General features: G+C 64.9%; 55 protein-coding genes and 1 pseudogene (2 of these 56 running past the window's edge). 27 read left to right on the top strand and 29 right to left on the bottom strand.

Annotation, left to right across the window (positions count from 1 at the left end; all coding sequences use genetic code 11):
• A protein-coding gene (locus M9917_RS17460) for a DUF6538 domain-containing protein (protein ID WP_297255797.1) crosses the window boundary here: on the top strand, nt 1-1,478 show its 3' portion. 403 nt of this gene lie to the left of the window's left edge; 1,478 of the gene's 1,881 nt are visible here — the last part of the coding sequence; the start codon falls outside the window, past its left edge; its stop codon occupies nt 1,476-1,478.
• Here M9917_RS17460 and M9917_RS17455 read toward each other — a convergent pair.
• The 6 genes from M9917_RS17455 to M9917_RS17430 form a co-directional block, all read right to left on the bottom strand.
• The gene (locus tag M9917_RS17455; RefSeq protein ID WP_297255796.1) at nt 1,429-2,559 is read right to left on the bottom strand and encodes a hypothetical protein; all 1,131 of its coding nucleotides are present in this window, start codon (nt 2,557-2,559) and stop codon (nt 1,429-1,431) included. The genes M9917_RS17460 and M9917_RS17455 overlap by 50 nt on opposite strands.
• 233 nt (nt 2,560-2,792) lie before the next feature.
• The gene (gene istB, locus M9917_RS17450; protein WP_465246306.1) at nt 2,793-3,656 is read right to left on the bottom strand and encodes an IS21-like element helper ATPase IstB; all 864 of its coding nucleotides are present in this window, start codon (nt 3,654-3,656) and stop codon (nt 2,793-2,795) included.
• Nucleotides 3,653-5,152: an IS21 family transposase gene (gene istA / locus M9917_RS17445; RefSeq protein ID WP_297250232.1), complete on the bottom strand. Its 1,500-nt coding sequence runs from the start codon at nt 5,150-5,152 to the stop codon at nt 3,653-3,655. Before istA (M9917_RS17445) ends, istB (M9917_RS17450) begins: the two co-directional genes overlap by 4 nt.
• A gap of 205 nt (nt 5,153-5,357) precedes the next feature.
• Nucleotides 5,358-7,313: an AAA family ATPase gene (locus tag M9917_RS17440; RefSeq protein ID WP_297255794.1), complete on the bottom strand. Its 1,956-nt coding sequence runs from the start codon at nt 7,311-7,313 to the stop codon at nt 5,358-5,360.
• Complete coding sequence (locus tag M9917_RS17435; RefSeq protein ID WP_297255792.1) at nt 7,310-7,801, bottom strand: hypothetical protein; 492 nt, start codon at nt 7,799-7,801, stop codon at nt 7,310-7,312. Before M9917_RS17435 ends, M9917_RS17440 begins: the two co-directional genes overlap by 4 nt.
• 108 nt (nt 7,802-7,909) lie before the next feature.
• Nucleotides 7,910-8,827 carry a GIY-YIG nuclease family protein gene (locus tag M9917_RS17430; RefSeq protein WP_297255790.1) on the bottom strand — a complete coding sequence of 306 codons (918 nt, stop codon included), beginning with the start codon at nt 8,825-8,827 and terminating at the stop codon, nt 7,910-7,912.
• Nucleotides 8,828-9,331: 504 nt separating this feature from the next.
• Here M9917_RS17430 and M9917_RS17425 point away from each other — a divergent pair.
• The 3 genes from M9917_RS17425 to M9917_RS17415 all read left to right on the top strand — a co-directional run bounded on the left by M9917_RS17425 (nt 9,332) and on the right by M9917_RS17415 (nt 12,481).
• Complete coding sequence (locus tag M9917_RS17425) at nt 9,332-10,717, top strand: IS1182 family transposase (RefSeq protein WP_297255789.1); 1,386 nt, start codon at nt 9,332-9,334, stop codon at nt 10,715-10,717.
• 310 nt (nt 10,718-11,027) lie between these two features.
• Nucleotides 11,028-11,933 carry a hypothetical protein gene (locus M9917_RS17420; RefSeq protein WP_297255787.1) on the top strand — a complete coding sequence of 302 codons (906 nt, stop codon included), beginning with the start codon at nt 11,028-11,030 and terminating at the stop codon, nt 11,931-11,933.
• A gap of 35 nt (nt 11,934-11,968) precedes the next feature.
• Nucleotides 11,969-12,481, top strand: a complete 513-nt coding sequence (locus tag M9917_RS17415; RefSeq protein WP_297255785.1) for a YciE/YciF ferroxidase family protein — start codon at nt 11,969-11,971, stop codon at nt 12,479-12,481.
• Nucleotides 12,482-12,648: 167 nt separating this feature from the next.
• On the opposite strand, the gene M9917_RS17410 is transcribed toward M9917_RS17415, so the two are convergent.
• Both M9917_RS17410 and M9917_RS17405 read right to left on the bottom strand, forming a co-directional pair.
• Nucleotides 12,649-13,752, bottom strand: a complete 1,104-nt coding sequence (locus M9917_RS17410) for an extracellular catalytic domain type 1 short-chain-length polyhydroxyalkanoate depolymerase (protein ID WP_297255784.1) — start codon at nt 13,750-13,752, stop codon at nt 12,649-12,651.
• Between the two features lie 17 nt (nt 13,753-13,769).
• Nucleotides 13,770-14,162 carry a CopG family transcriptional regulator gene (locus M9917_RS17405; RefSeq protein WP_297255782.1) on the bottom strand — a complete coding sequence of 131 codons (393 nt, stop codon included), beginning with the start codon at nt 14,160-14,162 and terminating at the stop codon, nt 13,770-13,772.
• Between the two features lie 213 nt (nt 14,163-14,375).
• Here M9917_RS17405 and M9917_RS17400 point away from each other — a divergent pair, with 213 nt between their 5' ends.
• A complete protein-coding gene (locus tag M9917_RS17400) occupies nt 14,376-15,314 on the top strand; it encodes a sensor histidine kinase (RefSeq protein ID WP_297255780.1) in 939 nt (312 codons plus the stop codon).
• Here M9917_RS17400 and M9917_RS17395 read toward each other — a convergent pair whose 3' ends face one another.
• On the bottom strand, nt 15,315-15,674 hold the full coding sequence (locus M9917_RS17395) for a response regulator (protein WP_297255779.1): 360 nt from the start codon (nt 15,672-15,674) through the stop codon (nt 15,315-15,317). It abuts the gene before it with no gap.
• 470 nt (nt 15,675-16,144) lie between these two features.
• On the opposite strand from M9917_RS17395, the gene M9917_RS17390 reads away from it, so the two are divergent.
• The 9 genes from M9917_RS17390 to M9917_RS17350 all read left to right on the top strand — a co-directional run bounded on the left by M9917_RS17390 (nt 16,145) and on the right by M9917_RS17350 (nt 24,600).
• Nucleotides 16,145-18,094, top strand: a complete 1,950-nt coding sequence (locus M9917_RS17390) for an AI-2E family transporter (RefSeq protein WP_297255777.1) — start codon at nt 16,145-16,147, stop codon at nt 18,092-18,094.
• Between the two features lie 197 nt (nt 18,095-18,291).
• The gene (locus tag M9917_RS17385; protein ID WP_297255775.1) at nt 18,292-18,645 is read left to right on the top strand and encodes a hypothetical protein; all 354 of its coding nucleotides are present in this window, start codon (nt 18,292-18,294) and stop codon (nt 18,643-18,645) included.
• A gap of 124 nt (nt 18,646-18,769) precedes the next feature.
• Nucleotides 18,770-18,907 carry a hypothetical protein gene (locus M9917_RS17380; protein ID WP_297255773.1) on the top strand — a complete coding sequence of 46 codons (138 nt, stop codon included), beginning with the start codon at nt 18,770-18,772 and terminating at the stop codon, nt 18,905-18,907.
• Nucleotide 18,908: 1 nt separating this feature from the next.
• Nucleotides 18,909-19,166, top strand: coding sequence for a hypothetical protein (locus M9917_RS17375; RefSeq protein ID WP_297255771.1), 258 nt, complete (start codon nt 18,909-18,911; stop codon nt 19,164-19,166).
• A gap of 296 nt (nt 19,167-19,462) precedes the next feature.
• Entirely contained in the window at nt 19,463-20,422 is a 960-nt protein-coding gene (locus M9917_RS17370) for a class I mannose-6-phosphate isomerase (protein ID WP_297255769.1), read from the top strand.
• Nucleotides 20,419-22,686, top strand: coding sequence for a glycosyltransferase family 4 protein (locus tag M9917_RS17365; RefSeq protein WP_297255767.1), 2,268 nt, complete (start codon nt 20,419-20,421; stop codon nt 22,684-22,686). The genes M9917_RS17370 and M9917_RS17365 overlap by 4 nt, the downstream gene beginning before the upstream one ends.
• Nucleotides 22,687-22,725: 39 nt before the next feature.
• Complete coding sequence (locus tag M9917_RS17360; protein ID WP_297255765.1) at nt 22,726-24,102, top strand: glycoside hydrolase family 130 protein; 1,377 nt, start codon at nt 22,726-22,728, stop codon at nt 24,100-24,102.
• The gene (locus M9917_RS17355) at nt 24,099-24,329 is read left to right on the top strand and encodes a hypothetical protein (RefSeq protein WP_297255763.1); all 231 of its coding nucleotides are present in this window, start codon (nt 24,099-24,101) and stop codon (nt 24,327-24,329) included. The genes M9917_RS17360 and M9917_RS17355 overlap by 4 nt, the downstream gene beginning before the upstream one ends.
• 58 nt (nt 24,330-24,387) lie before the next feature.
• Nucleotides 24,388-24,600 carry a hypothetical protein gene (locus tag M9917_RS17350; protein WP_297255761.1) on the top strand — a complete coding sequence of 71 codons (213 nt, stop codon included), beginning with the start codon at nt 24,388-24,390 and terminating at the stop codon, nt 24,598-24,600.
• Between the two features lie 49 nt (nt 24,601-24,649).
• Here M9917_RS17350 and M9917_RS17345 read toward each other — a convergent pair whose 3' ends face one another.
• From M9917_RS17345 to M9917_RS17315, 7 genes are all read right to left on the bottom strand, one after another.
• Nucleotides 24,650-24,853 (bottom strand): DUF4167 domain-containing protein, encoded by a 204-nt coding sequence (locus tag M9917_RS17345; RefSeq protein WP_297255759.1) that lies wholly within the window; start codon nt 24,851-24,853, stop codon nt 24,650-24,652.
• 13 nt (nt 24,854-24,866) lie between these two features.
• A complete protein-coding gene (locus tag M9917_RS17340) occupies nt 24,867-25,022 on the bottom strand; it encodes a hypothetical protein (protein WP_297255758.1) in 156 nt (51 codons plus the stop codon).
• A gap of 232 nt (nt 25,023-25,254) precedes the next feature.
• The gene (locus tag M9917_RS17335; RefSeq protein WP_297255756.1) at nt 25,255-25,515 is read right to left on the bottom strand and encodes a hypothetical protein; all 261 of its coding nucleotides are present in this window, start codon (nt 25,513-25,515) and stop codon (nt 25,255-25,257) included.
• A 211-nt stretch (nt 25,516-25,726) separates the two neighbouring features.
• Entirely contained in the window at nt 25,727-25,969 is a 243-nt protein-coding gene (locus M9917_RS17330; protein WP_297255753.1) for a hypothetical protein, read from the bottom strand.
• 123 nt (nt 25,970-26,092) lie between these two features.
• On the bottom strand, nt 26,093-26,362 hold the full coding sequence (locus tag M9917_RS17325) for a DUF1488 family protein (protein ID WP_297255751.1): 270 nt from the start codon (nt 26,360-26,362) through the stop codon (nt 26,093-26,095).
• Nucleotides 26,359-26,646: a hypothetical protein gene (locus M9917_RS17320; RefSeq protein WP_297255750.1), complete on the bottom strand. Its 288-nt coding sequence runs from the start codon at nt 26,644-26,646 to the stop codon at nt 26,359-26,361. Before M9917_RS17320 ends, M9917_RS17325 begins: the two co-directional genes overlap by 4 nt.
• 8 nt (nt 26,647-26,654) lie before the next feature.
• Nucleotides 26,655-26,780, bottom strand: coding sequence for a hypothetical protein (locus M9917_RS17315; RefSeq protein ID WP_297255748.1), 126 nt, complete (start codon nt 26,778-26,780; stop codon nt 26,655-26,657).
• Between the two features lie 274 nt (nt 26,781-27,054).
• On the opposite strand from M9917_RS17315, the gene M9917_RS17310 reads away from it, so the two are divergent.
• Together M9917_RS17310 and M9917_RS17305 are read left to right on the top strand one after the other, a co-directional pair.
• Entirely contained in the window at nt 27,055-28,266 is a 1,212-nt protein-coding gene (locus tag M9917_RS17310) for an IS256 family transposase (RefSeq protein WP_297254662.1), read from the top strand.
• 242 nt (nt 28,267-28,508) lie between these two features.
• A complete protein-coding gene (locus tag M9917_RS17305) occupies nt 28,509-28,730 on the top strand; it encodes a hypothetical protein (RefSeq protein ID WP_297255746.1) in 222 nt (73 codons plus the stop codon).
• Between the two features lie 129 nt (nt 28,731-28,859).
• On the opposite strand, the gene trhA is transcribed toward M9917_RS17305, so the two are convergent.
• The 6 genes from trhA to M9917_RS17275 all read right to left on the bottom strand — a co-directional run bounded on the left by trhA (nt 28,860) and on the right by M9917_RS17275 (nt 34,111).
• The gene (gene trhA / locus M9917_RS17300; RefSeq protein ID WP_465246400.1) at nt 28,860-29,543 is read right to left on the bottom strand and encodes a PAQR family membrane homeostasis protein TrhA; all 684 of its coding nucleotides are present in this window, start codon (nt 29,541-29,543) and stop codon (nt 28,860-28,862) included.
• 95 nt (nt 29,544-29,638) lie between these two features.
• Nucleotides 29,639-30,502 (bottom strand): IS21-like element helper ATPase IstB, encoded by an 864-nt coding sequence (gene istB / locus M9917_RS17295; protein WP_465246306.1) that lies wholly within the window; start codon nt 30,500-30,502, stop codon nt 29,639-29,641.
• Entirely contained in the window at nt 30,499-31,998 is a 1,500-nt protein-coding gene (gene istA / locus M9917_RS17290; RefSeq protein WP_297250232.1) for an IS21 family transposase, read from the bottom strand. The genes istB (M9917_RS17295) and istA (M9917_RS17290) overlap by 4 nt, the downstream gene beginning before the upstream one ends.
• A 278-nt stretch (nt 31,999-32,276) precedes the next feature.
• The gene (locus M9917_RS17285) at nt 32,277-32,486 is read right to left on the bottom strand and encodes a cold-shock protein (protein ID WP_297255744.1); all 210 of its coding nucleotides are present in this window, start codon (nt 32,484-32,486) and stop codon (nt 32,277-32,279) included.
• Between the two features lie 887 nt (nt 32,487-33,373).
• Nucleotides 33,374-33,796, bottom strand: a complete 423-nt coding sequence (locus M9917_RS17280; protein WP_367273927.1) for a DUF982 domain-containing protein — start codon at nt 33,794-33,796, stop codon at nt 33,374-33,376.
• A 45-nt stretch (nt 33,797-33,841) separates the two neighbouring features.
• On the bottom strand, nt 33,842-34,111 hold the full coding sequence (locus M9917_RS17275; RefSeq protein ID WP_297255743.1) for an usg protein: 270 nt from the start codon (nt 34,109-34,111) through the stop codon (nt 33,842-33,844).
• A gap of 262 nt (nt 34,112-34,373) precedes the next feature.
• Here M9917_RS17275 and groES point away from each other — a divergent pair, with 262 nt between their 5' ends.
• The 5 genes from groES (at nt 34,374) to htpG (ending at nt 38,976) form a co-directional block, all read left to right on the top strand.
• Nucleotides 34,374-34,688: a co-chaperone GroES gene (groES, locus tag M9917_RS17270; protein WP_297255741.1), complete on the top strand. Its 315-nt coding sequence runs from the start codon at nt 34,374-34,376 to the stop codon at nt 34,686-34,688.
• A gap of 58 nt (nt 34,689-34,746) precedes the next feature.
• Nucleotides 34,747-36,372, top strand: coding sequence for a chaperonin GroEL (groL, locus tag M9917_RS17265; RefSeq protein ID WP_297255739.1), 1,626 nt, complete (start codon nt 34,747-34,749; stop codon nt 36,370-36,372).
• Between the two features lie 73 nt (nt 36,373-36,445).
• Nucleotides 36,446-36,661, top strand: coding sequence for a hypothetical protein (locus M9917_RS17260; RefSeq protein ID WP_297255737.1), 216 nt, complete (start codon nt 36,446-36,448; stop codon nt 36,659-36,661).
• Between the two features lie 54 nt (nt 36,662-36,715).
• Nucleotides 36,716-36,979: a hypothetical protein gene (locus tag M9917_RS17255; RefSeq protein ID WP_297255735.1), complete on the top strand. Its 264-nt coding sequence runs from the start codon at nt 36,716-36,718 to the stop codon at nt 36,977-36,979.
• 113 nt (nt 36,980-37,092) lie between these two features.
• A complete protein-coding gene (htpG, locus tag M9917_RS17250) occupies nt 37,093-38,976 on the top strand; it encodes a molecular chaperone HtpG (protein ID WP_297255734.1) in 1,884 nt (627 codons plus the stop codon).
• A gap of 435 nt (nt 38,977-39,411) precedes the next feature.
• Here htpG and M9917_RS17245 read toward each other — a convergent pair.
• From M9917_RS17245 to M9917_RS17225, 4 genes and pseudogenes are all read right to left on the bottom strand, one after another.
• Nucleotides 39,412-39,834 (bottom strand): annotated as a pseudogene (locus M9917_RS17245) (transposase); the annotation flags it as partial.
• A gap of 186 nt (nt 39,835-40,020) precedes the next feature.
• Complete coding sequence (locus M9917_RS17235) at nt 40,021-41,175, bottom strand: site-specific integrase (RefSeq protein WP_297255732.1); 1,155 nt, start codon at nt 41,173-41,175, stop codon at nt 40,021-40,023.
• A 62-nt stretch (nt 41,176-41,237) separates the two neighbouring features.
• The gene (locus M9917_RS17230; RefSeq protein WP_297255730.1) at nt 41,238-42,062 is read right to left on the bottom strand and encodes a hypothetical protein; all 825 of its coding nucleotides are present in this window, start codon (nt 42,060-42,062) and stop codon (nt 41,238-41,240) included.
• Nucleotides 42,063-42,616: 554 nt separating this feature from the next.
• A complete protein-coding gene (locus M9917_RS17225; protein ID WP_297255728.1) occupies nt 42,617-43,588 on the bottom strand; it encodes a quinone oxidoreductase family protein in 972 nt (323 codons plus the stop codon).
• 96 nt (nt 43,589-43,684) lie between these two features.
• Here M9917_RS17225 and M9917_RS17220 point away from each other — a divergent pair, with 96 nt between their 5' ends.
• The 4 genes from M9917_RS17220 to M9917_RS17205 all read left to right on the top strand — a co-directional run bounded on the left by M9917_RS17220 (nt 43,685) and on the right by M9917_RS17205 (nt 46,387).
• Nucleotides 43,685-44,530: a LysR family transcriptional regulator gene (locus M9917_RS17220; RefSeq protein ID WP_297255727.1), complete on the top strand. Its 846-nt coding sequence runs from the start codon at nt 43,685-43,687 to the stop codon at nt 44,528-44,530.
• A gap of 252 nt (nt 44,531-44,782) precedes the next feature.
• Complete coding sequence (locus M9917_RS17215; RefSeq protein ID WP_297255725.1) at nt 44,783-45,211, top strand: MerR family transcriptional regulator; 429 nt, start codon at nt 44,783-44,785, stop codon at nt 45,209-45,211.
• Nucleotides 45,147-45,581, top strand: coding sequence for a carboxymuconolactone decarboxylase family protein (locus tag M9917_RS17210; RefSeq protein ID WP_297255723.1), 435 nt, complete (start codon nt 45,147-45,149; stop codon nt 45,579-45,581). The genes M9917_RS17215 and M9917_RS17210 overlap by 65 nt, the downstream gene beginning before the upstream one ends.
• Nucleotides 45,578-46,387 (top strand): NHL repeat-containing protein, encoded by an 810-nt coding sequence (locus M9917_RS17205; protein ID WP_297255721.1) that lies wholly within the window; start codon nt 45,578-45,580, stop codon nt 46,385-46,387. Before M9917_RS17210 ends, M9917_RS17205 begins: the two co-directional genes overlap by 4 nt.
• A 227-nt stretch (nt 46,388-46,614) precedes the next feature.
• On the opposite strand, the gene istB (M9917_RS17200) is transcribed toward M9917_RS17205, so the two are convergent.
• The 3 genes from istB (M9917_RS17200) to M9917_RS17190 form a co-directional block, all read right to left on the bottom strand.
• A complete protein-coding gene (gene istB, locus M9917_RS17200; protein WP_465246306.1) occupies nt 46,615-47,478 on the bottom strand; it encodes an IS21-like element helper ATPase IstB in 864 nt (287 codons plus the stop codon).
• On the bottom strand, nt 47,475-48,974 hold the full coding sequence (istA, locus tag M9917_RS17195) for an IS21 family transposase (RefSeq protein WP_297250232.1): 1,500 nt from the start codon (nt 48,972-48,974) through the stop codon (nt 47,475-47,477). The genes istB (M9917_RS17200) and istA (M9917_RS17195) overlap by 4 nt, the downstream gene beginning before the upstream one ends.
• A 489-nt stretch (nt 48,975-49,463) precedes the next feature.
• Nucleotides 49,464-49,940 carry an Lrp/AsnC family transcriptional regulator gene (locus M9917_RS17190; RefSeq protein ID WP_297255719.1) on the bottom strand — a complete coding sequence of 159 codons (477 nt, stop codon included), beginning with the start codon at nt 49,938-49,940 and terminating at the stop codon, nt 49,464-49,466.
• 147 nt (nt 49,941-50,087) lie between these two features.
• On the opposite strand from M9917_RS17190, the gene putA reads away from it, so the two are divergent.
• On the top strand, nt 50,088-53,777 hold the full coding sequence (gene putA / locus M9917_RS17185) for a trifunctional transcriptional regulator/proline dehydrogenase/L-glutamate gamma-semialdehyde dehydrogenase (RefSeq protein WP_297255718.1): 3,690 nt from the start codon (nt 50,088-50,090) through the stop codon (nt 53,775-53,777).
• 114 nt (nt 53,778-53,891) lie between these two features.
• Nucleotides 53,892-54,764, top strand: the 5' portion of a protein-coding gene (locus M9917_RS17180; protein ID WP_297255716.1) for a malonate--CoA ligase. 663 nt of this gene lie beyond the right edge of the window; 873 of the gene's 1,536 nt are visible here — the first part of the coding sequence; the start codon lies at nt 53,892-53,894; its stop codon lies off the right edge, out of view.

Raw genomic sequence — 54,764 nt, 5'->3', positions numbered from 1 at the left:
TCGAAGCGGAGACGGCAACCGGTCGACGCAACGAGGCTGCTCGAGCTCTGCTGAAGACCGTTGATCGGGTGACCCGACGCCCATTCGGCAAGCATTCTGCACGAGACATCGACTCGGCCATGGACCGGGCTTCGGAATTTTTTCCTGTACCGGAGCGCCCAGATTCGGCGCGCCAGCTACTGAGCGAATTGAAGAAGGAGCTCGCCGAGCTGAAGGCGATCGTCGGCAATCACGGCCCGGCCGGCGATGCGGGCGAGCTGAAAGCAGTCGTGTCGGACGTGGTAAAGGCGGCCTACGCAGACGCCAGAACCTCGCGCTGGTCGGACGAGCCGCTATCGAAGGCCATCGTTCGGTACGATACCGATCAGATCGTCAAGGCAGGCGATCCGAAGCATGCCGGCGACGTGCGAGCCCGCTTGGCGAATTTCCTGCGCTTCGTCGGCGACAAGCCCGTGCGGGACATCTCTCGCGACGATATCCGGGATTACCGCAACGTGCTGGACCGGTTGCCGAACCGCTTCGAGCTAACCCTGAAGACGCGGGATATGCGCGAAGCAATCGCCTTGAACGCAGCGCGGAAACAGCCGCTCGAAGTGATCTCGGCGAAAACGATCAATCTGAAGTACCTCGGGCCGGTCCGCCGACTCCTGCAATGGCTCGTCGACGACGGGAAGATCGAGAAGAATCTGCTGCTCGGTCTGCAGTCGGAGCAGGAGACGGACCCCGACGCCAAGAGCAAGCGGCTGCCTTTCAAACCGTCTCAGATCAGCGCCCTGTTCGCGCTGACCGCCAAGGAAACCGCCGCAGGTCCGGTCTATTGGTTTCCGCCGGTCATCCTGTTCACGGGCATGCGCCTCAACGAGCTCGCGCAACTGCGGACGGACGATCTCCGGCTCGATCATAACGGCAGGCCGCATCTAAACGTCCTGAGTCTGGTCGACGAAGAGGACGAAGCGGACATCGCCGCCAAACCCGACAAGTCGAAAACCAAGGGACGGCGGGTCAAATCGGCGGCCGGGCGTCGTCTGATCCCGGTCCATCCGACGCTGATCGAGATGGGATTCCTCGATTTCGTCGCATCGCGACGCAAGCGCAGCGGGAAAGACGTCCAGCTATTTCCCGAACTCAAGGCGGACCCGTCGGGCCGTTACAGCGACGCGATCTCGAAGCGGTTGAACCGGCGTATCCGCAAGGGGCTCGGGATCACCAATCCGCGTTACACGGCATATAGTCTCAGGCACAATTTTCGCGACGCCTGCACCGCATCGGGCGTTACGGAGGAAGCGCGCAAGAAGGCCATGGGCCATCAGCTCGAAGGCATGGACGGCGTGTACGGCAATCCTCTGCTTCTGCAGCACGAAAGCGATGCGGTGGCCGCCATCCGATACCCGGACGTCGACATGAGCCCGTATCTTCGTCGCGATCGGATCAGCGCGAAACGCGCCCCGGAGGCTGCTGCCGGCGAGATGGCGGATTGAGGCTCGACGACGGCATGATGCCGATCCTGCTGCCCGCCGGCGCCGACCATGCCAGGCTCGCGGCTCTCATGGCGGCGCCGATACGATGAAGCAGACGCCCCGACGCGGCGCCGGACAAGACCGTCGCCTGTTCGACCGAACCTCGCGGCTCGGCTGGGCGCTTCAGATTCTCGAGCAGCTCGCTCACCGGTTCTCCCCGCCGCAGCCGAGCCGCGATGGTACGATCGGACAGCAGCAAATCGACGAGCGCGACGACGGCGTGGCGCGTTTCGGGCGAGACGAGGTGTCGCAGCGCGGACGCCGTCACCTCATCGGTCCGATACCCCGCCAGCAAGGTCGCGACCGTCTCGTCATGGAGCAGGAGCGCCAGATTGGCGCGGGCGTCCGCGTCCCGTCCGAGATGAGCGAACACCGCGCGCCAGTTCGGATAGGTCAGGAACGCCAGCACGAGCCGCCCGTTCGACCGAGCCTCGCCCTGGTTCTCGGCCTGCAGCAGCTCGGCGAATCGCGAGATCAGCTCGCCGAGGTCGTGTGAGTTCGTTTCGCGCAATAGGATCGGCAGTGCCTCGCTGCGCATGGCTTCGGCCATGAGCTTCAGCCGATCGGCCGATAGCGTCTCGGCCACCGACAGCAACGACGCGGCTTCAGGTCGATCGAGAAGAGCCCGCAGCCGCAGAGCTTCGTCCTCGCTCAGGTTCTGGAGCGGGTGAAGTGATGAGGACGCACGAGCCCGGTTAGTCTCGCCCTCGGCCTTCGCCTGCGTGTCGCGCCGAAGTCGTCGAGCCGAGTCGGGATCGCCGGCGAGCGTCATCACCGCTTCCACCATGTGCGGGTCGGAAGACAGCTTGGCGATCGCTCCGAGCGCGTTTCGCCAGTCGTCGTCTCGCGACGTCATCAGGTTGAGTTGCCTGATCCCCTTTTGCGCCAGCTCCGTCTTGCGAGCGGATTCCTTCAGCGCCCGACTCGATGTCCGTGCTTCCTCCGTCTCGACATAAGCGATCGTCTTCTTGAACCCGAGCTCCTTGAGCACAGCGTCCGTGGCCGTGAGCCTGGGGTCGGCGATGGCTGCCTCGTCATCCACGCACTCGATCTCCAGTGGAAATATAGAAGGCGAGGATGACATGGCGAAATTGCCGGATCCGTCGGGTTTTGAGATGCATTTGAGGAAATTTGCGGAGAATTGCCCGACGCTGTCAACGGCGGTCGGATTCCAGGCCAGCGTGGCGGAGTAAAAGCAGGCCACTGGCGTTGAGGGTGGCGGATATGGCAGGGGCCCCGATCGGGGCCCCTGCCATATCGCGCTGTCGGGATTGATCAGGGGATGATCTCGCCGGTTTCTGGATCGGCTTCGTTGGCGGTGGTCTGTTTTTGCCCCGCCGCGGCGGAGGCGCGCCGGCGGCCGGCCGATTGTTTGAGGCGGTAGCTGTCGCCGTTCATGGCGAGGATGCTGACGTGGTGGGTCAGGCGATCGAGCAGCGCGCCGGTGAGGCGCTCCGATCCCAGGACGGACGTCCAGTCCTCGAAGGGCAGGTTCGAGGTGACGATGGTTGAGCCGCGCTCGTAGCGTTGCGAGAAGATCTCGAACAGGAGCTCGGCGCCGGTCGGCGACAGCGGCACATAGCCGAGCTCGTCGACGATCAGCAGCTTGACCGCCTGCAACTCGCGCTGGAGCCTGAGCAGGCGCTTCTCGTCGCGGGCTTCGAGGAGCTGGTTGACCAGCGAAGCCGCCGTCGTGAAGGCGACGGAGAAGCCCTTCTGGCAAGCGGCCAGCCCGAGCGCGAGGGCGACATGGGTCTTGCCGGTGCCGCTGTTGCCGAGCGCGATGATGTTCTCCCGGCGCAGGATGTAGCCGCAGCGCGCCAGCTCCAGCACGAGCATCTTGTTCAGGCTCGGGATCGCCGTGAAGTCGAAGGTGTCGAAGCTCTTCACCGCTGGGAAGCGCGCCGCCCGGATCCGCCGCTCGACCGTGCGCCGCTCCCGGTCGATCAGTTCGAGCTCGACCAACCGTAGCAGGTAGCGGGGATGATCGACGCCGTCGCGGGAGCATTCCCGTGCCACCTTGTCGTACTCGCGCAGGACGGTTGGCAGCTTCAGTTGCTTGAGGTGGTGCGCCAGCAGGACCTGCGGCGTTCCAGCGGTCGTGCCCGCCGGCATCGTCTCTTTCCCCGAGCCCGTCATGCCGCGGCTCCCGGCAGGAGCACGGCGTAATCGGCCGCCGAGGTCGTCTTCACCGTAGTCCTCGGCAGATACGGATAGGCCGCCAGATCCAGACGGGCCGGGCGCCGTTCCAGCCGCGCCAGCGCGATCAGCTTCACCGCATCGAAGCCGATCGCGCCCAGCCGGATCGCCTCGCCGACGGCGAAGCTCACGACCTCGCGCGGCAAGGCCTCCAGCAGCCGCAGCACCTGGATGAACTCGCGCTTGCCGCGATTGCCCATGCGCGCTTCCAGGAGATGGCGCAGGTGCTGGAAGGCCTCGGGCAGGTCCCAGCCCTGCAAGGCCGCGGCCTGGTCGAGGGCGTTCGGCTTCTCCTCGATTAGCGCCAGATAGTGCAGCGGATCGGAGACGAACACGCCCGTCCCGTAATTGCGGGGATGGCGGGCAATCTCCTCGCCCCGGCACAGGATCACGACCTCCTCGACGAAGCCCTTCACCACCACGTCCTGGAAGCCATAGGCCGTCGGGACCGAGTAGTCGTTCGACCGATATCGGACCAGCGCCGTCGACGAGACCCGCGCACCACGCTTCTCGCACGGCTCCAGCGGCACTGCCGGCAAAGGGCGCAAGACCCCGAGATCGGCAACAAGCCGCTCTCCGATCGTCTGGGCATGCCGGCCGGCCCGCTCGTCCTGTCGCCGGCGGCAGCGCTCGGCCAACATCGCGTTCAGTTCGGCGAAGCTCGCCGCCAAAGGGATCGGCGTCATGAAGTTCGAGCGGGCATACTTCACCAGCCCCTCGACCTTGCCCTTGTCATTGCCCTTGCCCGGGCGCCCGAACCGATCCCGGAACAGATAGTGGCTCACCAGCTCCGTGAAGGCCCGCGTCCGCTCGCGCCGGCCATCGCCGCAGATCTTCGCCACCGCAATGCGGGTGTTGTCATAGAGGATCGACAGCGGCACACCGCCGAAGAAGCCAAAAGCCGAGACGTGACCGTCCAGGAACGCTTCCGTCGTCTCGCGCGGATACGCCTTCACGAAGCAGGCATCCGACTGTGGCAGGTCCAGGCAGAAGAAGTGGATCTTCTGCCGCACGCCGCCGATCACCGCCAGCGCCTCGCCAAAATCCACCTGGGCGTGACCGGGCGGATGGGCCAGCGGAACGAAGGTCTCGCGGCCCCGCGCCCGGCAGAGCCGCACATGGTCCTTCACCACCGTGTAGCCGCCGGCAAAGCCGTGCTCGTCCCGCAGCCGCTCGAAGATCCGCTTCGCCGTATGGCGCTGCTTCACCGGAGACGCCCGGTCTCCGTCCAGGATCGCCTCAATCACCGGCAGCAGCGGACCGAGCTTCGGCTTCTCGACCGGCTTCGTGCGCGTGTAGCCCGGAGGGATCGAGAACCGGCACATCTTGGCGATCGTTTCGCGGCTCAGCCCGAACACGCGAGCCGCTTCCCGTCGGCTCTGCTTCTGATTGAAAACGAAATCGCGAACCGCCGCGTAGACCTCCACAGCGAACATCCCCGCCGACCCCGAAAGGGATCAGCCTATCCAGTGGACGACTTTTACGCCGCCCGCGCCCGCACAAACGCAGGCGCTTCACTGGATGGTTTTCTCACCGCCCTGCACACGACGCCAGCGACACTAGTGCCGTCACTAGTGTCGCGTGCTATGTGCGGCAAAGGGCACTAGCGGTGCCGCTAGTGCCCTCCCTCTTCATAACCCGTCAGAGCTGCACGAACGGCCTCCGATCGAGCCGCGGCTCGCGCCGGCGTACCGGCATCGGCGGCGACGCGATCAGGTTCGCGAGTTCGGCCTCGTCGAGCACGGCGCGATCCAGCAGCGCATCGGCGACCCGCTCGACGATGGCCCGGTTCTCGGCGACGAGCCGCTTGGTCGAGATCATCAGCCTATTGAGCTCGTGTCCGATCGCATCGGCGAGGCCGCGATCTCGGGACACCATGTCCAGAGCCTGATCGGGGCCGGCGCGGAACACCAAGCTGTCCGCGAGGCCGAAACTCAACCGTGCCGCCGCGAGCAGCCGCGTCGCTTCGGCCAGATCGGCGGTCGCGCCGGTATCGGCGGGTGAGCCGAACAGCCCGTTCGAGGCCCTGCCGGCGAGCAGGATCTTGACCCGCGCCTCAATCAGGGCGCGGTCCGAGACGCCGGGCAGACGAATGTCCGTCCAGCCGCCCGCATCGCCCTCGCCCCGGATCGTCACCGACTCGACCTTATAGCCGAGCATATGCGCCACGACGGCATGTCCTGCCTCGTGGATCGCGACATGGCGCAGCTCCGACCTCGGCCGAGGATCCGCCGGCATGATCGCCGCGCGCAGATCGGCCTCGGTCAGATCCCTCTTGGCGGTTCGCGCGAACCGCTTGGCTTCCCGAACCATGCCCGCGACGTCCGCGCCCGTCCGTCCCGGCATGAGACGGACGAGAGCCGTGACGTCGGCCTCTGCGCAATCCTCGCCGAGATGAGAGCGCATGATGCCGGCGAGGCCGGCCGCATCGGGCGGATCGATCCGGAACCGCCGGTCGAAACGGCCCGGCCGCAGCAGGGCAGCGTCGATGTTGGCGAGGTGATTGGTCGCGCCGAGAAGAACGACGCCGTTCTTCGCCTCCCTGATCCGGGAGCATTCCAGCAACACCCCGCCAACGGCCGAGGACCACCAGCTCTTGCCGCGCGAATCGAGCTGAGCCCGGTCCGGCAGACTGTCAAGCTCGTCGAGAAACAGAACGCAGGGAGCGGCGCTCCGGGCCCGCGCAAACACGTCGGCGACCTGCTGCAGGAAGTCGCCGAGAGCGCCTTCCCTGTGCTGGAACCAGGCCGCGACGCTGGTCTCGATCAGCGGGATGCGGGCGGTCTTCGCCAGGCTGCGCGCCAGCGTCGTCTTGCCGGTGCCCGGCGGGCCGTGGAACACGGCCGATTCGAGCTCGCCGGCGGACAGGGTGCCGGCACGGACGGCCTCGATATCGGCCAGCGTCGCCAGACACCAATCGCGCGCCGCGCCATAACCGGACAGATCCCGAAGCAGCGGGGTAGCGTCGTTGCTCGTGCTGACGCTACGTGCCGCACTCGCCGCCATGAGGCGCTTGACACAGGCCCGTGGCGTCGTCTGCGGACGCAGAGCGGCAGCGAGATCGAGCAGATCGAGCCCGCCGATATCCATGGCGTCGAGCGCGGGCACGCGGGACCGGCCGGTGTGGAGCCGGATCGCCTTCCGCATCAGTTCCGGCGTCGGCGCCGGCACGGTGATGACCACGTCGGCGGCGGCGCGCAGGAGCGGCGGAAGCTGATTGTCCGGATCGGAGGCGATACCGAAGATCGTCTTCCCCCGATCGAGCGCGTCGACGATGAGGTTCTCCTGAGCCGACCAGTCCTTCTTCTTGCTCTTGCCATCGACGATCATGGCCGCCGGGTCGTTCTCGTGCACGAAATGATGTACCGGATCGATCCAGGTGCTGCTCGGCACCTGGATGATCGTGACCAGCGTCGCGCCGGCCGACAAGGTGCCGGTCTTCGGGAAGTCGTCGATTGCCTGCCAGGACAGGTCGAGCAGCAGGTCCACGGGGGCCATCGCGCCGCTGCCGTTCCGGTCCTCGCTGGTGGCCTCCGTTTCGGGCTCCGGCCCCTGCAGGAAGCCGAAGGCGTCGTCGTTCTGATCGGCCGCGCTCATGACAGCGCCTCCATCAAGGCCTGAAGGCCGGCACGGCGGATCTCCGCACGCGACGGGCCACGCCAGGAACGGGTCAGCGTCTCGACGTCCTCGCCGAGATAACGCCGGCGATCGAGGGTGAAGGCCAAAGTGGTCTTGGCTGCAGCCGAACCCTGCAACGCGTGCCAGAGGAGCATGCTCAGCACGAGGTCGTGCCGATAGGTGTCGAGCACGTCGATGCCGGCGAGCTTCAGCGCCATCGCCACGGCAGCGGCATCGTCGCCGGCGAGCGCTTCGCGCCAGTGCTCGACGCCGAACGGCCGGGCCGCGGCGAGCAAGACCTGCAACGCGGAGCGCTCGGTCTCGCCAAAAGCGTCCGCCGGCAGGCGCCGCCAGAGCTGATGCGTCGGGATCGCGGTATGGTTCGCGACCGTCCGCCGATGCGACGTGGTGTTGTCGGGTTCGAAACGCGTCGATCGACGCGGGAATGCGAGAATGGCGTTGGCCATGGGACAAAAGCTCCGGCGATCACCGGGCTCGCAGGCGCCGGTGTCGCGAAAAGGAAAGGGGAAGAAGGACGCGGCCGGAGCGTCAGCGCAGCCGGCTGCGCGCGTTGCTCAGAGGGCTCGCCAGGCCGAGGCCGGGATGTTCGTGCCGGATGCCAGCCGCGCGCCATTGGTCAGCGACGGCACCGCGATATCGCGGTTCAGGCGATAGAACCCGCCATCCGACCTGAGCAGGCCCAACTCACGCATGCGGGCACGCTTGCTCGCGATGCACGTCTGATCGGACGTCTCCGTCGAGGCCGTCAGGAGCGAGCCGGCCCGCAGCACGGTCCAGGGGCCGTTGACCGAGGCCCGCGCCCGCAATGCGCCGCGCTCCAGCACGAAATGCATCGTCGAGGGACGTTCGAGGAGGTCGGCCGGGAAGTCCTGCCGCCAGCCTTCGCGCACCGCGCCGCTGCCGATCGCGGCGGAGCGCTCTTCACGCGTCACATCGGCAACCACAGCGCGCTCGACCTGAGCGGCGAAGTCGGGATCGAACAGCGTGCATCCGGCGGCGAGCAGCAGGGGCGGCATCTCGTCCAACCAGCGCAGCACGTCGTAGTCGCGGGCACGGTCGAGTGGCGGCGACCGCAACGGCGCACCGACGACGGGCATGACGCCGGCCTTGCGCGCCGCCTGGGTCAGGATCGCCTCTAGCGTCGTGATCGCGTCCGAGCCGAAGCCCGGGCTGGAGATGACGAAGACCTCGTCGATCTGCGACATCGGCATCGTGCGGCGATGATCCCTCAGCCGAGCGGCGAGACCGGTGCTCTTGCCGATCCGCACCTCCTTCCCCGCGAGGATATAGACGCAAGGGCCCGCGAAGATCGGCAACGTGGCGAGGCGCCTGGCATGGCGCCACGGCGCCGCACCGATGGTCAGCGTGCAGGTGGGCGTGGTGACGAGGCGCACCGAAGCCGGCAGGCCGGACACGGTGCGAACGTGCGTGGTCGTCGGCGCCAGCGGCGCCGTCGTGTCGACGATGGTCATAGTGAAATCCCTTCCAGCCGCGCCCTCTCGCTCGCCGGCGGTGCAGACCGCAGCGGTGAACAACGACGAGCGTCGACAGCATGGATCCGAACGCCTCAGACGAGGCCGCGGATGCTCATGCTGCGGTTGAAGGGAGCCCCGAGACGGGACGCGGTGGCTTCCGTGCAGCGGCACGGGTCGATATGATGGCGCTTAGCCATTGGGGTATCATCCTTCCACGATGATCGCCTCGTGGTCAGGCCGCCATCTCCGTTGGCGCGGAGGTGGTGGCCGCCTGATTGCACGCGGCGCTATGAGCCGACCGCTGGAGCGCGGCTGGCGATCACACCCTGCCGGATCCAACAGCGGGCGCAACTTTTCCTCGATCGTATGGATAACGGGTAGTTTCTCGCCCGCAGGCCCGCGAGACCGTCAACTGACAAGTCTGGCCGATGCCGTTGAAAAAGTCGGCATTGCTGGGGACGTGAAGTCCTGATTCAGTCTTCCTCGGCGGAGGGTGGCGCGATGATGGGCGAACGGCAGGTGGCGCAGGAGGCGCTGTTCTACGAGTTCAGCTTGGAGCGCCACGTGCCGGCTGATCATTGGGTCCGCTCTATCGATCGGTTCGTCGATCTCTCGGAGATCCGCGCGCATCTGCGTCCGTTCTACAGCGAGATGGGTCGGCCCTCGATCGATCCGGAGCTCATGATCCGGATGCTGCTCATCGGTTACTGCTTCGGCATCCGTTCCGAACGGCGGCTCTGTGACGAGGTCCATCTGAACCTGGCCTATCGCTGGTTTTGTCGGCTCGGGCTGGAGGGCGCTGTTCCCGATCACTCGACCTTTTCGAAGAACCGGCATGGCCGTTTCCGCGAGAGCGATCTGCTGCGCGAGCTGTTCGAGACGACCGTCCGGCGCTGCATCGCGGAGGGTCTCGTCGGCGGCGAGGGCTTCGCGGTCGACGCCAGCCTGATCAAGGCCGATGCCAACAAGCAACGCTCGGCCGAAGCCTCCGAGCCGGTCGATTGGAACGATCTCGCCCGGACGCGTCGCTCGGTTCGCGAGTATCTCGATACGCTCGACGAGGCCGTCTGGGGCGCGGCGAGCGAGGCCAAGCCGAAGTTCGTGTCGCGCTCCGATCCGGCAGCGCAATGGACTGGAGCCCTGAAGGGTCACGCCTTCTTCGCCTATGCCATCAACTACCTGATCGACCTCGATCACGCCGTCATCGTCGATGTCGAGGCCAGCCGAGCGATCCGGCAGGCCGAGGTCGGATCGGCCCGCACCATGCTCGACCGGACGCAGGAGCGCTTCGGCCTCTGGCCGGCCAAACTCGCCGCCGACAGCGCCTATGGCTCGGCCGAGAACCTCGCCTGGCTGGTGCACGAGCGCGGGATCGAGCCGCATATCCCGGTCTTCGACAAATCCCAGCGCAGCGACGGCACCTTCAGCCGCTCCGACTTTGCCTACGACCACGACCGCGATCTCTACACCTGCCCGGGCGGGAAGGAACTGAGGCAGCGCCAGAAGGTCTATCGAACAGAGCGCCCGCTCGTCGATGAGAACGGCATGATGCGCTACCACGCCAGCAAATTTGCCTGTGATGCCTGCACGCTGAAGCCGCACTGCTGCCCCAACACGCCGGCTCGCAAGATCCTGCGCTCGATCCACGAGGGCGCCCGCGACATGGCCAGGCACATTGCGCAGACCGACGCCTATATCGTCTCACGCCGCGAGCGGAAGAAGGTCGAGATGCTCTTTGCCCATCTCAAGCGCATCCTGAGGCTCGACCGGCTGCGCCTACGCGGACCCAACGGCGCCAGAGACGAGTTCCACCTCGCCGCAGCAGCCCAGAACCTCAGGAAGCTCGCGAAGCTCCTGCCGAACGGGCCTCAGATCAGGCCAGTATGAGAGGCCGAGCCTCGATCGGCCAAATCCGCCGAGACGCGGCGGCGCTCAGATGGCCGACTTTTTCAACGATATCGGCCCTTTGCAGACATTCAGTATGTCTGCTTTCCGCTACCCAATTTGACTGGAGGCGAGCCAGAGTAACTAGCGGCGCAGTACCTTCCCTCAAGGCGCATGGGTAATCGCCGGACAAGATTGAAACGCTTTGGATCGGCGGAACATATCGCCTCTTCCCTTGTTTCGTTGACATCGAGCGGACCGCACCGTCCGCAACGCGCCGGCACCTTGTCCGCGCCCTTAAAGTTCATCGTTCATGACCGATACCACCCTACGAGGCGTCCCCGACGCCACGACCGATCGCGCGTGTTCCGCAGTCTCCTGGGGCGCCGTCCTCGGAGGTGCCGTTGTCAGCGCGTCGATCTCCCTGATGCTCCTCGCAGCGGGTTCCGGGTTCGGCTTCGTCTCGGTCTCGCCTTGGACGAATGCGGGGGTCACTACCGCCACCTTCGGCATCGCTGCCATGATCTGGCTTGCTGTTGTGCATTTTGTCTCTGCGGGCGCCGGCGGCTATATCGCCGGTCGTCTCCGCACCAAGCGTGTGGGTCTTCATTCCGAGGAGGTTGCCTTCCGCGACACCGCTCACGGCTTCATGACCTGGGCCGTCGGCGCGATCATCAGCTCGATCCTGCTGGCCTCAGCCGCATCGGCAGTCATCGGCGGCAGCGCTCGCCTTGGTGCCAGCGCGGCGTCCAGTGTTGGCTCTGCCGTCACCGGCGCAGCGAACCAGGCTGCCGGTCGCCTTGACCTGTCGAGTCTCGACCCGTCAGCATATGTCACCGACATGCTGTTTCGCGCCGAGCGACCGGCTCCCTCGTCGGCAGACGCGGCTCCGGCTCGTGCCGAAGTCGGCCGTATCATCGCAATGAGCATTCGCAACGGCGACATGTCTCCTGCCGACAAGTCCTACGTCGCCAGCGTCATCGCCGCCCAGACCGGCATCAGCCAGCCTGACGCCGAAAAGCGCATCACAGACGCAATCGCGAAGACCAAGGAAACCGCCGCCAAGACCGAGCAGACCGCTCGCGAGACGGCTGACATAGCCCGCAAGGCTGCCGCCTCATTCGCCCTGGCGACCTTCATCGCGATGCTCATCGGCGCGCTGGCCGCCAGCTATGGCGCGACGCTCGGCGGCCGCGCCCGGGACAAGGTCCACGCCTGATCCACGCCTGCAACCCCGACAACCGGAGAATTCCAATGGCTACGAATGCACCAAAGGCTCTCGACGACATGTTCCATGACATGCTCAAGGACGTCTACTACGCCGAGAGGCAGATCCTGAAGGCGTTGCCCAAGATGGCGAAGGCGGCCAAGTCGCCCGAGCTCAAGAAGGCCTTCGAGACGCATCGCGAGGAAACGGAGGGGCATGTCGAGCGCCTCGGCGAGGTCTTCGAGGTGATCGGCAAGGCGCCTCGCGGCAAGACCTGCGACGCCATCCTCGGCATCCTTGAGGAAGGCAAGGCTGTCATGGAAGACTACGCCGACAGTCCCGCCCTCGATGCCGGTCTCGTGGCGGCCGCCCAGGCGGTCGAGCATTACGAGATGACCCGCTATGGGACGTTGAAGTCATGGGCAAAGCAGCTCGGCCACAACGACGCGGCGGCGCTGCTCGATGCTACGCTTGCCGAGGAGACCAAGACCGACAAGCTTCTCACGCAGCTCGGCGGGCCAGCAAACTCGGCGGCTGTCGCGCAAGCCAAGGCGGCGTGATCCGATCGCTGCCTGGGGCCCTCTCTCCTCACGGGAGAGAGGGCTTCACTGCGCTCATGTCCTTGAGTTGCAACATTCATGGCTGTTCGGACCCGGGCCGCCATGACAGGGCGGCCCGGAACTGCCGGTCTCTAAGCGAGTGCGTTCCGCGCTCGCGCGAAACCTCCTCAGGCCTCGAGGAAAAAGCGGATCATCTCGCGAGAAGCATCAGGGCCCGTGGCATCGGTATAGCTTCCGCTGCGATCACCTCCCGACCAGGCATGGGTGCCCCCATGGATCAGCCAGTGCTCGGCGAGTGCAGGAGCATCGCCATGCCCGATCAGCGACCGGGTTACGCGTTTGCCATTGATCACCGCATCGGTCTGAAACTCTGCTGGCTTCCCCTGCGCGGAACCCGCTAGATCGAAAACAGCCTTGCCGTTCGATGGATGAACCGTGGCATCGGCGGTTCCGTGGAAAATGATCTTCCTGATGGGCGAACGGCCTTGTGCCGTTGCTTTCGCATTTCCCTTCATTGCAGCGAATGCGGACATGACGTCGCAAGCCGCGCCGTGAGGCAGGCCGGAATGAATGCCAGCTGCGGAAAAGACCTCGGGATAGGTCGACGCCAGGACGTCGGCCATGGCTCCGCCCGCCGACAGGCCGGCCACGAAAACCCGCTTTCGGTCGATCTTGAATTCCGAAGCCAGTTCCTGGGCAAGTCCTGCCAGAAGGGCCGGCTCACCGGCGCCACGCCGCTGATGACGAGGATCGAACCAGTTCCAGCAACCCTGCGCGTTGGCCGATTTTGGCTGCAGGGGATAGGCGACGATCAGGCCGAACTCATCGGCTAAGACATTCATCCGGGTCCCATGCGCGAAGTCATTCGGGTTTTGTGTGCAGCCGTGAAGCATCACCACCAGCGCAAGGTTGCGATCAGCGTGATCGGACGGCACGTAGAGCTTGTAGGCCAGCGAGCCGACCGCCGATTGGAATCTGCGCGCACGGAAGTTTTCACGGTCCCGCTCATCTTCCGTAACCGTGTCGCCATGGCTCGGCGCGTGGATGAAGCTCGCCTGCTCCTGTCGTAGCTTTTGCAGGATCGCCCGCAGAGCGCGCGCCGGCGGTGCTTCGGGGCTGTCACCGCTTTGTGTGCCGCTATCCGCGGCAGCTGAGGGCATAGACCCGCGTCCGGCGAGAGCGTGCTGTATCGCCGCCGTTGCGCCCGTTACGTCGGATGTTCGCAGGCGGTTCATGGCTTCGCCGATGGCGGCGTGAAAACGCGGGTTCATGGCGAAGGTCCTTTGGGTCATGTCAATCGATCGGCCAGGGCGGCCTTGATCTCGGGGGATGCGTGCAGGGCCCCGAGGATGGTGAGGGAGGCGATGGCCTGCCGTGCCAGCTCCGGGGGGACATCGCTATCGATCACGGCGAGGCCGAGAACCCGGATCTCAAGCTGCTCGCCGGCTGCGACCACGGCTTCCAGGTCCCCGCGTGTGAAGGTCCGAAGGCCCAATTCGAGTGCCAGGCGCGTTGTGGCCTTCGCGGCGATGTCGGAATGGGTCGAAAGCTGGTTGCGGATCGCCGTGCGGATGAAGTCCGAGCGGTTGGAGTAGAAGCCGTCCCGGACCAGCAGGTCGATGCGGCCGAGATCCACGAAGCCGAGGTTCAGCGTTAGTTTCTCGCTCTCAGGAGTTTTCATCGCCAATCCATGTACCATCCAATTGGATGGCATATGGATGTGATCGGATGGATATCAAGAGGGCACCCGCGCCCAGCGACCAATCCAAAACGTCAAAAGACAGAGACAGGCATTTGGCCGCGTGGCAGCACGTGGCATAAATGGGAACGCTCCCTAGACGGGAACGAGATCGGGGACATTTTGCCGACGCCGGAACTTCGGGACGCCCGTTTCATGCGCAGCCTGCTGGCGGCGTCGGACGATTGCATCAAGGTCATAGACCTCGACGGCAAGCTCTCCTTCATGAGCGAAGGCGGCCAGCGCGTCATGGAAGTCAGCGATTTCAACGCCATCAAGGGCTGCCCCTGGCCGGATTTCTGGGCTGATCAGGGCAACGCCGAAGCCAAGTTCGCGATCGAGGAGGCGCGTGCTGGTCGCAGCTATCGCTTCCAGGGTGCAGCCGACACGGCCGCCGGCAATCCACGGTTCTGGGACGTCCAAGTTGGTCCGATCCTGGGCCCGGATGGCAAACCCGAGGCGATCCTGTCCGTGTCGCGAGATATCACGGCCATCAAGGAGGCCGAGCAACGCCAGCGTCTGCTCGCGCTTGAACTCAAGCATCGGATGAAGAACACCGTCGCCATGATTCAGGCGATCGCCAATCAGACGATCCGTGGTGGTCCCGAGGTGGATGCGCTCAAGGAGGCCTTCATCGCAAGGCTGAACACGATGGCCTCGGCACAGGACATCCTGACCCAGACCGTTTGGGCCAGAGCGAGCCTAGCATATCTCGTCGAAGAGTCTCTGAAGGGGCAAAGCGACCTGTCGCGCTTCCGCATCGACGGCCCGCCGGTTGAACTCTCGTCCAAGACTGCCCTGGCGATGGCGCTCGCGCTCCATGAGCTGGCGACCAATGCCGCGAAACACGGCGCTCTCAGGCAGGATGGTGGACGAATCGACATAACCTGGTCGGTTGAAGACGGTCAGTTCGCATTCGAGTGGCGTGAGAGCGGCGGCCCGCTGGTCGAGCCGCCAACCCGCCGCGGCTTCGGATCGCGCATGATCGAGCGCGCTTTGGCGGGATATTTCAGCGGTGCAGCCGCCATGGACTATCAGCCGGCCGGAGTGGTCTTCTCGCTTCGCGGCCCCATCGACGCGCTCATTGCCGACTGATCAGGCCGTCGGCCGGAAGGCTGCGATGACTTCGGCTGCCCGGTATGGCTTTCTGATATACTGAACGTTCTCAGGCAGCTCGCCCTCGCGCGGCATGACGCGCCCGCTTGCGACGACGATGAGGATGGGCGGCCACCCCAGTCGCACGACATGCGCCAGCTTCATGCCATCCATGGAGCCTGGCATCTCGATGTCGGTGAACACGACGGCGATGTCGTGGCGGGCTTTGAGGATCGCGATTGCTTCCTCGGCATGGGCAGCCTCGACCACCTCGAAACCAGCCTCCTCGATGAAGTCGACGGCGTCCATCCGAAGGAGCGGCTCGTCTTCGACGATCAGGACAACCAGCTTCGACATCATGTACTTTCGAGAGTGACCCTCAGCCAACTGCCGACGCGAGCTCTTGTTGCCTCTCATTGTAAAGAATTGCGCTTTTTGTCCTTAGCACTTGGTTACGATGGCCAACTTTGGCCTGCGCGACGAGGCGGGCGCTATGCTTCCGGGAAACATCAGGTTTCAGGAGGGGGATTCGCCTGTGGCGCAGACCGCGGTTTTCATCCGGCGGAGGAGGTCCAGCAGGTAGCCCAGCTTTGATCGCATTCCTCGGCGGCGATGGATCACCCGGCTGAGGGCGTCGCCCCCTGTATGCCCGGGAACTCCAACAAACTGCCAGCGTTCTAATTTGCCCACCCGAAACCACGTGGGCTGCGGCGCGTTGGGTCGGGGGAAGTTTTGTCCGCACCGTCCCAGTGCCTTGAGTTCGTCACGATGACGGCGACCCTTCCGTCGACCGATTTCACTCCGGCGTCCAGCTTCAAGGAAACTGATCGATGCCGGCGATTGAGGTTCCCTCCACTGTCGCAGCTCCATCGACAAGGTCGCCCGCTGACGTCGTCTCGAATGTAGCCATCGGCGTCTTCATCATCGCCGCGCTCTATTTCGGGCGTGAGGTTTTCGTCCCGGTGGCGCTCGCGATCCTGTTCAGCTTTGTCCTGGCGCCACTGGTCAAAGGATTGCAGAAGCTGCGTGCCCCGCGGGCGTTGGCGGTTTTTGTCGTCGTCTTGATTGCGTTCGCGACCTTGGCGGCCTTGACGATGGCGATGGTTGGCCAGGCAACTCAATTGGCGAGCGAGCTGCCAACCTATCAGAGCACCATCCGCGCCAAGATTGCCGCCTTGAAAGGCTCGGGAGCAGGTAGCGGGGTTTTGAGCCGCGCCGCGGATGTGCTGCAAGACCTGGGCAAGGAACTCGACCGTCCCAAGGCGGAATCTCCAGTCCCAAGCGAAACGCCAGGCCTTGCACGGGACGGACGCCCGATCCCCGTCGAGGTGCATCAACCGGAACCCGGCGCTATCGAAACGCTGCAGGCCTTTCTGGCTCCGCTGATCCACCCTCTGACCACAACCGGAATCGTGCTGATCTTCGTCGTCTTCATCCTATTGAAGCGCGAGGACCTTCGAAATCGGTTCATCCGATTGACCGGGACCTACGATCTGCAGAAGACCACGGCCGCGTTTGATGACGCCGGCAAGCGCCTCAGCCGGCTGTTTCTGATGCAGCTCATCGTCAACGCCGGCTTCGGTGTGGTGATTGGTTGCGGGCTTGCCGCCATCGGCGTTCCCAGCGCCTTGCTTTGGGGAATTCTGGCGGCGATCCTGCGCTTCATTCCCTATCTTGGCGCTGTTCTCTCGGCCGTTTTTCCGATGGTGATCGCCGCATCCGTCGATCCCGGCTGGATGATGCTCGCACTGACGGCGGCCTTGTTCGTGATCGCCGAACCGCTGGCCGGGCATGTGATCGAGCCGTTGGCCTATGGCCGCTCCACTGGGCTCTCGCCGATCGCCATCGTGGTCGCCGCGACATTCTGGACCTGGCTATGGGGGCCCATCGGACTGGTCTTGGCCACACCCTTGACCGTAGGTCTCGTTGTGCTCGGCCGGCATGTCGAAAGACTGGAATTTCTGGACGTCATGCTGGGAGATCGACCCGCCCTATCGGCGCCGGAGATCTTCTATCAGCGGATTCTCGCGGGCGATCCCGCGGAAGCAGCCGACAAGGCTGAGGAGGTACTGAAAGAGCGCTCGCTATCCGCTTATTACGACGAGGTCGCGCTCGAAGGCTTGCGGCTCGCTGCTACAGACGAGGCGCGCGGGGTTCTCGATACTCCCAGGCGAAATCAGATTCTCGCGACAATTCGCGAGGTCGTCGAGGACTTGTCGGATCACGATGACCGCCGCCCCTCGCGCGACGCTGGCACGGCAGACCCCGAGACCGAGGCGACCGTTGAACAGACCAACGAACAGGAAGGTGCGTCCGATCTGCCCGTACTTACGGCGGCTGAGCTGAAGGACACGTTTCGAGACGGAGGGGGGGTGGTCTGCATCGGCGCGCGATCGCAACTCGATGAGGCAGCCGCGCTGATGCTGGGCCAGATCCTGGAGAAGCATGGATTGGCGGCGGAGGCATTGCCTCCCACCGCACTGCTGGCTCCCGGTATGGAGCGACTTGTCGCGCGTGCTCCGGCTCTGATCTGCCTTTGCTATATCGGGCCTCACAATGCCGCTCACGTGAAGTATGCGCTTCGGCGCCTTCGGCGCCGTCTGCCAACGGCGATCCTCGTCCTCGGCGAACTGTCGCAAATTTCCAGTCCGTTGGCGGATATCAAGGGGCCCTCGCTCGCCGACGACGTGGAAACGTCACTTCGAGGTATCTGCCGGTTGTGCCTTCAGTTCGCGGAGACAACGGGGGCGGCAGGCGGTCGAGCGCATCATCTCGAATAAGCAAGGCTTGGGAACTGTATGATCTCATTTCCTCGCAGCTGAAACGGAATTTCCAGTATCAAAAAATTACGTAAATCGCGGAACGGAAATAATATTCGATCTCACCTTCGTGAGATAAATAAACAGGATTATTTTCTAAATCTATGATACATTATTTTACGGGAGGTTCTTCTTCCGCAAATCGGAAGGTTTTTTCCATGAAAATCCCCTCTCAAACCAAACCTGCCATCTGGGGTGCCGTTGGCGGTGCTGTTGCTATTGCCGTTCTCGGCTTCACTTGGGGTGGGTGGTCGACGGCTTCGTCAAGCGAACGCGTGGCGAAGCTCAGAGCCGAGAATGCTGTTGTCGCGGTCTTGTCTCCGATCTGCGTGAGCAACTTTCAGAAGCAACCCAATGTCGATGCCGCTCTCGCAGAACTGAAGAAAATCAGTTCGTGGAGCCAGGGCGATTTCATTGCCAAGGGCGGCTGGGCCACGATGATCGGCAGCACCTCTCCGGACTCGGCCGTCGCCAAGGCCTGCGCCGAAACGCTCGGCATGCCGAAGACCTGAGTCCGATCGCAACGGCGAAAGCCGTACGCAGCGACATCGTCCGTCGATCATGAACCATTCCGCGTGAGCAGCGCGGAAATGGTGGCGTTCATGTCACCTCCCTGCTCGGCAAGAGGAGTTTCACATGGCTAAGGGACAGACGCGCGGCAACCGAGAGACCAAGAAGCCCAAGAAGAAAAAGGAAGCGGTGGCAGTGCCCGTATCGGCGAAGGGTCTGCCGGCAGCGCTCGAACTTGCGGGAAAGCCGAAGAAGAAGAGCTGACGTGAACATTCGCAGTCGCGAAACCACGGTCACGTTCAGGAAGCCCTTCAGGCTGAGCGCGATAGATCATATGCAGCCTGCCGGCACCTACCGCATGGTGGTCGACGAGGAGGAGATTCCAGCCACCTCGTTCCTGGCTTACCGCCAGATCGCCACCATGCTGCACACGCCGTCGTTGTCTTCGTCTGGCAGCTCCCAGGTGTTCACGGTGAGCCCGGGCGAACTGGCCAGTGCGTTGGAGGCTGATATTAGCGCTTAAACGACGCCGGCGAGGAGGCTCACGCGCCGGCCTGCGCTGATCCACCATGCTGTCGCGGCGGCGCATTTGACGCCTGATCTCAGCCTTGGCGCGTTTCAATGCTGCGTCGAGCGGCTCGATCGTTCGGAAGATTGCTGCAAAACCGGGAGTGCGGCTGGCGCCCTTCTGACGCGCGCCAACCAGCCGAAGTAGTTCGCGAGTGCGTGCGCCGGCGCCCCCACGAACCGCCGCTGCCCAAGGCCGGCGCGTGACGATCCGTCGGTCGATTTCCGGCCGTACGAACCAGGAGCCCTATGATGGCGCTCGAACAAGCCTGCATCGAGATGATCCCCAAGCCCTGGGGATCGACTGACCTTCTACCCTGGAGCGGAATCGGGCATCCCGGCGTTCCGATCGGTGAACTCTGGTTCCAGCGCTGCGAGAAGCATGCGCCGGAGCCAGCCTTGCTGCTCAAACTCCTGTTCACGCAGGAGGCCCTATCGATCCAGGTGCATCCGGACGATGCTGCGGCCCATGGGATGGGGCTGCCGCGCGGCAAAACCGAAGCCTGGTACATCCTGTCCTCTGCCTCCGACGCCACGGTTGGTATCGGCCTCAAGACTGCCGTCGCCCCAGAGCAATTGCGGGTTGCCATTGCCGATGGCTCGATCGCCGAGCTTGTCGCATGGCATAAGCCGCACGCGGGGGAGGTCATTGCCGTCCCGGCCGGGACGATCCACGCGATCGGCGCAGGTCTCGTGCTCGCCGAGATACAGCAGCGCAGCGACACGACGTTCCGTCTCTTCGATTACGGCCGAGCCCGCGAACTGCACATCGAGCAAGGCGTTGCGGTCGCTCATGCTGGCCCCACGAAACGAACCGTGCCGCCGCGGCGCCTGAGCGACGTCCGGACCCTGCTCGTCGCAAACCCCTACTTAGTCTTCGAGCGGATCGACCTGCTTGCCGGATCGATCTGGGAGCTCGATGCGCGATGCGAGACCTGGCTGGTCGCTATCGCCGGCGCTGCCGCCATCGGCGCGCTCCAAATCGGCGTCGGTCAGGGCTGCTTCGTCGAGGCACAGGGCGTGCGCATCGTGCCCGGCGAAGCCGGCCTGTCCTGCCTCGTCGCCTATGACGCGGCGGCACCAAGCCGAGATCTCCTGCGCCGTGTCGACGGCGATGGCATGCCCCGGTTCCGCGAGACGATTTCTCCGCCAACAGGGCCGCCGCAGGCCGTTTTGAATTCGCCAGTTCCGCCCACGGAGGCACGATCATGAGCCCGACCAAACGCATCGCCTTCATCGGCAATTCGCTGCCCCGCCGCTGCGGGATCGCGACCTTCACGACCGATCTGCAGCAGGCGATCGCATCCTCCGACGTCGATACCTCCATCGTCGCCATGAATGACCATGCTGAGGCTTACGACTATCCGTTTTCCGTGCACTGCCAGATTTCCGACCAGCGGCTCGAAGACTATGCGCGTGCCGCCGACTTCCTGAACGAGGGCCGCTTCGACGTCGTTTCCCTTCAGCACGAGTTCGGCATCTTCGGCGGTGAAGCCGGGAGCCATATCATGGCGCTGCTTTCGCGCCTGACCATGCCCGTCGTCACGACGTTGCACACTGTCCTGGCCGAACCGAATGCCGCGCAGCGCGACGTGATGGAACGGATCGTCGATGTCTCGGCTCGCGTAGTCGTCATGGCGGAGAAGGGGCGCGACCTGTTGCGGACCGTCTATCGGTTGCCGGCGGACAAGATCGAGGTGATCGCGCACGGCATTCCCGAATTTGCCTTTGTCGAGCCCGATGAAGCCAAGGAAAGGCTGGGCTTTGGCGGTCACTCCGTCATCCTGACATTCGGCCTGCTGTCGCCCAACAAGGGCATCGAGGTGATGATCGACGCGATGCCCTCGATCCTGAGGCGCCGCCCCGATGCAATGTATGTCGTTCTGGGCGCGACGCATCCTCATCTCGTCCGCGAGCATGGCGAGGCATATCGCGAAAGCCTGATGGCGCGTGTGCGCGAGATCGGGGTCGAAGACCACGTCGTCTTCCTCGACCGGTTCGTTGATCAGGCTACGCTGCTCGGCTTCATCTCGATGTGCGATGTCTATGTCACGCCCTATCTCAACGAGGCGCAGATGACATCGGGCACGCTGTCCTACAGCTTCGGGCTGGGCAAGGCCGTGGTTTCGACGCCCTATTGGCATGCCAGGGAATTGCTTGCCGACGGGCGCGGCATCCTCGTGCCCTTCGGCGACGTCGTCGCCATCGGCAACGAGATCGGAGGCTTGCTGACCGATGCGCCCCGGCGCCAGGACATGAGGCTGCGCGCCTATGCGAGCAGCCGCTCGATGACCTGGGAGCGAACCGCGAAGTGCTATCTCGCCGCCTTCGAGACGGCGCGCCGGGGACGTGTGCTGAGCGCTGTTGCGGGCTCAAGCCAGCCGACGGCCCTGCCGGCAATGGCGCCGCCGCCGGAGATGCAGACCGGCCACCTCCTGTCCATGTGTGACGATACCGGGCTGTTCCAGCACGCTGTTCATTCCGTGCCGGACCGCTCGCATGGCTATTGCATCGATGACAATGCCCGCGCTCTGCTTCTCGCCAATGCTCTGAACAATACCGGAGAGGCGCGCCTGCCGGACGCGCTTACGGCACGCTTCGCCTCATTCGTGCAGCACGCCTGGAACCCCGACCGGCGGCGCTTCCGCAATTTCATGAGCTTCGACCGGCGCTGGCTCGAGGAAGCCGGGTCGGAAGACAGTCATGGGCGCACGCTCTGGGCGCTCGGCGTCTGCGCGCGTGACGATGCGAGCGTTTCGCGGCGGCGATGGGCCGCGGCCCTGTTCACCGAGGCCCTGCCCATCATCGAGAGCTTCAGCTCCCCGCGTGCCTGGGCTTTTACCTTGCTGGGCCTCGATGCTCATTGCACTACGACGGCCGCCATCTCGCTTCGTGCGCTTCTCGCTGACCGCCTGCTCGGCCTGCTCGCGACGGTCGAGACGCCGGACTGGATCTGGTTCGAGGATGGGCTCTCCTACGACAACGCGCGCCTGCCCCAAGCCCTGATCGCGACGGGATTGGCGATGAAGGTCCCGGCCTATGTCGAGGCTGGCCTGCGCTCGCTGCGTTGGCTCACGCATCTCCAGACGACGCGGGCAGGCCTGTTCAGGCCTGTCGGCTCGGAGAGTTTCGGGGACAAGCGTAGCCCACCGAAGGCCTTTGATCAGCAGCCACTGGAAGCGACGGCCGTGATTTCAGCCTGCCTGGCAGCCTGGCGGGCCGACGGCGATCCGCAATGGCGCAACGAAGCCGCGCGCGCTTTCGCCTGGTTCCTGGGCGGCAACGACCTCTCCACACCCCTGGTCGACCTGGATACCGGTGCCTGCCGTGACGGCCTTCATCGCGATCGGCCGAATGAGAACCGCGGCGGTGAATCCGTCGTATCGTACCTGCTCAGCCTCGCCGAGATTCGCCAGCTTGCCCGCGTCAGCGGGGATCGCCCGAAACTGGCGCCGCTTCGTATCTTGCACGCCTGAGCTTTCGGCGACCTTGCTCAAAACAGATCGGCGGACGTCTTGTCCCAGCCCAGTTTCCTGAACCGGCAGACCCTGTACCTGCATCCCGACCCCTCCCGGGTCGTCGTGCGTCGGTTCGGCCCCGCGGGCGAGCCACGGGATTTCAATCCAGCCGAGAAGGCGAAGGCGAACCACATCGTCGACCGGGTTTTGTCGCTCGCCCCTGAGGAGGCGACGAACCTGCTTGCCGAGGTGCTGGAAAATTTCAACGGCCGGCACCGCAACCTGCTGGCGAGGTTCGAGACACGTGCCGATGAGATGGAGGATGCCTTCGCCGCTCACGGCGCCTTCACCAAGGTCCAGCGCCAGCTGGTCGGGGCCTATTTCCTGCACGAGTATTCGTTCGAGGCGGCGGCGCTTTTCAACCCGAGCATCATCGCGCATCCCGACCAGTCCGATGCTCCAGCTGGCGGGCTTCGCTTCATCCTCAGCGTTCGCGCCGTCGGAGAGGGGCACATCTCGTCCCTGACGTTCCGCTCCGGGTCGATCGCGGCCGGCGGCGAGGTCAGCGTCGACCCGACCTCGCGCCTGGCGACGATCGCCACCTTGCACAACCGGATGGCGCGGCTCGATGGCGAGGATGTCGAGGTCGTATTCGCCGCGGACAGCGACATCAGCGAGCGGGTGATCTTTCCCGTGACCGCGTCGCAGTCGAACGGCATCGAGGATGCGCGTTTCGTCGCGTTCGAGGAGGATGACGGCATCATCTATCGCGCCACCTATACGGCCTATGACGGCAGGTCGATCCGCTCGGAGCTGATCGAGACCCGCGACTTCCTGTCGTTCCGACTATCGCCGCTGCGAGGCTCCGCCGCCGTGAACAAGGGCATGGCGCTGTTTCCGCGCAAACTCGGCGGGCGCTATGCGATGATCTCCCGGCAGGACAATGAAAACCTCTACCTGATCTATTCGGATGATCTCCTGACCTGGAACGGCGGAGTCGCCATCCTGAAGCCACAGTATCCGTGGGAGTTCGTGCAGATCGGCACCTGCGGCTCGCCGATCGAGCTCGACGAAGGCTGGCTGCTCCTGATCCACGGCGTCGGGGCCGTGCGAAAATACACGATCGGTGCGGTTCTGCTCGACAAGGCGGACCCTTCGAAAGTGCTGGGGCGCCTGCGCCAGCCTTTCGTCCAGCCCGAGTCCCCGGAACGGGAGGGCTACGTACCGAACGTCGTCTACACCTGCGGCGCGATACGCCACAGCGACATGATCGTCCTGCCTTATGCGGTCTCGGACACCTTCTGCCATTTCGCCACGGTGAAGGTCGCAGCACTATTGGAAGCGATGGAGCCGGGCTGCGCAGTCATAAATGCGCCCGGCAAAGACAAGCGGCCTTACGCCGGACAACCCACTCTCGAAAGCGAAAAGCCATGACCGAACGTCCCATCAAGGTCGGCGACACCGTGCGCCTGTCGTTCGGCTTCGCCGATCGCTCTGGAGAGGGCGACTACGAGATTATTCGCGTGATGCCGGCGCGGGAGAGCGGTGAGCGTCATTACCGGGTTCGAGGCATCGACGGCCGCGAAAGGGCGATCGGTCACAACCAGATCATTGTTTCAAAAGCAAAGGCCAAATCGCCGGTATCCGGCTCTCGGGAATGATCAGGAGCGGCCCGGCATCGACCAGGAGGCTGTCGCCGCCCATCAGGAGGAAAGCAGAATGACCGAACGCTCGAAATCACGCACCCAGGCAGAGGCTGCATTCCTGAAGACGCAGACGCAATCGCTGTCGCGGAATCGCCTTCTGTCGGAGACCGAAAGCCTCAACCAGGAGCGCGACGCGAAGACGGCCCGGCTGAAGGAACAGCGGCTGCGCAAGGAGGCTGATGAGCGCGCAGGCGGCGCTACAGTCCCGTCGAAGAATCTGCCGTGAAGCCGCTGAGCTCTCGACGCGGCATCGCGATCGTCGATCGTCAGCCCTGCTAAGCGGCTTGGTTGTTCAACAGGCGGCGATAGTGATCGGCCTGCTGATAGAAGCGCTCGGCTTCAACTTTGTCACCGATCATTTCCGACCTGCGTGCGAGGGTGAGCGTGCGCTGGTATCTTGCCTGAAGGTTGGGCGTTCGCGGTGCCTCGGCCAGGCCACCTCGATTCTGAGGGCGCCGCGCGCGATGATGCAAATCCATGGTTCTTTTCCCCTTAACCCAGGATCTCAGCGACGATCTCACGCAATTCAGCGCGTGAGAGACCGCCGGAAACGGGTTTGCAGATCGGTGCAGGGAGCGGAGACAGGGGTGCCGGCGCTGCCTTGCCGATACGGTGTTCTTTTTTGGTCTTGTCGATGGTCTTGTTCATATGAATCCCATGGCGCGCGGCTCGGCCACGCGACGTGTCAGGCAGCCGGCACAATGCCGGCAGCGGATGCCGCAAAGCGGCGAGCGATGTCGAAAGAAAAAGAAGTCGGGCAAACCGCGAGTTCGCGATGCCAGCTAAGCGACTCCGTCGATCATTTATTATTAGTCGATCATTGTGGCCGTTTGAGGTCCCTGCGAGGCCACACCCAGCGGGAGCGCGCCACGCGTTTCTTTCAAGCGACTTGGTTGAACTCCGGCAACGGGCGCCCCACGACTGCCATGTAGTGATCCGTCCAGTTGGTAACGGCAAGCTCGATCGCTATCCCGCCTTCACAGTGAAGAAGGATTTTGTAGGAGAACTCGCTCGGATCGGCAGTTTCCGTATCGCAGATCAGATATCCGACCCAATGATGCTCCTGATGCGTGCCGAACTGATATTTGGCGTGCAGCCTTCGGCCACTGCGTAAAGTGACCGACCCAGTTCCGTTGAGCATGGTTTGTGTCTCCGCTTGGCGGCGTGACAGGCGCCGCGACGGTCATTTCCAGAAGCGGTATGGAGACAACTGTAGTTGAACAAACCGCCCTTTCGCCGGACATCGCAAGTCACGTTTCGGGTACGAAGGAAAATCTGCAGATGCTGACCTCGATGAAGGCGATAGCGTAACAGCCGAAGCTTGGTTGGCGGCCGGAACCGGGATCACGACGTCAGGCCCGATTTGCGTAGGGAGGCACATCGACGAGCGTCCCGATGAGGCGGAGCAAGGCCTGTTGCTCGGGACGGTCCGACTTTCCGGAGACGAGGAAGGCTCCCAACTCGATATGCGACAGCTGGCCGCCTCCCGGACCGTTCGGTTGATGGATCACGAATGCTGCGCCGCTCGTCGGCTCCCGCCCCAGAAACCAGCAGTCACCGGTGGGGCTGCGATATAGCTCTCGCCGTTCGCTCATGATGTCGCGTGCTCCTGCGATTGACGATGGCTGGACAAACGCGAGGTCGCCACGCGAGACCGGCCGAAGCCTATCCGCTGTCCTCGCCAGTCCTTTACACGCGGCCGAAAGCTCCGGCCTTTACTAGCGGAAGTCGTCGGCCGAGAGCCGATGATAGCCCCCGCGCTTCTTCAGATAGGCGGAGCGAGCGGCCCGCAATATGGCTGAGCGATTGAGGTCGAATGCGACGAGGAACGACCCCTCGCTTCCGTCGATGATAGCGGGGCTTAAAGTCCGCAGAACGTCGAGCTCGATCTGGAACATCACTTCCAATGACGCTTCAGAGCCCCAGAAGCTTACGCAGCCGCGGCCGGGTTCGTAACGCCGGATCGAGTTGGGAAAGTCGAGGCTCATGACCTGCGCCCTGCGCCAAGACGCACCAGCTCAGCCTGATAGGCATCGACATGGCGCCGCTTCCGCTTCTTTTGCAGCCAGATGCCAACGGGAAATGCGATCAGCGAGCCAACAACAATCAACGACAAATGGGGGATCAGAGGCACGTCATAAAACCTGCCCGCTCCCCACATGCCGACGCTGAAGAGCGCCATGCCGATCATTCCATAGGTCAGCGCCGACGCCTCCGGCGCCGGGGCATAGCCAGCGGCTGCAAACCGAGCCTTTTCCATATGCGGTTCCATGGGAGGCATCATTTCAGCACGAGTGCGAAGGCCAGTGCGAACGCGGCGATGAGGCCACCATGCGCGAGCCAAACCAGATAGCGATCTGCGGCCCAAACACGATAAATGAACCACTGCCCGGAAATATTTGTCATGGCTGGGCTCCGTTTGGCCCAGATCGGGGCGCTTCGCGCAAATGCTCTGAAGTAAAATCCCGATGCGTTTCGAGACTGCCTTAAAATGGTGCGCGCAGGATAATCTTGCAAGGCAAGGGTAGCGTCCGAGGACGTGGTGTAATTTCGGGGAGCGCTTTCGGTGGAAACAGCGGTGGAGAATCCGCTGCGTTTTTGGCCAAAACCGGTGTGGGCACCGGGTCCGTTTGAGAAGGTGGAGTTGCAAGACTTCGACCTGACCGAAACGGAGAACCCGATGACCGAGGACAGATTAGCGCTTGCCGAGCTTTCCGCGAAGAGCGGCGACCCTGATTTTCTGCGCGCGATCGCCGAGAGCGTGCTGCAACTGATCATGGAGGCCGATGTCGATGGCCTGATCGGGGCTGGGCGATACGAGCGCGGCGAAGCCCGGCAGACCTGGCGCAATGGCTACCGTGACCGGACGCTCGACACCCGGCTGGGCACGCTGAACCTGAAAATCCCGAAGATGCGCAGCGGAGCCTACTTCCCCGGCTTCCTGGAGCCGAGGAAGACGGTGGAGAAGGCGCTGGTCGCCGTCATCCAGGAAGCCTGGATCAACGGCGTCTCGACCCGCAAGGTCGATGAACTGGTGCAGGCCATGGGGATGACGGGCATCTCGAAATCGTCGGTGTCGAAGCTGTGCAAGGACATCGACGAGCGGGTGAACGCCTTCCTCAAGCGCCCGTTGTCCGGCGACTGGCCCTATCTGTGGCTCGACGCCACCTATCTGAAGATGCGCGAGGGTGGGCGTATTGTCTCCGTGGCGGCGATAATCGCGGTCGCCGTCGATACCGACGGAAAGAGGGAGATCGTCGGCCTTCACATCGGCCCGTCCGAAGCCGAGCCGTTCTGGACCTCGTTCCTGCGCGATCTGGTGCGCAGGGGACTGACCGGGGTCAAGCTGGTCATCTCGGATGCCCATGAAGGGCTGAAGGCGGCCCTTGTCCGCGTGCTCGGCGCGACATGGCAACGGTGCCGGGTTCATGCGATGCGCAATGCGCTGGCCTACGTTCCCAAGGGCCAGCACACCATGGTCGCCGCCGCGATCCGGCAGGCGTTCATCCAGCCCGACCACGACAGTGCCGTGCAGACCTGGCGGCATGTCGCCGACCAACTCCGCGCCAGATGGCCGAAGCTGGGAAGCTTCATGGATGATGCGGAAGCCGATGTGCTCGCCTACATGGCCTTCCCCGCCCAGCACCGCTCGAAGCTGCACAGCACGAATCCGCTGGAGCGGCTCAACAAGGAGGTGAAGCGCCGGGCCGATGTCGTCGGCATCTTCCCGAACGAGGACAGCATCGTCCGCCTGATCGGAGCCGTCCTGCTCGAAGCCAACGACGAGTGGCAGCTTCAGCATCGATACATGCAGGTCGAGGCCATGGCGGACCTCAACACACCGGCGATCGAGGACGAAAGGCCCCTTCAGATTACACCAAAGGCCGCCTGATCATGACGGCCCGGTCCCACACCCGAAATTACACCACATTGACGGACGCTATCAAGGCAAGGAGCAATTATTTCCATTCTGACAATCATAACCGCATTCAGCGAACGATAGATCGATACCCTGATCGAACGCCCCCACCTGATACCTCGGTTTCTCGCGCGGGCCGCCTTAGCTTTTGATATTGCTGGCGAGCTCCGCCTTCATAAAATCCCCGGCGAAAGAAACCCCTCGGAGGAAGGAGCATGCCGTTCTCGTCATTGAGTGATCCAGTTGACCTCGCCCGGGCGCAGGCAGCCCTGGAGGCCGCGTGGAACGAAGTCAGATCGACCATTCCTGATGCGTTCGATGAGCGAGAGCGAACCAGGCTGGCCTATATCGTGGCTGCGCTGGTGGCGATCGCGGAAGATGAAGATGACCTGGCGCGGCGGGCCATCGAGCGATACCGACAATCTGCCGTTGCCTGAAGGCGATGCGGCCTTTCGTGGAGCCTGCCCATTGGAGGCACGAGCCTTGCCGGCGCGCGCGAAGAGCTTCGCCAGATCGTCGGAGAGATATCGGGATGAGGGCCGCCGGCTGTCCGTGACGACCACAGCTCACGCAGCCGGCGCTATCGCATACGCCCGAAACACGGCCCCATAGAAGCAGCCGGAAGCCACCAGAACGAAGCCGTGCCAGATCGCATTCTGGAACGGCAGGCTTTCCCAGATATGGAAGATGACGCCGATCGAATAGAGGGTGCCGCCTGCGACGATCAGCCAGAGGGTCATCGCGGGCAGGAGGCTGACACTTTCCCAGATCAGGAGCCCGCTCCAGCCGATCAGGAGATAGAGCGCAATCGACAGCCGGTCGAACCGGCTGGGCAAAGCCACTTTGATCGCAACGCCGGCAGCGGCCGCGAGCCACACGATGACGAGCAGAACCTGGGCAAAAATGCTGGCGCTCAGCTTTATCAGGAACGGGGTGTAGGTGCCGGCGATCAGCACGTAGATCGCCGAATGGTCGAACCGCCTGATGAACCATTTTCGCGGTGATATCGGCCACATGTTGTAGGTGGCCGAGACGATCAGAACGGCGAGCAGCGCTGCGCCATAGATCGAAACGGTCAGCAGGTCGAATATCGGGGCGCTGTTCGCGACCTGGACGATCAACGTCGCGACGGCAGCCAACCCAAGGGCGACGCCAAGGACATGGATCACGCCGTCAGCCCAGAGCTCGGCGCGCCTGAAGACGAAGCGTCCTACGGCGGGAATGTCAACGGCGGTCGGATTCCAGGCCAGCGTGGCGGAGTAAAAGCAGGCCACTGGCGTTGAGGGTGGCGGATATGGCAGGGGCCCCGATCGGGGCCCCTGCCATATCGCGCTGTCGGGATTGATCAGGGGATGATCTCGCCGGTTTCTGGATCGGCTTCGTTGGCGGTGGTCTGTTTTTGCCCCGCCGCGGCGGAGGCGCGCCGGCGGCCGGCCGATTGTTTGAGGCGGTAGCTGTCGCCGTTCATGGCGAGGATGCTGACGTGGTGGGTCAGGCGATCGAGCAGCGCGCCGGTGAGGCGCTCCGATCCCAGGACGGACGTCCAGTCCTCGAAGGGCAGGTTCGAGGTGACGATGGTTGAGCCGCGCTCGTAGCGTTGCGAGAAGATCTCGAACAGGAGCTCGGCGCCGGTCGGCGACAGCGGCACATAGCCGAGCTCGTCGACGATCAGCAGCTTGACCGCCTGCAACTCGCGCTGGAGCCTGAGCAGGCGCTTCTCGTCGCGGGCTTCGAGGAGCTGGTTGACCAGCGAAGCCGCCGTCGTGAAGGCGACGGAGAAGCCCTTCTGGCAAGCGGCCAGCCCGAGCGCGAGGGCGACATGGGTCTTGCCGGTGCCGCTGTTGCCGAGCGCGATGATGTTCTCCCGGCGCAGGATGTAGCCGCAGCGCGCCAGCTCCAGCACGAGCATCTTGTTCAGGCTCGGGATCGCCGTGAAGTCGAAGGTGTCGAAGCTCTTCACCGCTGGGAAGCGCGCCGCCCGGATCCGCCGCTCGACCGTGCGCCGCTCCCGGTCGATCAGTTCGAGCTCGACCAACCGTAGCAGGTAGCGGGGATGATCGACGCCGTCGCGGGAGCATTCCCGTGCCACCTTGTCGTACTCGCGCAGGACGGTTGGCAGCTTCAGTTGCTTGAGGTGGTGCGCCAGCAGGACCTGCGGCGTTCCAGCGGTCGTGCCCGCCGGCATCGTCTCTTTCCCCGAGCCCGTCATGCCGCGGCTCCCGGCAGGAGCACGGCGTAATCGGCCGCCGAGGTCGTCTTCACCGTAGTCCTCGGCAGATACGGATAGGCCGCCAGATCCAGACGGGCCGGGCGCCGTTCCAGCCGCGCCAGCGCGATCAGCTTCACCGCATCGAAGCCGATCGCGCCCAGCCGGATCGCCTCGCCGACGGCGAAGCTCACGACCTCGCGCGGCAAGGCCTCCAGCAGCCGCAGCACCTGGATGAACTCGCGCTTGCCGCGATTGCCCATGCGCGCTTCCAGGAGATGGCGCAGGTGCTGGAAGGCCTCGGGCAGGTCCCAGCCCTGCAAGGCCGCGGCCTGGTCGAGGGCGTTCGGCTTCTCCTCGATTAGCGCCAGATAGTGCAGCGGATCGGAGACGAACACGCCCGTCCCGTAATTGCGGGGATGGCGGGCAATCTCCTCGCCCCGGCACAGGATCACGACCTCCTCGACGAAGCCCTTCACCACCACGTCCTGGAAGCCATAGGCCGTCGGGACCGAGTAGTCGTTCGACCGATATCGGACCAGCGCCGTCGACGAGACCCGCGCACCACGCTTCTCGCACGGCTCCAGCGGCACTGCCGGCAAAGGGCGCAAGACCCCGAGATCGGCAACAAGCCGCTCTCCGATCGTCTGGGCATGCCGGCCGGCCCGCTCGTCCTGTCGCCGGCGGCAGCGCTCGGCCAACATCGCGTTCAGTTCGGCGAAGCTCGCCGCCAAAGGGATCGGCGTCATGAAGTTCGAGCGGGCATACTTCACCAGCCCCTCGACCTTGCCCTTGTCATTGCCCTTGCCCGGGCGCCCGAACCGATCCCGGAACAGATAGTGGCTCACCAGCTCCGTGAAGGCCCGCGTCCGCTCGCGCCGGCCATCGCCGCAGATCTTCGCCACCGCAATGCGGGTGTTGTCATAGAGGATCGACAGCGGCACACCGCCGAAGAAGCCAAAAGCCGAGACGTGACCGTCCAGGAACGCTTCCGTCGTCTCGCGCGGATACGCCTTCACGAAGCAGGCATCCGACTGTGGCAGGTCCAGGCAGAAGAAGTGGATCTTCTGCCGCACGCCGCCGATCACCGCCAGCGCCTCGCCAAAATCCACCTGGGCGTGACCGGGCGGATGGGCCAGCGGAACGAAGGTCTCGCGGCCCCGCGCCCGGCAGAGCCGCACATGGTCCTTCACCACCGTGTAGCCGCCGGCAAAGCCGTGCTCGTCCCGCAGCCGCTCGAAGATCCGCTTCGCCGTATGGCGCTGCTTCACCGGAGACGCCCGGTCTCCGTCCAGGATCGCCTCAATCACCGGCAGCAGCGGACCGAGCTTCGGCTTCTCGACCGGCTTCGTGCGCGTGTAGCCCGGAGGGATCGAGAACCGGCACATCTTGGCGATCGTTTCGCGGCTCAGCCCGAACACGCGAGCCGCTTCCCGTCGGCTCTGCTTTTGATTGAAAACGAAATCGCGAACCGCCGCGTAGACCTCCACAGCGAACATCCCCGCCGACCCCGAAAGGGATCAGCCTATCCAGTGGACGACTTTTACGCCGCCCGCGCCCGCACAAACGCAGGCGCTTCACTGGATGGTTTTCTCACCGCCCTGCACAGCTGTTTGGATTGTTGAAGCATGTTGCTTCTCCTTGCGTTGTGGTCGATCGCTGGATCTTCAGTGCGAGCGAGCCGAAAGCAAAAAAGGCCGAGCATGAGCCCGGCCTTTCCGATGGCTATGGTCAAGGCGCCAGTACATCCGTGGTCGCCGATGACGCATTGCCTGATTTACGCTGTCTGGAGCTGCTCCGCCGCCATCTTCCCGGACTTGTTGTCGCGAGCGACCTCAAACCCGATCTTCTGGCCCTCGCGGAGATCCCGCATGCCAGCCCGCTCTACGGCGGAGACATGCACGAACACGTCCTGACCGCCATCGTCAGGCTGGATGAAGCCGAAGCCCTTGGTGGAATTGAACCATTTCACGGTGCCGGTGGTCATGAAAACCCTCCTTTTGGCAAACTCTGTCGCTCCCCGACAGAATATCGGATGAGTTCAGAACGATTTTGAAAGGGGGGATCATCGATGTCGCGCAGGAGGCGCGATAAAACAAAAACCAACCAAGCAATCTCGATGCGCTTATATCTAGATGATAACTTTTAAAGATGCAAGGAAATTCTTTCTTGGCGATTCCGAAATATGAAATGGTTGCCTTTTTATTTTCCGGAGGCCGTTTCTCACAATGCCTGAGGCGGAGGTTTATCGCAGAGGTCGAATGCGACGCCGTGATCTTTCGACGACGATCCCGTTAGCAAACCCAGCCGCGACGCCTCAAGGCCAATGAGCCACGGCAGCGACACGCGACATTGCCAAAGCTACGATGGCACTCCACAGCCATGACGGCGAACCGATCTCGGAACTGGCAACAAAGGACGCCAGGGCGCCTTCATCCATCGCGTGCCCGAACGGGACTTGTCGCTCTCCCGCCCAAGCAGCCTAGGCTGTTCCCCGGTTCGGGTGATGCGATCCGGCCTTTGCTGATCGACAAGCCTCTTGATCACGTGATGGCGAGCCGGGGCCGTGGAGAAAAGATAGAGCAGAGGGGATCGGCGCTTCCCAGGCGGCGAGACCAGCCACCAGATCGCTGCCGCGCCCAATCATGTTCGGGCATCGCAGGCCCATCCCAGGGTCTTGGCGACTTGAACGATCGCGCGAGGAATGCCCTGCGCGAACGATCGCCTGGCTCTCTCCTAGCATCCCCCGACTCCCAGGCGGATGCGAGTAATGCGCAACAACGGTGCCCCCCGCTGCGTAGCATTCAGATTATGCGAACCCGTATCCTCCGCACGTTTGCCCGGTGCGTTTGGCGGCACCGGGCTCTTGTCGTGTCAGGCGTGGCCGCGCGAGCCCTCCCTGCGGCGTCCTGCGAAGGCAGCCATATCGGGCGCGAGAAGGTCGTGCTTTTCCGCCCAGGATGCGAACAGGCCGCGCGCTGTATCAGCTTCGATCTCGCCACGGATCGCTGCCAGGCATCCTTTCAGCGCGAAGCCGTGTACGGGATCCCGCCTGCTCACCGGCCAGTCGGCCAGGAACATGTAGGCCTCCATCGCGGATGCGACCGCGGTCGGATGCCCAAAGCCGGTCAGGATCACGACCGGCCTCTCAAAGTCGTCTGATGTCATCATGCAGTCCTCCCCAGGCGGGGAACGATCGCCAACATTGCCATAGCCATATCCTCCTGGAAGCAACATGGATCCGGTTTGGTTGATCGCCGCGTCGCGCACGCTTTGGCTCTTCGCGGCTGCCATCATTTTGGGAGGCTCGCCCGCGGGGTCAAGTCCGCGGGCGCATCGACATCACTGCAGCCGGAATTCGCCGCTCACCGCACTGAGATCGGCCGGGCCGATCAGATCCTTGTGAGCCACGGTGATGCGGAACAGCTTGCCGTCGAGCTCGGCCTGCCAGAAGGCGAGGAACTTGTTGAGCTCGGGGAAGCGCGGGGCGAGGTCGTAATCCTGCCAGATATATTCCTGCAGGATCGAAGGGTGATCGGGCAATCGGTAGAGAATGCCGGCGGTGGTCAATCCGTAGCCGGCGATCTGGCGGGCGAAGTCCGTCGAAGCCATTCCTTTCAGCTCCCTGGTTTCAATGCGCCGATGGCAGCGGATTTTCAAAGCCCTGGCAAGATGAAAGGTTGCGTTTGTGATGCCTTTTCAGCCTGTTAGCACTCAATCAAAAAAAGTGCTGCCGGCCTCTTGAAGGCGAAAATCGGGCAACCCAAATCATCGCGCGGGCACGGCGCCTCAGGGGCGCGCGGAACCTCGCCGCGAGACCCGCACAGGGCCGGCCCGCTTTGACATGTGACCGACATGGAAATTGGAGGAACTCATGAAGTTTCGGCCACTGCATGACCGCGTCGTCGTGAAGCGCATCGACGCCGAGGAGAAGACCAAGGGCGGGATCATCATTCCCGATACCGCCAAGGAAAAGCCGCAGGAGGGCGAGGTCGTCGCCGTCGGCGCCGGCGCGCGCGACGAAACCGGCAAGCTCGTGCCGCCAGACGTCAAGGTCGGCGACCGCGTGCTCTTCGGCAAATGGAGCGGCACCGAGGTCAAGATCGATGGCCAGGATCTCCTGATCATGAAGGAGGCCGACATCATGGGCGTCGTCGAGACGACGGCCGCCCTCAAGAAGGCCGCCTGACGGGGCCTTCATCCCACATCATCAACCTGAAACCTCAAGTCTGAAGGAGTGAGGAATCATGGCTGCGAAGGACGTGAAGTTTTCGCAGGACGCGCGCGAGCGGATGCTGCGCGGCGTCGACACGCTTGCCAATGCCGTGAAGGTCACGCTGGGTCCGAAGGGCCGCAATGTCGTGATCGAGAAGTCTTTCGGTGCGCCCCGCATCACCAAGGACGGCGTCACCGTCGCCAAGGAGATCGAACTTTCCGACAAGTTCGAGAACATGGGCGCCCAGATGGTCCGCGAGGTGGCCTCGAAGCAGAACGACGCCGCCGGCGACGGTACCACGACAGCGACCGTACTCGCCCAGGCGATCGTCCGCGAGGGCGCCAAGGCGGTCGCCGCCGGCATCAACCCGATGGACCTGAAGCGCGGCATCGATCTCGCCGTCGAGGCGGTGACGAAGTCGCTCGGCGAGCATTCCAAGACCATCACCGGCTCGGAGGAGGTCGCGCAGGTCGGCACCATCTCCGCCAATGGCGACCGCACGATCGGCGAGATGATCGCCGAGGCGATGAAGAAGGTCGGCAACGAGGGCGTCATCACCGTCGAGGAAGCCAAGACCGCCGAGACCGAGCTCGACGTCGTCGAAGGCATGCAGTTCGACCGCGGCTATCTCTCGCCCTATTTCGTGACCAACACCGAGAAGATGGTCGCGGAGCTGGAAGACCCCTACATCCTGATCCACGAGAAGAAGCTCTCGGGGCTCCAGACGATGCTGCCGCTTCTGGAAGCGGTCGTCCAGACCGGAAAGCCCCTGCTGATCGTGGCGGAGGACGTCGAGGGCGAGGCTCTCGCCACGCTCGTCGTCAACAAGCTCCGTGGCGGCCTGAAGGTCGCGGCCGTCAAGGCTCCGGGCTTCGGTGACCGCCGCAAGGCCATGCTGGAGGACATCGCGATCCTGACCGGCGGCACCGCGGTCAGCGAGGATCTCGGCATCAAGCTGGAGAACGTGACCCTCCAGATGCTCGGCCGCGCCAAGAAGGTCCGGATCGAGAAGGAGAACACCACGATCGTCGACGGCGCCGGCAAGAAGACCGAGATCGACGCCCGCGTCGCGCAGATCAAGGCGCAGATCGAGGAGACCACCTCGGATTACGACCGCGAGAAGCTCCAGGAACGCCTGGCCAAGCTCGCCGGCGGCGTCGCGGTCATCCGCGTCGGCGGCGCGACCGAGGTCGAGGTCAAGGAGAAGAAGGACCGCGTCGACGATGCCCTGAACGCGACCCGGGCCGCGATGGAAGAAGGCATCCTGCCGGGCGGCGGCGTTGCCCTTCTGCGCGCGGTCAAGGCGCTCGAAGGTATCGTGCCCGGCAATGACGACCAGAAGACCGGTGTCGAGATCGTCCGCAAGGCGATCACCGCTCCTGCGCGCCAGATCGTCGAGAATGCCGGTGGCGACGGCGCGGTCGTGGTGGGCAAGCTGCTGGAGTCTTCCGATTATGCCTGGGGCTACGACGCCCAGACCGGCGCGTACGGCGATCTGGTCAAGGCCGGCATCATCGACCCGACCAAGGTCGTGCGCACGGCGATCCAGGACGCGGCGTCGGTCGCGGGCTTGCTGATCACCACCGAGGCGATGATCGCCGAGGCGCCGAAGAAGGATCCGGCACCGGCCATGCCCGCTGGCGGCATGGACTATTGAGCATCGGGGGCGCCGCGGCTTCCGCGGCGCCCTCTCCCCACATCAATATCCCGGGGATGCCGAGGGGAAGGCCATGCCTTTTTCATCACTGACCGATCCCGTCGATCTGGCCCGTGCCGAAGCTGCTCTCGAAAAGGCATGGGCGGAACTCAAGCCGTCGCTTTCGGCGGGCTCTGACGAGCTGGAGCGAAACAACCTCGCCTATATCGTGGCTGCGTTGGTTCCGCTGGCACTCGACGAGGATGATCTCGTACAGCGTGCGATCGACCGGTTTCGCGAGAAGGCCTAGGCGAAAGGCTCCGTGAAAGCCCCTGCATTCTCTCCATCGCATCAGACATCCTATATGACCGACGGCACACAACCTAAGGAAATCTCCCCTTCCGACCGCTTCAAGGCCCTCCTTACGAATGCCGAGAGCGCGACATATGGGCTCAAGGACAATCTCCTGGCCGTCATGACGCGGGATGGATCGGCGACGTGGCAGACTGTCGCCGCTCACATCGAAGCTCAGTTGCCCGGCGCCGGCGAGTTCGCGACCGCGCGGCTGAACGCCATACTTGCTCTGATCAGGACGCTATCCAACCGGCAAACATCCGGGAGCGGGTGAGCGCCGCTCTCTATACCCCCCGGCCGTCAGCAAACAGGCTGGCTCGCCGCGGTCCCGCGCGATATCGCTCTCTGCCAGCGTCTCCCCGCTGCCAATCTATTCGAGAAATCCGAATGACAACGACCGCCACAGCCGAGCATCGCAGCTTCGAAGCCGACGTCTCCCGCCTTCTGCACATGATGGTGCATTCGGTCTATTCCGACCGGGACGTCTTTCTGCGCGAGCTGATCTCGAACGCAGCCGACGCCTGCGAGAAGCTGCGCTACGAAGCGATCGGCAACCCCGAACTTCTGGGGGGCGACCCGAAGCCCGCGATCACCATCTCGGCCGATCCGGAGGCCAGCAGGCTGACCATTGCCGACAACGGCATCGGTATGAGCCATGACGAGATGATCGAAGCTCTCGGGACGATCGCCCGCTCCGGTACGCGCAGCTTCATGGAGCGGGTCGCTAACACCGAAGGCAAGGACGGCGCGCAGCTCATCGGCCAGTTCGGCGTCGGCTTCTATTCCGCCTTCATGGTGGCCGAGAAGGTCGAGGTCGTAAGCCGTCGCGCCGGTAACACCGAAGCCTGGACCTGGTCCTCGGACGGCAAGGGCGAATTCACCGTGGCGCCTGCGTTGCTGGACGAGGCTCCTTTGCGCGGGACGCGGGTGACGCTGCACCTATTGGAGGAAGCCAAGACCTATGCCGAGCGCTGGACACTGGAGCGCATCGTCAAGGAACAGTCCGGCCATGTTCCGGTCCCGATTTCGCTGATCACGGAGCCGGGCGCAGATGCGGTCGCCCTTTCGGATGGGGCCGCACTCTGGACGAGGCCGAAGAGCGAGATCACCAGGGACGAATACGCCGATTTCTACCGCAGCGTTGCGGGACAATATGACGAGCCGGCGGCCACGATCCATTTTCGTGCCGAAGGCCTGCACGAATATACGGCGCTGGCTTTCGTCCCGGGCGCGCGTCCGTTCGATCTCTTCGACGCCGATCGGAAGGGCCGGATCAAGCTCTACGTGAAGCGCGTCTTCATTACGGACGAAGCCGAACTCCTTCCGCGCTACCTGCGCTTCGTCCGCGGCATTGTCGACACCGCCGACCTGCCGCTCAACGTTTCCCGCGAGATGATCCAGGACAGCCCGCTGCTCGCTGCGATCAAGAAAGGCGTCACCAACCGTGTCCTTTCCGATCTCGCGAAACTGGCCGATCAGGATCCGGACACGTTCCGACTGATCTGGGACAATTTCGGCGTCGTCATCAAGGAAGGGCTTTACGAGGACTTCGCGCGGCGGGAACAGCTACTCGACCTCGCTCGCTTCCGAACGACAGCCTCCAGTGAGGGGTGGCGCAGCCTCAAGGACTATGTCGGCGCACTGAAGGACAATCAGACCGCGATCTACTATATCGCCGGTGACGATGCCTCCCGGATCGCCAACTCCCCGCAGCTCGAAGGCTTCCGTGCGCGCGGCATCGAGGTGCTGCTGCTGTCGGATCCGATCGACAGTTTCTGGGCGTCGGCAGCCCCGGATTTCGAAGGCAAGCCGTTCAAGTCGGTGACGCAAGGTACGGCTGATCTCGGTCTGATCCCGCTGCTCGACGGCGCAGCGCCTCCTTCGGCTGAAACGAGTGAGAAGGTCGGCGCTCTGATCGCATCGATGAAGGAGATTCTGGCCGAAGAGGTCGCGGATGTGCGATCTTCCGATAGACTCACGGAGAGCGCGGTCTGTCTCGTGGCCTCGGATAAGGGGCCGGATCGCCAGTTCGAGCGTTTGCTCAGCGCCGCAGGACGAGTGGAGAGTGCGGCCAAGCCGATCCTCGAGGTCAACCCGCGTCATGCGATGGTCTCAGCGCTGGCGTCTGTCGAGGATGCTACGCTGCGTAGCGACATCGCCCATCTGATTTTGGATACCGCTCGCGTCTTGGATGGCGAGCGCCCGACAAACGCGAACGCATTCGCTGAAAGGCTCAACCGGCTTGTTACGCGAAGCTTTGGCGATGGCTGAGCGGCGAAGCCAATGAACGCGTGGCCGTGCGGTCAGGCAATTCGGTTAGGCGCTGCCCCATTTCGCTCAACTTCGAATGTCCGGTTGCTGGCAATCGGCGAATGTCCGCTTGTTTGAAGGGTTTCGGATGCCGGCCCGCGCGAGCGGGTTTGGACCGGGCTGAGGGCCGGCGTTCGAAAGCCTCCAGTGGAGGAAGCTGCGGCCCAAGGCCGCGCTATGGGGATTTCGCCGCGCGGCCGGTCCTGCGGGATCGTGCGAGGCGCGGGACAGCGGCGCGACGCTCCGACCGAGATGCCCAGGAGCCGGCGCTTGGCTGCACATGGGACATATCCGGACCCACCGCGATCTCCATTTCCGCGATCGGGCCGAACGCGATCGCCCGCTCTCTGGCCGAGACAGGTAGTGCTTCCTCAGGTGTTCGCCGCGGCGCCATGGTCATGATGTGTCGATCCTGACGGCGAGGATGGTGCGCGGCGCTGTGCCCGGCGCGAAGCGCTCGACGAGGATCATGCGGCCACTGCAGCATGGGCATGGTGGACAACAGTTATCCTGCGGCTCGCCCGTCTCGGCACAACCATTTGCGTCGTGTTCTTGCGGCGCGGCCGCTGGGCTCGCGGCCGCGATGATCTGCCTGATGCGGGCGATAGTATCGGCGCGCCAGCTGGAGGCGAGCAGGCCGTAGTGGCGGATGCGGTTGAAGCCGTCGGGCAGGGCGTGGAGCAGAAAGCGGCGGATGAACTCATGCGCCGACAGCGTCACGGTCTTGCGCCAGGCCTTGCCGGCCGAGCGGACGCGATAGTCCTTCCAGCGGAAGGTGACACCGCGCCGGTCCATGGCGACGAGGCGGCTGTTCCGCACTCACGCGCTCTGGCCGCAAACCGCGCATCTGCCGCTACGCGTCCGATCGGCCATCGACGCGCTCGCGGGGGCGCTGCCGGGAAGCGCCGAATTGTAAAGGCCAGCACGCGGCATCGTCGACCGAACCCCTTCCAGTGCGAGCTTGCTCCACGCCGATCCTCCAGCAGCCTTGACCAGGCAAGAGGATCAGCGCCGGAACGGCGACGAGGTCTTCTCCGGCCCGCCGTGCTCGGTCTGCTTGGAGTCGATGGGCGTATCGGGCGAGGAGCGCATCAGACTTTCGCCACGGGCTCGGATGGCGGCGGCATGCACACGAAAATCCGCCGGCGTGCCGGGCGCAGGCGTCGCAGCGGCCCGGAAAGTCGGCGCCGCCTCGAAAACGAAAGGGTCAGGATCAATGGTCCGATCTCCCGACGGCTCCCGCGAAGCCGCGCGCAGTTCCAGCGCTTCCACTCGTTCCGCATCGGGGATCGGCGTCGCGTCCTGCTCCCAGCCGGAGGCGCCACCGCCGTAGTGCCGCCGCCGCGTGCGCGTGGAAGCATGACCGGCCAGCGCCGCGATCTGCCAGGGAGACAACCCGGCGGCGGTCCAGACGCCGATCGCGATATGGCGGAATGCGTAGAACGACACTCGGGCGATCTCGGTATTCTCGCACATCCGGGCCAGCAGCTCCGCCGCAGCCCTGTGCCAGCGATGATAGCTTCCATGTTTCGAGATGGCACGCCGCAACAGGTCGAGAAGGACCGGCACGGCTTCGCGCTGCCGCTCCGAAAGATGAACCAGCGGGACTCGCCGCGTCGGAAAAATGGCCCGGGTGTCGGACAGTTTCGCCTGCCTGATAACCAGATCGCCCCCCTCGATCAGAGCATGTCGCCACTCGCACAGACGGCATCCGATGCGCGGCGCGAAGAAGAGCAGCAGCGCCAGCACCAGAACCGGGCTCTCGACGCCTTCGGCCTTGGCTCTGTCCGCCAGAGCCTTGAAGAGCCGCCGCGCCTCCGCCTTCGGAATATGAATACGCTTCTTCGACGATGTCCTTGGTTCGGGCGGGATACCCCTCCGCTTGGCGAGCGCGGCGTAAACTTCGCCGACATGCCTGTCCCGTCGCTCGTCGGAGTATCGCAGCTCACTGCAGAGTTTTGCTAGTATCGCCGCATATTCCTGACGATAGAGCGATACCGTATTCTGCGTCAGCACGCCTGGATCCGTCGCCACGTCGATGAGCAGAGCCTCGATCGGATCTATGATCTCCGGATGCCGGCGAAGAGCACGCGCGAGATGTCGCCTGCCGGCACTGAGATAGGCAGCATCGGTTTCGGGCCTGCGAGACAGCTTTTTCATGCCGGCGTCCTCTTAGTCCACGTCCGAGACTGCGTCGCGAGCGAGGTCGTCGGCGGGGGCAATCATTCGGGAGCCGTCGATTTCGTCGGGTCGTCAGGGAAGCCGCGAGCGAATTCCAAGCTCCGCTCCTGTCCGCGCAAGAGGGGCGAGGAGATCGAATTCCGGCGCTCGTCGGGGAGGCCCGGGCGAGGCGGAACCGGCAAGCGCGGTGCGGGGCGCGGCATCGGCATGGGGACCGGCGAGCTCTTCGAGGCCGCATCTTCGGTCGCCGGCGCGTGGGACGTTTCGATGCCGGAAGGGCTTTCCGAAGCGGTCGGGATCGGCGGCTCTTCGGAAATCGAGGTGGTTTCGGCGGCCGGCGGATCGCCCGCCTGCACGACGCCGGGCTCTCCATCGGCCCCGCTTCCGCCCGCCGGGTCCGCTTCCTCAAGAACCGTAACCTGACCGCCCAGCCGCGCCACGAGGGCCGACACCTGCACCTGCGACGCCGTTCCCGCGAAACGCCGCCCGCTCGCGTCCTTGCGGGCGCGTTTGAGGCCGAGAGCCAAGAGGCTCTTCCCGTCCTCGGGTCCCGGTATCGCGTCGAGCACGACGTCGATCCGCACGCGCTCCTCCTCTATGGCCGTGATTCCCATCGCGGAAAGCTCGGCCCGACCGAGCTCGCGCAGCCGGTCGCGTTCCTTCGGCGACGCGAGTTTCCCCGCCATGTCCTTCACGAGGCCGATCGCGAGAGGGAAATCCGCGAGCAGGGCCATCGGGAGATGAATGCCTGCCGCCTGCCGGAGATTCTTGTGACCCTCGCCGATACAGGCGCGATGGAACGCTCGGGCGGCCTTGCGCTGATCGTCGAGCGCTTGAGAAACGGACTTCGCGATGGTAACGTCCATGAGATATCCTCCGAACCATGGGACAATTGCGAAGAATATAGTTCTGGATCCGGCTTATAACCATCATCATGGTGGGCGCGGCACAGTATAGGGCGGGTAGAGACTGAGTTGAGGGTCAGGAAGGCACTCGATGCCCACCTGATGGTCCTGGAGGTCTCTGACAGGCGCGCTGACGACGAAAAGCAGCAAAATTTCATCCGCTTCATAGAAGCCATGAGGGATGCCTCTCGACGCACCTGACGGGGCGATCACGAAGCCGTGAGCAGTATCCGTGCTGGTCGAAAATCGGGAGCTGACGCGGCCGTCGCGCTCTCGTGGCGGGGTGGTCGTCAGCCTGTTCCATCACCGATGCCGGCCGCTCGCCGCTGCGTTGTCTCGGATCACCATCCTTTCCCGATCCCGACATAGACGACGCGGCTGAGATCAGCGCCTCGCCTTCATGGCCGAGAACCTGCTGAAGCAGGAGGCGGAGTGATCGCGGCACCTCGTCACCCGGGTAGCCTTCGAGCAGCGACCACCTGTTTCGTAGTGTGCAAGAGGGGCCGGCCGTCTCCTCAAGGGATCAGCAGCAAGCTCCCGGTCGTCCGCCCCGCTTCGAGATCGGCCTGGGCGCGGGCGGCCTCGGCGAGTGGGTATTCGCCGCCGATCTCGGCGGCGATGCCCTCCTGCATCAGCGCGAGCAGGTCGGCCATACCTTGCATATAAAGCTCGGGATCGGCGGCATAGGCCATGACGCTGGGGCGAGCCAGCGACAGCGAGCGCACCGGACCGAGTTCCTCGACCGCCAGAGGCGGGATGGGGCCCGCGGCCTGGCCGATGCTGGCGACGGTGCCGAAGCGGCGAACGCAAGCCAGGGTCTTGCGCAGCATCGCGCCGCCGATGCCGTCGATGGCGAAGTCGACGCCGCATCCTCCGGTCAGGGCCGCGATCTCCGCCGGAAGATCGGCCTTGCGCCCGACGACGACGTGATCGGCGCCATGCCCAATGGCGATCCGCGCCTTCTCCGGCGAGCCCGCGGTTACGATGACCTGTGCGCCGAGACGCTTGGCCCAGCGTGTCAGCAGCGCGCCGAGGCCTCCGGCGGCGGCGTGGATCAGCAGCGTCGAGCCTTCCGTCACCGGATAGGTCCGGGTCAGCAGCATATGCGCCGTCAACCCTTTCAGCATCGAGGCTGCCGCTAGGCGCGAGGGAATGGTCTCCGGCAAAGCGACGAGTCGCGACGCGGGCAGCGAACGGGCCGTCGCATAGGCGCCGACCGGAGCCCCGGCATAGGCGACGCGATCGCCGATCGCGAAGCCGCCGACACCGTCTCCGAGCGCCTCGACACGCCCCGCCCCCTCGGCGCCGAGCACCGCCGGCAATGGCAGCGGATAGAGGCCTGTGCGCTGATAGATGTCGATGAAGTTGACGCCGATCGCCTCGTGCCGGACGCGGACCTCGCCCGGCCCCGGCGGCCGTGCCGCGGTCTCCGCTACTTCGAGCCGGTCGACCCCGCCGACGCCGACCATTCTGACGACCCTATCCATGTCCCTCGCTCCACAGGTTGCGAGGCGATGAATGGACGCTGGCGGATCGTGAAGAAATTCCCGATAAACTCCCATCGACCGTGAAAGAATTGACTGATGACGGATTGGGAGGATCTGCGCCATTTCGCGGCGCTGGCGCAGAGCGGTTCGCTCTCGGCCGCCGCGCGCCGGCTCGGCGTCGAGCATGCGACGGTGGCGCGGCGTGTCACGGCGCTGGAGCACGATCTCGCGCTCAAGCTGGTCGACCGGCGCGGTCGGCGCCTGACCTTGACGGCGGACGGCGTCAGGGTCGCCGCCCATCTCGGCGCGATGGAAGAAAGTGCGCTCGCCGTCGCCCGCGTGGCGGCCGGCGCCCGCGAGACGATCGCCGGCGAAGTCCAGATCAGCGCGCCTCACTCCCTCGCTGCGGCGAAGCTCGTCGCACCGCTCGCCGAACTGCGCAGGCGGCATCCCGGTCTCGCGCTCCACCTCCTCGGCGAGACCCGCAGCGCCTCGCTCGATCGGCGCGAGGCCGAGATCGCGATCCGGTTGAGCAGGCCGGCGGAAGGCGATCTGGTGATCCGCAAGCTCGGCGAGATCGCGTTTGCGCCTTACGCGACCGCGGCCTATCTCGCGAACACGCCCGAGACTGACCGGCGCTTCATCGGCTACGACGCGGCGTTGGAAGAGGCGCCGCAACAGGTCGCATTGCGCTCGCTCGCGGCTGATCGGCCCTTCGCACTCGTCGCCAGCACGCTGGAGATCCAGCTCGCCGCCGTGCGCGCCGGCATGGGCATCGCCATGCTGCCGGAGTTCATGGTCGAGCCCGGTCTCGATCTCACCCACGTCGCATGCGAGCCTCCCGTTCCGAGCCGCGAGGTCTGGCTGGCCATCCACGCCGATTTGCGCAACGCCGCTCCCATCCGCGCCGTCGCCGAGGCCATCGAAGCCGCGTTTCGATGATTTCGGAACATGGACGCAACGACGGCCTCGCGCCTGAGATGGCTTCTACCGGTCGGTGGGGCTCGGCCAAATAAGGTGCGGGATTTCCTCTTAGTCCACGCTGCTTTGGTTGTTAGTCCACGCCACCACGCAGGATCACGGCAGCCCATATTCCGCATCGACCTGCCGCTCTGCGCACGCCCATCATCGCCGCTTGACTTCGAGTGCGCTCGAACCCGTAGCTTGCCTGGCGTCGTGACGAGAACGGGTGACATGAAGATCGGAGATCTTGCGAGGCGATCGGGGCTGACGGCCCATACGATCCGCTATTACGAGCGGATCGGGCTGTTGCCCTATGCCGACCGGGACCGGTCTAAGCAGCGCGACTACGACGCCTCGATCCTGACCTGGATCGAATTCCTCGGCCGCCTGAAGACCACGGGCATGCCGATCCGCGAGATGCTGCGCTATGCGGCTCTACGGGACCAGGGCGTCGCCACCGGACCGGAGCGTCGCCTTCTGCTGGAGGCGCATCGGGAACAAGTGCGTGCCCGCGTCGCCGAGCTCGGCGCCTGCCTTCTCGTCCTCGACGCCAAGATCGGCGGCTATGCCGACGCGGAACAGAGGATATCGAACGATGACCCAACACATCCCGAACACCGGCGACGACCGGCTGGAGCGCGGCCGGCGCGCGCTCGCTGAGATCGACGGCGCAGCCGGCGTCAAGGTGATCGCGGCGCTCGACGGCATCGCCCCCGATTTCGCGACCTATCTCTTCGAGTTTCCCTTCGGCGACATCTATTCGCGGCCCGGGCTGGATCTGCGCTCGCGCGAGGTCGCGACCATCGCGGCGCTGGCGGCCATGGGCAACGCCGCCCCGCAGCTCAGGGTCCATATCGAGGCCGGACTCAATGTCGGGCTGTCGCGGCAGGAGATCGTCGAGATCCTGATGCAGATGGCGGTCTATGCCGGCTTTCCGGCCGCGCTGAACGGGCTCTTCGCGGCGAAGGAAGTTTTCGCCGCGCGCGACGCCGAGGCTGCCGCGCACTCGACCGGGGAGAAGGCGGCATGAGCTCGACCCGCCGCTCTCTTCTGCTGTCCGCCGCGGCCGCCTCCATGCTCGTGCCTCCGGCAGCACGGGCAGAGGTCGCCGCTCCCGTCAAGCTATGGGAAGGCTTCGCCTCGCCAGTCGGCATGGGTTTCGACGCCGCCGGGAACCTCTACGTCGCCGAATGGAGCGCCGGCCGCGTCTCCCGCATCGCACCGGACGGCCGGCGCAGCGTCTTCGCCGAAGGGCTGTCCGGCCCCTCGGGGCTCGCCATCGGCGCGGACGGCACCATCTATGTCGCCTCCTATTCGCGCGACGAGCTCTACCGCTTCACGCCGCAGGGCGAACGCAGCGTTCATGTCACCGGACTTGCGACACCGGCGGGCCTATCCTTCGACCGGGCTGGCCGGCTGCTGGTCGCCAACCGCCGCACGAACCAGATCCTCGCCGTCACCGGCGAGAACAGGCTAGAGCCCGTGGTCGAAGGACTGCGGACTCCGGTCGGGGTAGTGGAGACGCGCGATGGCGGTTTCGTCGTGGCCAATTTCGCCGGCGGCGTCACGATCGTCCGTCCGGACGGCCACCGTATCGAAGCCGGCGCGGCCTTCCGCACACCCGGCGTCGGCGTGGTGCAAACGCAAGTCGGACGCGTCTTCGTCGTCGACTATGGCGATACCACCGTCAGGGAAATCCTGATGGAAGGCTCGTCGCGCATCGTCACGGTCGGTCTATCGAGCCCGGTGGGCCTCGTGCTCTCGCCGGACGGCGCCGCCCTGCTCACCGCGACCTGGGGCGATGGCGCGATCTACCGGATTGCCATACCGAGCTGAAATGAGGATCCACCCGCGCATAATTCGCACTTCATCGTTCGAATTGCGCGGGTTCGATGAACGATCGCGTAGCGAATGCATGCTAGGAAATTCGCCGTCCGAGATGTCAACGGCGGTCGGATTCCAGGCCAGCGTGGCGGAGTAAAAGCAGGCCACTGGCGTTGAGGGTGGCGGATATGGCAGGGGCCCCGATCGGGGCCCCTGCCATATCGCGCTGTCGGGATTGATCAGGGGATGATCTCGCCGGTTTCTGGATCGGCTTCGTTGGCGGTGGTCTGTTTTTGCCCCGCCGCGGCGGAGGCGCGCCGGCGGCCGGCCGATTGTTTGAGGCGGTAGCTGTCGCCGTTCATGGCGAGGATGCTGACGTGGTGGGTCAGGCGATCGAGCAGCGCGCCGGTGAGGCGCTCCGATCCCAGGACGGACGTCCAGTCCTCGAAGGGCAGGTTCGAGGTGACGATGGTTGAGCCGCGCTCGTAGCGTTGCGAGAAGATCTCGAACAGGAGCTCGGCGCCGGTCGGCGACAGCGGCACATAGCCGAGCTCGTCGACGATCAGCAGCTTGACCGCCTGCAACTCGCGCTGGAGCCTGAGCAGGCGCTTCTCGTCGCGGGCTTCGAGGAGCTGGTTGACCAGCGAAGCCGCCGTCGTGAAGGCGACGGAGAAGCCCTTCTGGCAAGCGGCCAGCCCGAGCGCGAGGGCGACATGGGTCTTGCCGGTGCCGCTGTTGCCGAGCGCGATGATGTTCTCCCGGCGCAGGATGTAGCCGCAGCGCGCCAGCTCCAGCACGAGCATCTTGTTCAGGCTCGGGATCGCCGTGAAGTCGAAGGTGTCGAAGCTCTTCACCGCTGGGAAGCGCGCCGCCCGGATCCGCCGCTCGACCGTGCGCCGCTCCCGGTCGATCAGTTCGAGCTCGACCAACCGTAGCAGGTAGCGGGGATGATCGACGCCGTCGCGGGAGCATTCCCGTGCCACCTTGTCGTACTCGCGCAGGACGGTTGGCAGCTTCAGTTGCTTGAGGTGGTGCGCCAGCAGGACCTGCGGCGTTCCAGCGGTCGTGCCCGCCGGCATCGTCTCTTTCCCCGAGCCCGTCATGCCGCGGCTCCCGGCAGGAGCACGGCGTAATCGGCCGCCGAGGTCGTCTTCACCGTAGTCCTCGGCAGATACGGATAGGCCGCCAGATCCAGACGGGCCGGGCGCCGTTCCAGCCGCGCCAGCGCGATCAGCTTCACCGCATCGAAGCCGATCGCGCCCAGCCGGATCGCCTCGCCGACGGCGAAGCTCACGACCTCGCGCGGCAAGGCCTCCAGCAGCCGCAGCACCTGGATGAACTCGCGCTTGCCGCGATTGCCCATGCGCGCTTCCAGGAGATGGCGCAGGTGCTGGAAGGCCTCGGGCAGGTCCCAGCCCTGCAAGGCCGCGGCCTGGTCGAGGGCGTTCGGCTTCTCCTCGATTAGCGCCAGATAGTGCAGCGGATCGGAGACGAACACGCCCGTCCCGTAATTGCGGGGATGGCGGGCAATCTCCTCGCCCCGGCACAGGATCACGACCTCCTCGACGAAGCCCTTCACCACCACGTCCTGGAAGCCATAGGCCGTCGGGACCGAGTAGTCGTTCGACCGATATCGGACCAGCGCCGTCGACGAGACCCGCGCACCACGCTTCTCGCACGGCTCCAGCGGCACTGCCGGCAAAGGGCGCAAGACCCCGAGATCGGCAACAAGCCGCTCTCCGATCGTCTGGGCATGCCGGCCGGCCCGCTCGTCCTGTCGCCGGCGGCAGCGCTCGGCCAACATCGCGTTCAGTTCGGCGAAGCTCGCCGCCAAAGGGATCGGCGTCATGAAGTTCGAGCGGGCATACTTCACCAGCCCCTCGACCTTGCCCTTGTCATTGCCCTTGCCCGGGCGCCCGAACCGATCCCGGAACAGATAGTGGCTCACCAGCTCCGTGAAGGCCCGCGTCCGCTCGCGCCGGCCATCGCCGCAGATCTTCGCCACCGCAATGCGGGTGTTGTCATAGAGGATCGACAGCGGCACACCGCCGAAGAAGCCAAAAGCCGAGACGTGACCGTCCAGGAACGCTTCCGTCGTCTCGCGCGGATACGCCTTCACGAAGCAGGCATCCGACTGTGGCAGGTCCAGGCAGAAGAAGTGGATCTTCTGCCGCACGCCGCCGATCACCGCCAGCGCCTCGCCAAAATCCACCTGGGCGTGACCGGGCGGATGGGCCAGCGGAACGAAGGTCTCGCGGCCCCGCGCCCGGCAGAGCCGCACATGGTCCTTCACCACCGTGTAGCCGCCGGCAAAGCCGTGCTCGTCCCGCAGCCGCTCGAAGATCCGCTTCGCCGTATGGCGCTGCTTCACCGGAGACGCCCGGTCTCCGTCCAGGATCGCCTCAATCACCGGCAGCAGCGGACCGAGCTTCGGCTTCTCGACCGGCTTCGTGCGCGTGTAGCCCGGAGGGATCGAGAACCGGCACATCTTGGCGATCGTTTCGCGGCTCAGCCCGAACACGCGAGCCGCTTCCCGTCGGCTCTGCTTCTGATTGAAAACGAAATCGCGAACCGCCGCGTAGACCTCCACAGCGAACATCCCCGCCGACCCCGAAAGGGATCAGCCTATCCAGTGGACGACTTTTACGCCGCCCGCGCCCGCACAAACGCAGGCGCTTCACTGGATGGTTTTCTCACCGCCCTGCACAGTTGCCGAACCGATCACGCCGATCGGCCTTCGACAATGTTCTGACCAATATGGCCGGACCGTGCATTTCGGCTCCCGCATGCGAATCGCGACCAGACTTTAGCTGGAAAACGCAGCGGCTGCTCTCGCGCATGATGTTCTGCCGAAGCCGTCCAGCCTCCGCTTGCGATTGGGTGCGGCCCGACTTGACGGCCGATCGTCCATGCGATGAAACTGCATTCTGGCACACGGGCCTGTCATACGAGTTGCGCTTTCCGCGCGAGAAATGTGTTGACCGAGAGGCGCTTAGGCGAAAAACGGTGGAGAATCCCTCCGTCTCCGCCACATTTCCCCAAGCCCTCGAAAACGTTCGCGGCGGTGGCCCATGAGGCCGGCGCGGCATCACCAGGTTTCCTTGACCGTTTCCATCGCGACATTGGTCGAGGTGCTGGCGACGTGGGGAAGGTTCGAGATCTTTTCGCCCAGCACGGCCCGGTAACGCCTGATGTCCGGCGTGCGGATCTTCAGGAGATAGTCGAAGCGACCGGCAATCATGTGGCACTCCTCTACCTCGCGGATCTTCTTGACCTCCTCGTTGAATTTCGTCAGCGCCCTTTCGGTGGTGTCGGACAGCTTCACCTCGGCGAAAGCGATGTGATCGAGCTTCAGCTTCGCCGGATTCAGCGTCGCCCGGAAGCCTTCGATATAGCCGTCGTCGACCAGCCTGCGGAAACGGATCTGGCAAGGCGTCTTCGAGAGGCCGATCCGGGCGCCGAGCTCGGCGATCGAAATCCGGCCGTCTTGCCTCAGCACCTCCAGGATCTTGCGGTCGAACACGTCCAGATCGCCTTCAACTGGCAATTCCCTGGGTCGCTTCACCTGAAATCTCCTCATCTGAAGTTCGAATGGATGGCAATATAGCAAAAATCAGAACGCCAGGGAATCGCGCTCCGTGATAAGTTCAGGTGAAGAACGCGAGAGGGCCGCCGCCCCGGCCCGTCTCGACCGAACCCGCCGGGAACAGCCATGAGCCAGGTCACCGCTTCCGCCGCCGATCCGACGCCGTTTGCAGCCTTCGCGCCGCCGATCCGGCCGCAGAGCGCGCTGCGCCAGGCGATCACCGCCGCCTATCGCCGCCCCGAGACCGAATGCCTCCCGCCCCTGCTCGAAGCGGCGACGCTGCCGCAGGCGAGCAGGCGGGAGATCGCCTCGACCGCGCGCAAGCTGATCGAGGCGCTGCGCGCCAAGCACAAGGGCACCGGCGTCGAGGGGCTGGTCCAGGAATATTCGCTCTCCAGCCAGGAAGGCGTCGCGCTGATGTGCCTGGCCGAGGCGCTGCTGCGCATCCCGGACGTGGCGACGCGCGATGCGCTGATCCGCGACAAGATCGCCGATGGCGACTGGAAGTCGCATGTCGGCGGCGGCAAGTCGCTCTTCGTCAATGCCGCGACCTGGGGGCTCGTCGTCACCGGCAAGCTCACCTCAACCGTCAACGACCGCAGCCTCTCCGCGGCGCTCACCCGCCTGATCGCGCGGGCCGGGGAGCCGGTGATCCGGCGCGGCGTCGACATGGCGATGCGGATGATGGGCGAGCAGTTCGTCACCGGCGAGACGATCGAGGAGGCGCTGAAGCGCGCCCGGCCGCTGGAGGCGCGCGGCTTCCGCTATTCCTACGACATGCTGGGCGAGGCCGCGACCACAGCCGCCGATGCCGAGCGCTATTATCGCGACTACGAGAACGCGATCCACGCCATCGGCAAGGCCTCGGACGGGCGCGGCGTCCATGAAGGCCCCGGCATCTCGATCAAGCTCTCGGCGCTGCATCCGCGCTACAGCCGCGCGCAGGCCGGGCGCGTCATGAGCGAGCTCTTGCCGAAGGTGAAGGCGCTCGCCGCGCTCGCCAAGGGCTACGACATCGGCCTCAACATCGACGCCGAGGAGGCCGACCGGCTCGAGCTCTCGCTCGACCTGCTCGAGGACCTCAGCTTCGACGAGGCGCTGAAGGGCTGGAGCGGGCTCGGCTTCGTGGTGCAGGCCTATGGCAAGCGCTGCCCCTTCGTGCTCGACTGGATCATCGACCTCGCCCGCCGCTCGGGACGGCGCATGATGGTGCGGCTGGTCAAGGGCGCCTATTGGGACGCCGAGATCAAGCGCGCCCAGGTCGACGGGCTCAGCGGTTTCCCGGTCTATACCCGCAAGGTCCATACCGACGTCGCCTATGTCGCCTGCGCCCGCAAGCTTCTGGCGGCGCAAGACGCTGTCTTCCCGCAATTCGCCACGCACAACGCCCAGACGCTGGCGACGATCCACAACCTCGCCGGCAGCGACTTCACCCCGGGCCAATACGAGTTCCAGTGCCTGCACGGCATGGGCGAGCCGCTCTATGACGAGGTCGTAGGCCAGGACAAGCTCGACCGGCCCTGCCGCATCTACGCGCCGGTCGGCACGCATGAGACGCTGCTCGCCTATCTGGTGCGGCGCCTGCTCGAGAACGGCGCGAACTCCTCCTTCGTCAACCGCATCGCCGATCCGAGCGTCACCATCGACTCGCTCGTCGCCGATCCTGCCGATGTCGTCGCGGCGATGCCGGTCGTCGGCATGCCGCACGACCAGATCACCCTGCCGGGCAATCTCTACGGCGCCGACCGCGCCAATTCGAAGGGCATCGACCTCTCCAACGAAGAGGCGCTCGCCGCGCTCTCCGGCCGGCTTTCCGCGACGGTCGGGCAGAGCTGGCATGCGACGCCGCTCACCGCCGACCATGCGACCGCCGGCAAGACGCGGCCGATCCTCAACCCGGCCGATCACGCCGATGTCGTCGGCCAGGTGACCGAGCTTTCGGTCGAGGATGCGCCGCGGATCGCGCGCCTCGCGGCGGAAGGCGGCAGGGCCTGGGCCACTGTCGCCCCGGCCGAGCGCGCCGCCTGCCTCGACCGCGCCGCCGGGATCATGCAAGGCCGCATCGAGACGCTGATGGGCATCGCCATGCGCGAGGCCGGCAAATCCGCCGCCAACGCGGTGAGCGAGGTGCGCGAGGCGATCGACTTTCTGCGCTACTACGCCGACCAGGCGCGCAAGACGCTGGGGCCCGCGCATGCGCCGCTGGGAGCGATCGTCTGCGTCAGCCCGTGGAACTTCCCGCTGGCGATCTTCACCGGCCAGGTCGCGGCCGCGCTCGTCGCCGGCAACGCCGTGATGGCCAAGCCCGCCGGCGTCACGCCGATCATCGCGCATGAGAGCGTCAGGATCCTGCACGAGGCCGGCGTCCCGCGCGGCGCGCTGCAGTTCACGCCCGGCAGCGGGCGCTTCGCCGCCGCGCTGATCGGCCAGCCCGAGACGGCCGGCGTGATGTTCACCGGCTCGACCGAGGTCGCGCGCGGCATCCAGGCGCAGCTCGCCGAGCGCCTCTCGGCGCAGGGCAAGCCGATCCCGCTGATCGCCGAGACCGGCGGGCAGAACGGCATGATCGTCGATTCCTCGGCGCTGGCCGAGCAGGTCGTCGGCGACGTCATCGCCTCGGCCTTCGACAGCGCCGGCCAGCGCTGCTCGGCGCTGCGCGTGCTCTGCCTGCAGCAGGACATCGCCGAGCGCACGCTCACCATGCTGAAAGGGGCGCTGAAGGAGCTTTCGATCGGCCGCACCGACCAGCTCAGCGTCGATATCGGCCCCGTCATCAGCGACGGCGCCCAGCGCGAGATCGACGAGCATGTCGCGCGGATGCGAGGGCTCGGCCGCAAGGTCGATGCGCTGCCGCTGCCGGACAGCGCGGCGAAGGGCACCTTCGTGCCGCCGACCATCATCGAGCTGAAGAGCCTCACCGACCTGAAGCGCGAGGTGTTCGGCCCCGTGCTCCACGTCATCCGCTACCAGCGCGAGGATCTCGACCGGCTGATCGACGAGGTCAACGGCTCCGGCTACGGCCTGACCTTCGGCCTGCATACGCGGCTCGACGAGACGATCGCCCATGTCACCAGGCGCATCAAGGCGGGCAATCTCTACGTCAACCGCAACATCATCGGCGCGGTCGTCGGCGTGCAGCCCTTCGGCGGGCGCGGCCTCTCCGGCACCGGGCCGAAGGCCGGCGGGCCGCTCTACATCGGCCGCCTCGTCGGCAAGGCGCCGGTGCCGCCGCAGCACGGCTCGAGCCATACCGATCCGGGCCTCGTCGACTACGCCGCCTGGCTCTCGGGCAAGGGGCTGAAGGCCGAGGCCGAGGCCGCCCGCGAGAGCGCCGGCCGTTCGGCGCTCGGCCTGCATGTCGAGCTTTCCGGCCCGGTCGGCGAGCGCAACCTCTATGCGCTGCATCCGCGCGGCCGCATCCTGCTCGTACCGCAGACGCAAACCGGCCTGCATCGCCAGGTCACGGCGGCGCTGGCAACCGGCAACGAGCTCGTCGTCGATGCCGCTTGCGGCTTGCAGAGCGCGCTCGCGGGCCTGCCGGCGACTGTCGCGGCCCGCCTGAGCTGGACCTCGGACTGGGAGGCCGACGGCCCGTTTTCCGGCGCGCTGGTCGAGGGCGACCGCGAGCGCATCGGTGAGGTGAACCGGCGGATCGCGCAGCTTTCCGGCCCGCTCGTGCTGGTCCAGGCGGCGGGCTCCGCGGAGCTCGAGCGCGATCCGGAGGCCTATTGCCTGAACTGGCTGCTGGAGGAGGTCTCGACCTCGATCAACACCACCGCGGCCGGCGGCAATGCCAGCCTGATGACCATCGGCTGAGGCGCAGCGCGTGCGCTGCGGTGGCTGCGATAGGGTGGCGGCGTTCTCCGGCGTGCGCGCGCTGCCGCGCCCTGCTACGAGCAGAGGAGCAACCGCCTGAAGGGACCCGCCATCATGGGCAACCACCTGTTCGACCTGATCCGCTCGCGCATGCCGGGCCCGGAGGCGCCCTTCGCGCTGATCGATGACGGCCGCCGCTACAGCTACCAGGATGTGCTCGACGTCTCGGCCCGCTTCGCCAATGTGCTCGCGTCGCTCGGCGTGAAGCCGGGCGACCGCGTCGCGGTCCAGGTCGAGAAGAGCATCGAGGCGCTGATGCTCTATCTCGGCACGGTCAGGGCCGGCGCGATCTTCCTGCCGCTCAACAGCGCCTATACCCCGGCCGAGATCGACTATTTCCTCGGCGACGCCGAGCCCGCCGTCTTCGTCTGCGACCCCGCGAAGGCCGAAGCCTTGCGCCCTTATGCGGAGAAGGCCGGCGCGAAGCTGGAGACGCTCGGCGTCTGGCGCTCGCCGCAGCTCTCAGCCGGCACGCTCTCCGACAAGGCGCTTTCCGCCTCGACCCGCTTCAGCGACGCCGCGCGCGGGCCAGACGATCTCGCCGCCATCCTCTACACCTCCGGCACGACCGGGCGCTCCAAGGGCGCGATGCTGAGCCACGACAACCTCGCCTCGAACGCGCTGGCGCTGGTCGATTACTGGCGCTTCACGCAGGCCGACGTGCTGCTGCACGCTTTGCCGATCTTCCACACCCATGGCCTCTTCGTCGCGACCAACACGATCCTGCTCGCCGGCGGCGCGATGATCCTGCTGCCGAAATTCGATCCCGAGCAGGTCTTCAAATATCTGCCGCAGGCGACCAGCATGATGGGCGTGCCGACCTTCTATGTCCGGCTCCTGCAGGAGGCGCGGCTGAGCAGGGAGGCGACGGCGCATATGCGCCTCTTCATCTCCGGCTCGGCGCCGCTTCTGGCCGAGACGCACCGG

The sequence above is a fragment of the Bosea sp. (in: a-proteobacteria) genome (assembly GCF_023953965.1).
Classification (GTDB): Bacteria; Pseudomonadota; Alphaproteobacteria; order Rhizobiales; family Beijerinckiaceae; genus Allobosea.
The sequence above is the reverse complement of the archived record's forward strand: the minus strand, read 5'-3'. Positions and strand labels throughout refer to the sequence as shown.

What these genes read in the sequence shown, in the direction of transcription:
- M9917_RS17435 (WP_297255792.1), bottom strand. Translation starts at nt 7,801, where the DNA reads ATGGCCAACGCCATTCTCGCATTCCCGCGTCGATCGACGCGTTTCGAA.
- M9917_RS17405 (WP_297255782.1), bottom strand. Translation starts at nt 14,162, where the DNA reads ATGAAAACTCCTGAGAGCGAGAAACTAACGCTGAACCTCGGCTTCGTG.
- istB (WP_465246306.1), bottom strand. Translation starts at nt 30,502, where the DNA reads ATGACGGGCTCGGGGAAAGAGACGATGCCGGCGGGCACGACCGCTGGA.
- M9917_RS17420 (WP_297255787.1), top strand. Translation starts at nt 11,028, where the DNA reads ATGACCGATACCACCCTACGAGGCGTCCCCGACGCCACGACCGATCGC.
- M9917_RS17205 (WP_297255721.1), top strand. Translation starts at nt 45,578, where the DNA reads ATGAGCTCGACCCGCCGCTCTCTTCTGCTGTCCGCCGCGGCCGCCTCC.
- M9917_RS17260 (WP_297255737.1), top strand. Translation starts at nt 36,446, where the DNA reads ATGCCTTTTTCATCACTGACCGATCCCGTCGATCTGGCCCGTGCCGAA.
- M9917_RS17280 (WP_367273927.1), bottom strand. Translation starts at nt 33,796, where the DNA reads ATGATGGCAGCCGCGAAGAGCCAAAGCGTGCGCGACGCGGCGATCAAC.
- groL (WP_297255739.1), top strand. Translation starts at nt 34,747, where the DNA reads ATGGCTGCGAAGGACGTGAAGTTTTCGCAGGACGCGCGCGAGCGGATG.
- M9917_RS17335 (WP_297255756.1), bottom strand. Translation starts at nt 25,515, where the DNA reads ATGCTCAACGGAACTGGGTCGGTCACTTTACGCAGTGGCCGAAGGCTG.
- M9917_RS17310 (WP_297254662.1), top strand. Translation starts at nt 27,055, where the DNA reads ATGACCGAGGACAGATTAGCGCTTGCCGAGCTTTCCGCGAAGAGCGGC.
- htpG (WP_297255734.1), top strand. Translation starts at nt 37,093, where the DNA reads ATGACAACGACCGCCACAGCCGAGCATCGCAGCTTCGAAGCCGACGTC.
- M9917_RS17330 (WP_297255753.1), bottom strand. Translation starts at nt 25,969, where the DNA reads ATGAGCGAACGGCGAGAGCTATATCGCAGCCCCACCGGTGACTGCTGG.
- M9917_RS17350 (WP_297255761.1), top strand. Translation starts at nt 24,388, where the DNA reads ATGACCGAACGCTCGAAATCACGCACCCAGGCAGAGGCTGCATTCCTG.
- M9917_RS17430 (WP_297255790.1), bottom strand. Translation starts at nt 8,827, where the DNA reads ATGACCATCGTCGACACGACGGCGCCGCTGGCGCCGACGACCACGCAC.
- istA (WP_297250232.1), bottom strand. Translation starts at nt 31,998, where the DNA reads ATGTTCGCTGTGGAGGTCTACGCGGCGGTTCGCGATTTCGTTTTCAAT.
- M9917_RS17340 (WP_297255758.1), bottom strand. Translation starts at nt 25,022, where the DNA reads ATGAACAAGACCATCGACAAGACCAAAAAAGAACACCGTATCGGCAAG.
- M9917_RS17235 (WP_297255732.1), bottom strand. Translation starts at nt 41,175, where the DNA reads ATGAAAAAGCTGTCTCGCAGGCCCGAAACCGATGCTGCCTATCTCAGT.
- istA (WP_297250232.1), bottom strand. Translation starts at nt 5,152, where the DNA reads ATGTTCGCTGTGGAGGTCTACGCGGCGGTTCGCGATTTCGTTTTCAAT.
- M9917_RS17400 (WP_297255780.1), top strand. Translation starts at nt 14,376, where the DNA reads ATGCGCAGCCTGCTGGCGGCGTCGGACGATTGCATCAAGGTCATAGAC.
- M9917_RS17425 (WP_297255789.1), top strand. Translation starts at nt 9,332, where the DNA reads ATGATGGGCGAACGGCAGGTGGCGCAGGAGGCGCTGTTCTACGAGTTC.
- istB (WP_465246306.1), bottom strand. Translation starts at nt 47,478, where the DNA reads ATGACGGGCTCGGGGAAAGAGACGATGCCGGCGGGCACGACCGCTGGA.
- M9917_RS17230 (WP_297255730.1), bottom strand. Translation starts at nt 42,062, where the DNA reads ATGGACGTTACCATCGCGAAGTCCGTTTCTCAAGCGCTCGACGATCAG.
- M9917_RS17285 (WP_297255744.1), bottom strand. Translation starts at nt 32,486, where the DNA reads ATGACCACCGGCACCGTGAAATGGTTCAATTCCACCAAGGGCTTCGGC.
- M9917_RS17345 (WP_297255759.1), bottom strand. Translation starts at nt 24,853, where the DNA reads ATGGATTTGCATCATCGCGCGCGGCGCCCTCAGAATCGAGGTGGCCTG.
- M9917_RS17305 (WP_297255746.1), top strand. Translation starts at nt 28,509, where the DNA reads ATGCCGTTCTCGTCATTGAGTGATCCAGTTGACCTCGCCCGGGCGCAG.
- putA (WP_297255718.1), top strand. Translation starts at nt 50,088, where the DNA reads ATGAGCCAGGTCACCGCTTCCGCCGCCGATCCGACGCCGTTTGCAGCC.
- istB (WP_465246306.1), bottom strand. Translation starts at nt 3,656, where the DNA reads ATGACGGGCTCGGGGAAAGAGACGATGCCGGCGGGCACGACCGCTGGA.
- M9917_RS17365 (WP_297255767.1), top strand. Translation starts at nt 20,419, where the DNA reads ATGAGCCCGACCAAACGCATCGCCTTCATCGGCAATTCGCTGCCCCGC.
- M9917_RS17225 (WP_297255728.1), bottom strand. Translation starts at nt 43,588, where the DNA reads ATGGATAGGGTCGTCAGAATGGTCGGCGTCGGCGGGGTCGACCGGCTC.
- M9917_RS17275 (WP_297255743.1), bottom strand. Translation starts at nt 34,111, where the DNA reads ATGGCTTCGACGGACTTCGCCCGCCAGATCGCCGGCTACGGATTGACC.
- M9917_RS17355 (WP_297255763.1), top strand. Translation starts at nt 24,099, where the DNA reads ATGACCGAACGTCCCATCAAGGTCGGCGACACCGTGCGCCTGTCGTTC.
- M9917_RS17370 (WP_297255769.1), top strand. Translation starts at nt 19,463, where the DNA reads ATGGCGCTCGAACAAGCCTGCATCGAGATGATCCCCAAGCCCTGGGGA.
- M9917_RS17320 (WP_297255750.1), bottom strand. Translation starts at nt 26,646, where the DNA reads ATGGAACCGCATATGGAAAAGGCTCGGTTTGCAGCCGCTGGCTATGCC.
- M9917_RS17390 (WP_297255777.1), top strand. Translation starts at nt 16,145, where the DNA reads ATGCCGGCGATTGAGGTTCCCTCCACTGTCGCAGCTCCATCGACAAGG.
- M9917_RS17325 (WP_297255751.1), bottom strand. Translation starts at nt 26,362, where the DNA reads ATGAGCCTCGACTTTCCCAACTCGATCCGGCGTTACGAACCCGGCCGC.
- M9917_RS17385 (WP_297255775.1), top strand. Translation starts at nt 18,292, where the DNA reads ATGAAAATCCCCTCTCAAACCAAACCTGCCATCTGGGGTGCCGTTGGC.
- M9917_RS17440 (WP_297255794.1), bottom strand. Translation starts at nt 7,313, where the DNA reads ATGAGCGCGGCCGATCAGAACGACGACGCCTTCGGCTTCCTGCAGGGG.
- M9917_RS17215 (WP_297255725.1), top strand. Translation starts at nt 44,783, where the DNA reads ATGAAGATCGGAGATCTTGCGAGGCGATCGGGGCTGACGGCCCATACG.
- M9917_RS17395 (WP_297255779.1), bottom strand. Translation starts at nt 15,674, where the DNA reads ATGATGTCGAAGCTGGTTGTCCTGATCGTCGAAGACGAGCCGCTCCTT.
- groES (WP_297255741.1), top strand. Translation starts at nt 34,374, where the DNA reads ATGAAGTTTCGGCCACTGCATGACCGCGTCGTCGTGAAGCGCATCGAC.
- M9917_RS17210 (WP_297255723.1), top strand. Translation starts at nt 45,147, where the DNA reads ATGACCCAACACATCCCGAACACCGGCGACGACCGGCTGGAGCGCGGC.
- M9917_RS17380 (WP_297255773.1), top strand. Translation starts at nt 18,770, where the DNA reads ATGGCTAAGGGACAGACGCGCGGCAACCGAGAGACCAAGAAGCCCAAG.
- istA (WP_297250232.1), bottom strand. Translation starts at nt 48,974, where the DNA reads ATGTTCGCTGTGGAGGTCTACGCGGCGGTTCGCGATTTCGTTTTCAAT.
- M9917_RS17315 (WP_297255748.1), bottom strand. Translation starts at nt 26,780, where the DNA reads ATGACAAATATTTCCGGGCAGTGGTTCATTTATCGTGTTTGGGCCGCA.
- M9917_RS17255 (WP_297255735.1), top strand. Translation starts at nt 36,716, where the DNA reads ATGACCGACGGCACACAACCTAAGGAAATCTCCCCTTCCGACCGCTTC.
- M9917_RS17220 (WP_297255727.1), top strand. Translation starts at nt 43,685, where the DNA reads ATGACGGATTGGGAGGATCTGCGCCATTTCGCGGCGCTGGCGCAGAGC.
- M9917_RS17410 (WP_297255784.1), bottom strand. Translation starts at nt 13,752, where the DNA reads ATGAACCCGCGTTTTCACGCCGCCATCGGCGAAGCCATGAACCGCCTG.
- M9917_RS17415 (WP_297255785.1), top strand. Translation starts at nt 11,969, where the DNA reads ATGGCTACGAATGCACCAAAGGCTCTCGACGACATGTTCCATGACATG.